The sequence below is a fragment of the Tabrizicola caldifontis genome (assembly GCF_004762095.1).
In the GTDB taxonomy this organism is placed as follows: domain Bacteria; phylum Pseudomonadota; class Alphaproteobacteria; order Rhodobacterales; family Rhodobacteraceae; genus Tabrizicola; species Tabrizicola caldifontis.
In genome coordinates, this window is the sequence record NZ_SIJH01000012.1 from 110486 (window position 1) to 155721 (window position 45236).

Annotated in this window: 47 protein-coding genes; 27 read left to right on the forward strand and 20 right to left on the reverse strand. The window is 64.6% G+C overall.

The features are described 5' to 3' along the window. Positions 1-97 precede the first annotated feature (97 nt). From EYB42_RS11725 to EYB42_RS11765, 9 genes are all read left to right on the forward strand, one after another. The gene (locus tag EYB42_RS11725) at positions 98-1534 is read left to right on the forward strand and encodes an amidase (RefSeq protein ID WP_135450299.1); all 1437 of its coding nucleotides are present in this window, start codon (positions 98-100) and stop codon (positions 1532-1534) included. 76 nt (positions 1535-1610) lie between these two features. Continuing rightward, the gene (locus EYB42_RS11730; protein ID WP_135450300.1) at positions 1611-2672 is read left to right on the forward strand and encodes an ABC transporter ATP-binding protein; all 1062 of its coding nucleotides are present in this window, start codon (positions 1611-1613) and stop codon (positions 2670-2672) included. 1 nt (position 2673) lies between these two features. Beyond that, positions 2674-3588 carry an ABC transporter permease gene (locus EYB42_RS11735; RefSeq protein ID WP_135450301.1) on the forward strand — a complete coding sequence of 305 codons (915 nt, stop codon included), beginning with the start codon at positions 2674-2676 and terminating at the stop codon, positions 3586-3588. Then, on the forward strand, positions 3581-4384 hold the full coding sequence (locus EYB42_RS11740; protein ID WP_135450302.1) for an ABC transporter permease: 804 nt from the start codon (positions 3581-3583) through the stop codon (positions 4382-4384). The genes EYB42_RS11735 and EYB42_RS11740 overlap by 8 nt, the downstream gene beginning before the upstream one ends. A gap of 18 nt (positions 4385-4402) precedes the next feature. Continuing rightward, entirely contained in the window at positions 4403-5431 is a 1029-nt protein-coding gene (locus tag EYB42_RS11745) for an extracellular solute-binding protein (RefSeq protein ID WP_135450303.1), read from the forward strand. Positions 5432-5513: 82 nt separating this feature from the next. Continuing rightward, on the forward strand, positions 5514-6974 hold the full coding sequence (locus tag EYB42_RS11750; protein WP_276605859.1) for an amidase: 1461 nt from the start codon (positions 5514-5516) through the stop codon (positions 6972-6974). A 21-nt stretch (positions 6975-6995) separates the two neighbouring features. Further along, entirely contained in the window at positions 6996-7931 is a 936-nt protein-coding gene (locus EYB42_RS11755) for a Gfo/Idh/MocA family protein (RefSeq protein WP_135450305.1), read from the forward strand. After that, positions 7928-8623, forward strand: coding sequence for an acylneuraminate cytidylyltransferase family protein (locus tag EYB42_RS11760; protein WP_135450306.1), 696 nt, complete (start codon positions 7928-7930; stop codon positions 8621-8623). The genes EYB42_RS11755 and EYB42_RS11760 overlap by 4 nt, the downstream gene beginning before the upstream one ends. Then, complete coding sequence (locus EYB42_RS11765; RefSeq protein ID WP_135450307.1) at positions 8616-9407, forward strand: SDR family NAD(P)-dependent oxidoreductase; 792 nt, start codon at positions 8616-8618, stop codon at positions 9405-9407. Before EYB42_RS11760 ends, EYB42_RS11765 begins: the two co-directional genes overlap by 8 nt. Here EYB42_RS11765 and EYB42_RS11770 read toward each other — a convergent pair. The 3 genes from EYB42_RS11770 to neuC are packed head-to-tail and all read right to left on the reverse strand — an operon-like array spanning position 9394 to position 13068. Further along, the gene (locus EYB42_RS11770; protein WP_135450308.1) at positions 9394-10710 is read right to left on the reverse strand and encodes a 3-deoxy-D-manno-octulosonic acid transferase; all 1317 of its coding nucleotides are present in this window, start codon (positions 10708-10710) and stop codon (positions 9394-9396) included. The genes EYB42_RS11765 and EYB42_RS11770 overlap by 14 nt on opposite strands. Next, positions 10707-11960, reverse strand: coding sequence for a 3-deoxy-D-manno-octulosonic acid transferase (locus tag EYB42_RS11775; protein ID WP_240784119.1), 1254 nt, complete (start codon positions 11958-11960; stop codon positions 10707-10709). Before EYB42_RS11775 ends, EYB42_RS11770 begins: the two co-directional genes overlap by 4 nt. After that, complete coding sequence (neuC, locus tag EYB42_RS11780; RefSeq protein ID WP_135450310.1) at positions 11953-13068, reverse strand: UDP-N-acetylglucosamine 2-epimerase; 1116 nt, start codon at positions 13066-13068, stop codon at positions 11953-11955. The genes EYB42_RS11775 and neuC overlap by 8 nt, the downstream gene beginning before the upstream one ends. 102 nt (positions 13069-13170) lie before the next feature. Between neuC and EYB42_RS11785 the strand changes: the two genes are divergently transcribed. Both EYB42_RS11785 and EYB42_RS11790 read left to right on the forward strand, forming a co-directional pair. Beyond that, on the forward strand, positions 13171-13959 hold the full coding sequence (locus EYB42_RS11785) for a hypothetical protein (protein WP_167851005.1): 789 nt from the start codon (positions 13171-13173) through the stop codon (positions 13957-13959). After that, the gene (locus EYB42_RS11790; protein ID WP_135450312.1) at positions 13956-14798 is read left to right on the forward strand and encodes a hypothetical protein; all 843 of its coding nucleotides are present in this window, start codon (positions 13956-13958) and stop codon (positions 14796-14798) included. Before EYB42_RS11785 ends, EYB42_RS11790 begins: the two co-directional genes overlap by 4 nt. 35 nt (positions 14799-14833) lie before the next feature. Here the strand turns inward: EYB42_RS11790 and EYB42_RS11795 are convergent, their stop codons facing one another. From EYB42_RS11795 to EYB42_RS11810, 4 genes are read right to left on the reverse strand one after another with little or no spacing between them, the layout of a single operon-like run. Continuing rightward, entirely contained in the window at positions 14834-15862 is a 1029-nt protein-coding gene (locus EYB42_RS11795) for an N-acetylneuraminate synthase family protein (protein WP_135450313.1), read from the reverse strand. A gap of 49 nt (positions 15863-15911) precedes the next feature. Continuing rightward, the gene (gene thpR / locus EYB42_RS11800) at positions 15912-16454 is read right to left on the reverse strand and encodes an RNA 2',3'-cyclic phosphodiesterase (RefSeq protein WP_135450314.1); all 543 of its coding nucleotides are present in this window, start codon (positions 16452-16454) and stop codon (positions 15912-15914) included. Continuing rightward, entirely contained in the window at positions 16451-17584 is a 1134-nt protein-coding gene (locus EYB42_RS11805; protein WP_135450344.1) for an acetoin utilization protein AcuC, read from the reverse strand. The genes thpR and EYB42_RS11805 overlap by 4 nt, the downstream gene beginning before the upstream one ends. After that, positions 17584-18129, reverse strand: coding sequence for a glutathione peroxidase (locus tag EYB42_RS11810; RefSeq protein ID WP_371685768.1), 546 nt, complete (start codon positions 18127-18129; stop codon positions 17584-17586). Before EYB42_RS11810 ends, EYB42_RS11805 begins: the two co-directional genes overlap by 1 nt. Positions 18130-18322: 193 nt before the next feature. Here EYB42_RS11810 and EYB42_RS11815 point away from each other — a divergent pair, with 193 nt between their 5' ends. The 5 genes from EYB42_RS11815 to EYB42_RS11835 all read left to right on the forward strand — a co-directional run bounded on the left by EYB42_RS11815 (position 18323) and on the right by EYB42_RS11835 (position 22277). Then, a complete protein-coding gene (locus EYB42_RS11815; protein ID WP_240784121.1) occupies positions 18323-18754 on the forward strand; it encodes an NUDIX hydrolase in 432 nt (143 codons plus the stop codon). Positions 18755-18829: 75 nt separating this feature from the next. Beyond that, on the forward strand, positions 18830-19273 hold the full coding sequence (locus EYB42_RS11820; RefSeq protein WP_135450316.1) for a DUF1178 family protein: 444 nt from the start codon (positions 18830-18832) through the stop codon (positions 19271-19273). A 130-nt stretch (positions 19274-19403) separates the two neighbouring features. Beyond that, positions 19404-20813, forward strand: coding sequence for a 3-deoxy-D-manno-octulosonic acid transferase (locus EYB42_RS11825; RefSeq protein WP_135450317.1), 1410 nt, complete (start codon positions 19404-19406; stop codon positions 20811-20813). 76 nt (positions 20814-20889) lie between these two features. After that, positions 20890-21651: a 3-deoxy-manno-octulosonate cytidylyltransferase gene (gene kdsB, locus EYB42_RS11830; protein ID WP_136646395.1), complete on the forward strand. Its 762-nt coding sequence runs from the start codon at positions 20890-20892 to the stop codon at positions 21649-21651. Next, entirely contained in the window at positions 21648-22277 is a 630-nt protein-coding gene (locus EYB42_RS11835) for an HAD family hydrolase (RefSeq protein ID WP_135450319.1), read from the forward strand. The genes kdsB and EYB42_RS11835 overlap by 4 nt, the downstream gene beginning before the upstream one ends. 132 nt (positions 22278-22409) lie before the next feature. Here the strand turns inward: EYB42_RS11835 and EYB42_RS11840 are convergent, their stop codons facing one another. The 3 genes from EYB42_RS11840 to EYB42_RS11850 all read right to left on the reverse strand — a co-directional run bounded on the left by EYB42_RS11840 (position 22410) and on the right by EYB42_RS11850 (position 23692). Continuing rightward, the gene (locus EYB42_RS11840) at positions 22410-22907 is read right to left on the reverse strand and encodes a MarR family winged helix-turn-helix transcriptional regulator (protein WP_135450320.1); all 498 of its coding nucleotides are present in this window, start codon (positions 22905-22907) and stop codon (positions 22410-22412) included. A 77-nt stretch (positions 22908-22984) separates the two neighbouring features. Beyond that, positions 22985-23263, reverse strand: a complete 279-nt coding sequence (locus tag EYB42_RS11845) for an FAD assembly factor SdhE (protein ID WP_167851006.1) — start codon at positions 23261-23263, stop codon at positions 22985-22987. Between the two features lie 15 nt (positions 23264-23278). Beyond that, entirely contained in the window at positions 23279-23692 is a 414-nt protein-coding gene (locus tag EYB42_RS11850) for a helix-turn-helix domain-containing protein (protein ID WP_135450321.1), read from the reverse strand. A gap of 97 nt (positions 23693-23789) precedes the next feature. Here EYB42_RS11850 and EYB42_RS11855 point away from each other — a divergent pair, with 97 nt between their 5' ends. Both EYB42_RS11855 and EYB42_RS11860 read left to right on the forward strand, forming a co-directional pair. After that, a complete protein-coding gene (locus EYB42_RS11855) occupies positions 23790-24992 on the forward strand; it encodes a pyridoxal phosphate-dependent aminotransferase (protein ID WP_135450322.1) in 1203 nt (400 codons plus the stop codon). An 81-nt stretch (positions 24993-25073) separates the two neighbouring features. Continuing rightward, a complete protein-coding gene (locus EYB42_RS11860) occupies positions 25074-25481 on the forward strand; it encodes a hypothetical protein (protein ID WP_135450323.1) in 408 nt (135 codons plus the stop codon). 68 nt (positions 25482-25549) lie between these two features. Here the strand turns inward: EYB42_RS11860 and EYB42_RS11865 are convergent, their stop codons facing one another. Next, entirely contained in the window at positions 25550-25873 is a 324-nt protein-coding gene (locus EYB42_RS11865; protein WP_135450324.1) for a 2Fe-2S iron-sulfur cluster-binding protein, read from the reverse strand. 107 nt (positions 25874-25980) lie between these two features. On the opposite strand from EYB42_RS11865, the gene EYB42_RS11870 reads away from it, so the two are divergent. After that, positions 25981-26376, forward strand: a complete 396-nt coding sequence (locus tag EYB42_RS11870; protein WP_135450325.1) for an OB-fold nucleic acid binding domain-containing protein — start codon at positions 25981-25983, stop codon at positions 26374-26376. Between the two features lie 91 nt (positions 26377-26467). Here the strand turns inward: EYB42_RS11870 and EYB42_RS11875 are convergent, their stop codons facing one another. From EYB42_RS11875 to rpiA, 6 genes are all read right to left on the reverse strand, one after another. Next, entirely contained in the window at positions 26468-27925 is a 1458-nt protein-coding gene (locus EYB42_RS11875) for a Do family serine endopeptidase (RefSeq protein WP_240784124.1), read from the reverse strand. A 139-nt stretch (positions 27926-28064) separates the two neighbouring features. Next, a complete protein-coding gene (locus EYB42_RS11880; RefSeq protein ID WP_135450326.1) occupies positions 28065-28253 on the reverse strand; it encodes a DUF2065 domain-containing protein in 189 nt (62 codons plus the stop codon). Beyond that, positions 28250-29155 carry a protease modulator HflC gene (hflC, locus tag EYB42_RS11885; protein WP_371685766.1) on the reverse strand — a complete coding sequence of 302 codons (906 nt, stop codon included), beginning with the start codon at positions 29153-29155 and terminating at the stop codon, positions 28250-28252. Before hflC ends, EYB42_RS11880 begins: the two co-directional genes overlap by 4 nt. Further along, on the reverse strand, positions 29155-30330 hold the full coding sequence (hflK, locus tag EYB42_RS11890) for an FtsH protease activity modulator HflK (RefSeq protein ID WP_135450328.1): 1176 nt from the start codon (positions 30328-30330) through the stop codon (positions 29155-29157). The genes hflC and hflK overlap by 1 nt, the downstream gene beginning before the upstream one ends. Positions 30331-30407: 77 nt before the next feature. Further along, complete coding sequence (gene gor / locus EYB42_RS11895; protein ID WP_135450329.1) at positions 30408-31766, reverse strand: glutathione-disulfide reductase; 1359 nt, start codon at positions 31764-31766, stop codon at positions 30408-30410. 112 nt (positions 31767-31878) lie between these two features. Continuing rightward, a complete protein-coding gene (gene rpiA / locus EYB42_RS11900) occupies positions 31879-32667 on the reverse strand; it encodes a ribose-5-phosphate isomerase RpiA (protein ID WP_135450330.1) in 789 nt (262 codons plus the stop codon). A gap of 281 nt (positions 32668-32948) precedes the next feature. Between rpiA and EYB42_RS11905 the strand changes: the two genes are divergently transcribed. The 4 genes from EYB42_RS11905 (at position 32949) to EYB42_RS11920 (ending at position 36775) form a co-directional block, all read left to right on the forward strand. Continuing rightward, positions 32949-33629: a glutathione S-transferase family protein gene (locus EYB42_RS11905; protein WP_135450331.1), complete on the forward strand. Its 681-nt coding sequence runs from the start codon at positions 32949-32951 to the stop codon at positions 33627-33629. Then, positions 33626-34291, forward strand: coding sequence for a glutathione S-transferase family protein (locus EYB42_RS11910; protein ID WP_240784126.1), 666 nt, complete (start codon positions 33626-33628; stop codon positions 34289-34291). The genes EYB42_RS11905 and EYB42_RS11910 overlap by 4 nt, the downstream gene beginning before the upstream one ends. Further along, on the forward strand, positions 34291-35670 hold the full coding sequence (locus EYB42_RS11915; protein WP_135450332.1) for an L-serine ammonia-lyase: 1380 nt from the start codon (positions 34291-34293) through the stop codon (positions 35668-35670). The genes EYB42_RS11910 and EYB42_RS11915 overlap by 1 nt, the downstream gene beginning before the upstream one ends. 172 nt (positions 35671-35842) lie before the next feature. Next, a complete protein-coding gene (locus EYB42_RS11920; RefSeq protein WP_240784128.1) occupies positions 35843-36775 on the forward strand; it encodes a DMT family transporter in 933 nt (310 codons plus the stop codon). Here the strand turns inward: EYB42_RS11920 and EYB42_RS11925 are convergent. After that, entirely contained in the window at positions 36735-37418 is a 684-nt protein-coding gene (locus EYB42_RS11925; RefSeq protein ID WP_135450333.1) for a thiamine diphosphokinase, read from the reverse strand. The two genes, EYB42_RS11920 and EYB42_RS11925, sit on opposite strands and share 41 nt — an antisense overlap. 136 nt (positions 37419-37554) lie before the next feature. Here EYB42_RS11925 and EYB42_RS17485 point away from each other — a divergent pair, with 136 nt between their 5' ends. Next, the gene (locus EYB42_RS17485; RefSeq protein WP_205909981.1) at positions 37555-39699 is read left to right on the forward strand and encodes a hypothetical protein; all 2145 of its coding nucleotides are present in this window, start codon (positions 37555-37557) and stop codon (positions 39697-39699) included. Between the two features lie 18 nt (positions 39700-39717). On the opposite strand, the gene EYB42_RS11935 is transcribed toward EYB42_RS17485, so the two are convergent. Together EYB42_RS11935 and EYB42_RS11940 are read right to left on the reverse strand one after the other, a co-directional pair. Next, a complete protein-coding gene (locus EYB42_RS11935; RefSeq protein WP_135450350.1) occupies positions 39718-39960 on the reverse strand; it encodes a DUF2842 domain-containing protein in 243 nt (80 codons plus the stop codon). A gap of 35 nt (positions 39961-39995) precedes the next feature. After that, positions 39996-41288, reverse strand: a complete 1293-nt coding sequence (locus EYB42_RS11940) for an adenylosuccinate synthase (protein WP_135450334.1) — start codon at positions 41286-41288, stop codon at positions 39996-39998. 414 nt (positions 41289-41702) lie between these two features. Here EYB42_RS11940 and secG point away from each other — a divergent pair, with 414 nt between their 5' ends. From secG to EYB42_RS11955, 3 genes are all read left to right on the forward strand, one after another. Further along, positions 41703-42110: a preprotein translocase subunit SecG gene (gene secG, locus EYB42_RS11945; RefSeq protein WP_135450335.1), complete on the forward strand. Its 408-nt coding sequence runs from the start codon at positions 41703-41705 to the stop codon at positions 42108-42110. 149 nt (positions 42111-42259) lie between these two features. Continuing rightward, positions 42260-43903 (forward strand): CTP synthase, encoded by a 1644-nt coding sequence (locus EYB42_RS11950; protein WP_135450336.1) that lies wholly within the window; start codon positions 42260-42262, stop codon positions 43901-43903. A gap of 196 nt (positions 43904-44099) precedes the next feature. Then, a complete protein-coding gene (locus EYB42_RS11955) occupies positions 44100-45023 on the forward strand; it encodes a porin (RefSeq protein WP_135450337.1) in 924 nt (307 codons plus the stop codon). Positions 45024-45236 lie beyond the last annotated feature (213 nt).

Below are 45236 nucleotides of genomic sequence, written 5' to 3' on the forward strand. Positions count from 1 at the left end.
AAGCCTTGGGTGGCGGAAACACGCCTTCGGGTGGCGGGGATGGGCATGACCCCAGGGGTTTGCGACGGCAGGGTTGGGCGACTGGATGGAGGACAGGATGATCGGCGATCTGGGTGCGACGGATGCGACAGAACTGGCGGGGCTGGTGGCAAGGGGCGAGGTAACGCCAGAGGAACTTCTCGATGCGGCGCTGGCCGCAGTCGAGGCGCGGAACCCCGCGATCAACGCGGTGGTGCTGATACAGGAAGATGTCGCGCGGAGATCCATTGCCGAAGGCTTGCCGCCGGGGCCGTTCCGGGGGGTTCCGTTCCTGATCAAGGATCTGGGCGTCGAGGCAAGGGACTTTCCGTCCCACAACGGCAGTCGCCTGCTGGCCAACACGCGCTATCCGGGGGATTCCAGCATCTTCACACGGATGAAGGCGACGGGGGTGGTGACCTTCGGCCGCACCACCAGCCCGGAAGGCGGGATCGGCGCCGCAACCGAGGCCGCCGTTTACGGCGGGCCGACGCGCAACCCCTGGAACCTTGACCGCACGCCCGGCGGATCATCTGGCGGAGCTGGGGCGGCGGTTGCTGCGGGAATCGTGGCCTTTGCACACGGCTCGGACGGCGGGGGATCGGTGCGGATTCCCGCTTCATCCTGCGGGCTGTTCGGGTTCAAGCCCACGCGCGCCCGGCTGCCGGACGGGCCCTATGCGGGCGAAGGATGGGCGGGAATGGCGATCGACGGGTTTCTCACGCGCTCGGTCCGGGATACGGCGGTGATGCTGGACGCCTGCGAGGGCGCGGACCTGGGCGCACCCTACTGGGCTCCGCCGCTCGACCGCGGCCATGCGGCGGCGATCAGCCGCCCGCCCCGGCGGCTGCGGATCGGAATCTGCGACACGACCTTTACGGGAGAGCCGATTCATCCCGAGGTGGCCGATGCCGTCCGCGCGACGGGACGTCTGCTGGAGGCGCTGGGGCATCATGTCGAACCCGCCCGTCCTCAGGCCGACGTGCCGGGCATGATGCGCGCCTGGACCGATATCGTCGCCGTAGGCACAGCACTGGGGATCCGCAGCGCCCTTAAGGGGCGTCCGCTGACCCCGGATCTCGTCGAAGGCGTCGGGCGCGGGGCCGTCGCCCATGCCGAGACGCTGCACCCGACCCGCTATCTGGAGGCAGTGGGCCAGATTCACGCCTTCGGACGCGAGATGGCGCGTTTCTTCGATCGGGGCCCCGACATTCTTCTGTCTGCCACCCTGGCCGAACCGCCGGCAAGGGTGGGCCGGTTCAACCACGCGACCGAGGATTACGTCGCCTATCGCACAGGGCCGGAAGGGATTTTTGCCTATTCCCCCTTCTGTGCCGTCTTCAACGCCAGCGGCCAGCCCGCCGCCAGCCTGCCCCTTGCATGGTCGTCGGATGGCCTGCCGATCGGCATTCATCTGGCCGCCGCATTCGGGCAGGATGAAACCCTCATCGCTTTGTGCGCAGAAGTTGAGCGCGCCACGCCTTGGGCGGAAAAACGTGCGCCGATGGCAGCATGAGGGGAAGGAATCGCTTGTCACCGGCGGCTTGCCCCGCCCAATATGATCAAAACATGACCTTGGGGAGGGTCCGGGATTGACCGAGGCAGTTACGATCTCTGCCCGCAATGTGGTGAAGGCTTTCGGCCAGGGTGCGAATGTCGTCCGTGCGCTGGACGATGTGTCGGTCGATATCCGGCGCGGAGAGTTCTTCACCCTCCTTGGCCCTTCGGGTTGCGGCAAGACCACGCTGTTGCGGCTTATTGCGGGGTTCGAGATGCCGACCGAAGGCACGATCCTGCTCGACGGGGCCGACATCACCACCCTGCCCCCGAACAAGCGACCGGTGAACACGGTATTCCAGAGCTATGCGCTGTTTCCGCACCTGACGGTGGCGCAGAACGTGGCCTTCGGGCTTGAGATGCTGGGCCGACCGACGGCTGAGGTCAAGGCACGCACGTCCGAGATGCTGGCTCTGGTGAAGCTCGAGGCCATGGCGGGGCGCAAGACCAGTCAGCTGTCGGGCGGCCAGCAGCAGCGGGTGGCGCTGGCGCGTGCTCTTGCGCCGCAGCCCAAGGTGCTGCTTCTGGACGAACCCCTGTCGGCCCTTGACCTGAAGCTGCGCAAGGAAATGCAGGTCGAACTGAAGCGCCTGCAACTTGAGACCGGCATCACCTTCATCTTCGTGACCCACGATCAGGAAGAAGCCTTGACCATGTCCGATCGCATCGCGGTGATGAGCGCCGGCAAGATCCAGCAGGTCGGGACGGCAAAGGACATCTACATCCATCCGAAGAACCGCTTCGTCGCCAGTTTCATCGGCGACACGAATTTCCTGCACGGCCAGGCCGAGGCGGGGGCACTGCGGCTGGGCACGGGCGAGCGGATCGAGGTGCCCGGACTGTCTGCCGGCGGCACGGTGACAGTCAGCGTCCGCCCCGAACAGGTTCGGCTGGTGCTGCCCACCGACGGGCTGAAGGCGACGGTCGGCAACCTGGTCTATTTTGGCACCGACACGCATTGCCACCTGCATCTTGCTGACGGCACCGAAGTTGTCGCACGGTTGCAGAGCCCGGCCTCTGGTGATGCGGGGCTGACCCCGGGCCAGGTGGTCGGAATCCGCTTTGCCGAGGGCGCGGTGCAGCGGGTGGAGGACTGAGATGAGCCCCGCCGAAGAGAATGCGATCCGCCAATCCGCCCGCAACGGCTGGCTGCTTTCGGCGCCGGCGCTGATCGTCCTGTTCCTGGCGGCCTCGGGTCCGCTGCTGATCGTGGTCTGGTATTCCTTCCTGACCGCGAACGATACGGGCGGGGTGATCCACAAGTTCTCGACCGACGGCTGGGTAGGGATCCTGTTCAGCTACGACATCTTCGAGGAAAAGTGGGTGCTGGCCGATGCGCACCTGACCATCTTCTGGCGCTCTGTCTGGCTGTCCCTGGCCACGACGGCGCTGACCTTCGCCATCGGCTTTCCCACGGCATGGTTCATCGCAACCCGGCCCGCGAAGGAACGTGCGCTGTGGCTGTTCCTGATCACGATCCCGTTCTGGACGAACCTGCTGATCCGGACCTTCGCGATCAACGAGGTTATCCGCAACGAGGGCATCCTGAACACGGCCCTGATCTGGGCCGGACTCATCGAGACGCCCCTGCGCATCAACTATACCGAGACAGCGGTGCTGATCGGTATGACATATGTCTATCTGCCTCTGATGGTGCTGCCGCTCTACGCCACCATAGAACGGTTCGACATGCGACTGCTTGAGGCCGCCTATGACCTTTACGCCAGCCGCTGGCGCACCCTGCGGCAGGTGATCCTGCCCATCGTCAAGCCGGGGATCATCGCCGGCTCGATCCTTGTCTTCGTGCCATCGCTGGGCGCCTATGTCACGCCGCGCATCCTGGGGGGCGGCAAGAACATGATGATCGGCAACTTCATCGAACTTCAGTTCCTGCAAGGGCGGAACTGGCCGCTGGGTGCGGCGCTGTCGGTGACGCTGCTGGTGATCGTGATGGCGGCGCTGCTGGTATACGTTCGCGTCGCCAGCCGCGACCGGGGGACGGGCCATGGCTGAGAAGGGCTTTCAGATCAACCGTCTGCCCGGCTTTGCCACCATTGCCGTGGCAGCCTTCGTGCTGCTTTACCTGCCGATCGTCACGCTGGTGGTCTATTCCTTCAACGCCTCGAACTCGGTCGCGGTCTGGGGCGGCTTCTCGCTGCACTGGTATGCGGACGCATGGGCGAACCAGGCAGTCAAGGACGCTACGGTGCGATCGCTGGTGATCGGTGTCTCGGCAGCCTTCCTGTCCACGGTCCTTGCCACGCTGGCGGCACTGGGAACCACGCGGCGCAGGGCCTTCCGGGGCCAGACCTTCATCTATGTGATCATCAACCAGCCTCTCATGGTGCCCGAAGTGGTGACCGCGGTCGCGCTGATGATCTTCTTTGGTATCATCAAGGTGGCGACGGGCTATCAGGGCCTGGGCTACCTGATCGCGGCACATACCGCTTTCTGCATTCCCTTCGCCTATCTGCCCATCCGGGCGCGGTTGGAAAGCATGGACCTGACGCTGGAAACCGCAGCCGCCGACCTTTACGCAACGCCCTGGCAGACGTTCCGGCGCGTGACGCTGCCAAACCTTGCCCCGGGCATAACGGCAGGGGCGATGCTGGCCTTCGTGATCAGCCTTGATGACGTGGTGATCACCGAATTCGTCAAATCCGGCGGACAGGACACGCTGCCAACCTATATGCTGGGCCAGCTGCGCCGGGCCTTCACGCCCGAAGTCAATGCGATCTCGACCATGCTTCTGGCGGTGACGGTGGTTCTGCTGACTGCCTTCTTCCTGCTGACGCGCAAGAAAGACTGACCAACTGGGAGACCAAGAATGAAACAGCTTCTATCCGCAACCGCGATGCTGCTGGCCTCGGCCACACTGGCCGCAGCCGAGGGGCAATTGCAGCTTTACAACTGGGGCAATTACACCAGCCCCGAGTTGCTGGCCAAGTTCGAGAAGGAGACGGGGATCAAGGTCACCGTCACTGACTATGACAGCAACGACGTGGCCCTTGCCAAGGTCGAGGCCGGCGGGTCGGGGTTCGACCTTGTGGTGCCCTCGGCAAATTATGTGCCGATCTGGATCGAGAAGGGCCTGATCCAGGAACTGGACCTGACAAGGCTGCCCAACCACAAGAACATTGCGCCCGAATGGCAGAACGTCGATTGGGATCCGGGCCGCAAGTTCACCATTCCATGGCAGTGGGGTTCCACCGGGATTGCGGTGAACACCAAGGTCTATTCGGGCGACATCAACACCTCGGCCGTCTTCCTGGACGTACCGCCGGAACTGGTCGGCAAGATCAACGTCGTGCCAGAGATGAACGATATCGTTGCGCTGGCAACGATGTATGTGGGTGGCAAGCCCTGCAGCGAAGACCCCGAAATCATGAAGAAGGCCCGCGACGCGCTGCTGGCCGCCAAGCCCAACTGGATCAGCATGGATTACGGCGCGACCGAGCGTCTGTCGAACGGCGACTGGGCTGCATCGGTCAACTGGAACGGATCGACCATGCGGGTCAGGATCAACACCAATGGCGACGTGCAGTATGGCTACCCCCGTGAAGGCTATCCGCTGTTCATGGATTCGGTTGCGCTGCTGTCGGATGCCAAGAACGTGGATGAGGCCTACAAGTTCCTGGACTTCATCATGGTGCCGGAGAACGCTGCGCTGATCTCGAACTTCGCGCGCTACGCGAACGGGATCGCCGGCTCGGAAGAGTTCATGGACCCCGAGATGCGTGACGCCCCCGAGGTGATGATCCCGGAAGAACACAAGGCAGCGGGTGTCTTCCTGCCTACCTGCACGGGCAAGGCGCTGGAATATATCACGGCCATCTGGACCGAATTGCAAAAGTAGGCCGCCGCCTGCGCTGTGCCGGGGCCGCCTTGGCCCCGGCACGATCCTTTCGTGACGCGGCCCGCTGGCCGCAGATAGGGGCCTGCCCCGACCCGCAGCGAACAATTCGAGAAAGGCAGCCATGCTGGAATGGTCGGCCACCAGGCTTTCCGACGCGATCCACAAGCGGAAGGTCGCGCCGTCCGAGGTGATGGCAGTCTGGCTGGCGCAGGTTGAGGCGGCGAACAGAACCGTCAACGCCCTTGTATCGCTGCGCGATCCCGATGTGCTGATGGCAGAGGCCCGCGCACTGGATGACGCCATACCCGCGGGCTGGCTGCACGGCTTTCCCTTCGCGGTGAAGGATCTGGTCGCAACGGCTGGCATCCGGACGACATGGGGATCGCCGCTTTACCGCAACCATGTTCCGACACAGGACGATCTGGTTGCAGCCCGGCTGCGCGCTGCCGGGGCGGTGCTGGCAGCCAAGACGAACGTGCCGGAATGGGGACAGGGCTCGCATTCTTTCAACCCCGTGTTCGGCGTCACCCGGAACCCTTACGATCCGGCGCGCAGCGCGGGTGGATCTTCGGGCGGGGCAGCGGCGGCCCTGGCTTGCCGGATGGCCTGGGTGGCAGACGGGTCGGACATGATGGGGTCGCTCCGCAACCCCGCCGCCTTCTGCAACGTCTATGGCTTCCGTCCGACTTGGGGCCTTGTGCCGCAGGATGCCGAGGGCGACACCTATCTTGCCACGCTGGCCACCGACGGCCCCATGGCGCGGACGGTCGAGGATGTGGCGCACCTGCTTCTGGTACTTGCGGGCAAGAATCCCGAGGTTCCCTTTCCCCGCGCCGTGCCGGATGTCTTGTCGGGGCTCGACCGCGGGATGACGGGGTGCCGCATCGGCTGGCTGGCCGACTGGGGCGGCGCCTATGCGATGGAGCCGGGGATACTTGGCCTGTGCGAGGCCGCGCTTCGGCAGATGCAAGAGATGGGCGCGGTAGTCGAGCCACTGGCGCCACCCTTTCCGGCGGAAAGGCTCTGGTCCTCCTGGGTCACCCTGCGCGCCATGCTGAACGCCGGGGGCAAGCGCGCCCTGGCCGAAGACCCGGCAAAGCGCGCCCTGACCAAACCCGAGACGATCTGGGAAATCGAGCAGGGCATGGGTCTGTCGGCACAGGCCGTGCATGAGGCCAGCGTGATCCGCAGCCGATGGCACGCCCAAGCGGCGCGGCTGTTCGACCGCTACGATGCGATTGTCCTGCCCTCGGCCCAGGTCTGGCCTTTCCCGGCCGAATGGCGCTGGCCGCAAGAGATCGCAGGGCGGCGGATGGACACCTATCACCGCTGGATGGAGGTCGTGGTGCCCGCCAGCCTGATCGGCCTGCCTGCCCTCTCGGTGCCGGTTGGATTCTCCGATAGCGGTCTGCCGATGGGCATGCAGATCATTGGCCGTTCCGGTGATGACGCCGGGGTGCTGGCGATCGGCCAGGCCTGGCATAGGGCTACCGAGTGGCCACAGAAGCGCCCGCCTCTGGCGGCAGGCGCGGATTCGCGCTAGGGCTTCCGAAAAGGGGGCGACATGCGCGTTCTTGTCATCGGATCCGGGTCCATCGGGCGGCGGCATCACAACAATCTTCAGGCGTTGGGGGCCAGCTCCAGGCTGCTCTCGTGGCGGGCCGAGGGGCTGGGGGGGGCGCTGGCAGCGATGACGGATGCCGAGGCGGTGGTTGTGGCGACTGCCACCGACATTCGCCTGCCGCTGATCGAGGCGGTCGCTGCGCGGGGGCTGCCGCTTTATGTCGAAAAACCGCTTGCCTTCCGGCCCGATGAGGTTGAGGCGATTGCCGAGGTCGCAGCTTCCGTCGCGGACCGCTCGATGCTGGGCTACATGCTGCGCTATCATCCGGCTGTGCGCGCGCTGGCCGAGGCCGACCTGTCGGACGTGTTCCAGTTCGCGCTGACCATAGGCCACGACGTCACGCAATGGCGACAGAACTGGCGCTTTTCCGAAAGCTACGCCGCAAGGGCCGAAGGCGGCGGTGTGCTGCTGGACCTGTGCCACGAGCTGGACCTTGCTGCCTGCCTGTTTGTGGGTCTTGAGATCACGCGGGTCGAAAGTCTGGGTCATCCCGCCTTCCCCGGGGTAGATTTCGCCAGCCGGATTTCCTTGCGTCGTCAAGGGCTTGTTGGTGACGTGTCGATGGATTACCTGACCCCGCTGCTGCACCGCCGCACGACGCTGCGCGGGACGGAAAGGATGCACGACTTCGACTTCGCCGCGCAGATCTATCAGGTGACCGAAGACACGGGCCTGCGGCAGATGGATCATCCGCTGGAACGCAACGCCATGTTCCTTGCCGCGATGCGGGATTTTCTCGCGCTGGCATCCGGGGGGGCGCCCTCGGATAATCCGCTGCTGCCGCGGCTTGATCTCTGCCTGCCATCGGCCCGCCTCGTCGCCGAAGCCTGGTCGCAGCGCACCTTCGTTGGCGAGATCACGAAGGAGATTCCATGATCCTTGGCCACATCGGCGCGCGGAAGGGCTCGAAAGGCGTGCCGCGCAAGAACTTCCGCATGATCCACGGCAAGCCGCTGATCGACTGGTCGCTGGACCAGTTGCTGCAACATCCGATGGTCGATGCCGTGGTGGTTTCGACCGATGACGAGGAAATCTACGAACACGCGGTTGCGAGGGGCTGCCTGAAGATCGGCCTGCGCCCGGCGCATCTGGCAACAGACACGGCGGGCAAATGGGGGGTCTGGCAGCACGCGCTGGCTGCGTCCGAGGCGCTGATCGGCCCGGTGGATGTGTTCCTGGATCTCGACTGCACGTCGCCCCTGCGGCTGCCGGAGGACATAACGAATGCCTTGGTGCTTTACAAAAACGAACATCCAGACCTGGTTATGAGTTGCTGCGAGGCCCGAAAGAATCCATATTTCAACCTTGTCGAACCGGATGCCACCGGGGCACTGCATGTGTCGAAACCGCTGCCCGGAGGTGTGGTCGCACGGCAGCAGGCGCCGGTGGTCTATGAACATGCGGCATCGACCTATGTGGTCGATCCGGCCTATCTGAAACGGGCGAAAGGGCTGTGGGAAGGGCGCGTCATTCCCTATCTGATGCCGCCAGAACGCTGCGTCGATATCGATACGCCGCTTGATTTCCGAATTGTCGAATGCCTGATGCAGGAGGCCCGGAATGGCTGAGCAACTGAAGGGGCGCACCGTCTTCATCACCGGGTCGGGGGGGGTGCTTGGCTCTACCTATGTGAGGCGGATGCTGGCCGAGGGGGCGCGGGTCATCGCATCCGATCTTCCCGGCAAGCGCGCCGAGGCCCTGATCGAGGCACATGGGGCAAACCCTGACTTCCGCTTCTATCCGCTGGACGTGGCGAACGAGGATGAGGTGACCAGTATCTTCCAGCGCATCCTGAAGGATGGCTGGGAGCCGAACGTGGTGCTGAACAATGCAGCCATCACCGGGGAACTGTTGATGGGTGCAGGACAGCCCTTCCCCGACTTCGCCGATCTCAAGGTCAGCGACTGGGAAAAGACCCTGCGGACGAACCTGACGGGGCCTTTCATGATCGCCCGGCAGATGGACCGCGACATCGTGGGCAAATGGCCCTGTACGCTGATCAACGTGGCCAGCATGTATGCCCTGAATGGCGCGCATCACAGGATCTACGAAGGGATGCCGTTCAAGAACTTCTCGGCCTACGGGGTGACCAAGGCGGGGATTCACGGGCTGACGGTCTGGCTTGCCGGCTATTGGGCGCCGAGAGGGGCGACGGTGAACACCATCGCGCCGGGGGCCGTGTTCAACGGCCATTCCGAGGAATTCCAGCGCCGGGTGGGCGAACTGATCATGCTGGAACGGATGGCAAGGCCCGACGAGATCGCCGATGCAATGCTGTTCCTGGCCAGCGCCCAGGCCGGTTACATGACCGGACAGATGATCAACGTGGACGGCGGCTTCAGCGCCTGGTGAGCGCGCGGTCCAGGGCAGCCAGCGTACGCGCCGTCGCCCCGGCATGGGCGGCAAAGAAGCTTTCGATCGCCTCGGGCGGCGGGCCTGGCCAGCCGGTCAGGGCCTCGCTCAGGGCCTCGGGCGTTTCCACCCGCAGGCAGACACCGGCCGCGATGGCCTCGACAGCCGGGTATTCGATGGTGTGGATCTCGGGGCCAACGATCACGGGGCGCTTCAGGGCCAGCGGCTCGATGATGTTGTGCGCCCCGTAAGGGGTGAAGCCACCTCCGGTCACCACGCGGTCGGCAAGGGCGATGTAGAAATACATCTCGCCAAGGGAATCGCCCAGAAGAAGATCGGGGCCGCTGCCCGACAAGGCCCCCCCTTCCCACAAGGGGAAGGCGGGCGTCTTCGGGGCAAGTGTGGCGTCAAGGCTTTCGGACCGTCGGATTGCCGCAAGACCGCGCCTTGCGACCAGCCGGGCCACATCGTCAAACCGTTCGGGCTTCCGCGGCACATAGACCACGAAGGGCCGCGAGGGATGACCAAGGGCGGCGATGATCGCATCAAGATAAAGCTCATCTTCGCCCTCGACCGCAGAGGCGAAGGTGACGACCGGGCGCCCTTCGGCCAGCAAGGGGCGAACCCTTTCGGCGGCGCCCAGCAGATGCGCCGGGATGGGCTGGTCAAAGCGCAGCTCTCCGGTCACGGCGATGTTCGGAACACCGACCGAGGCGAAGCGCCGCGCCTGAAGGTCGGATTTCACGAATGCCCCGGCATAGTTCTGCATCAGCTTGTGACGCAAGGTGAACCTTGCATCCCTGGTCATTGATTTCGTGGGATATTGTGCGTTGCACATGAAAAGCGGGACAGCCGATTTTCGCGCGGCAAAGATCATGCGCGGCCAGATTTCGATTTCCATGACCAGCCCGGCCCGCGGCCGGAAGGCGCGGAAGAAGCCGGCATAGGCCCAGGATGTTTCGAAGGGAACCCACACCGCGGCCATCCGCCCGGCGGCAATCTCGGCGGGGAAGGCGCGTTCTGCCTCACGCCGGCCGGCGGGGGTGAAATGCGTGGTTACGACCGTCTCGCCCCGATCCAGCAGGGCGCGGATCAGCGGAACGGCCGAGCGCATCTCGCCCAGTGACACGGCGTGGACCCAGACCGAACCGGGCAGGCGCTGGCGGTAGCGGCCGAAGCGTTCGGCAAGGTGGCGACCATAAAGTGCATCCTTTCGCCCGCGCCAGACAAGGTAAAGCAGCACAACCGGCAGGCCCAGATGCCACAGAAGCGACCAGAGGCGCAGGAACACCCACAGCGTCATGCCAGGCCCGCCAGATCGAGAAGCTCTTCGGCCAGAGGGGCCAGGGCCCCCTGTGCCGCCTGCGACAGCGCCAGTGCGCGACTGGCCATCTCCGAATGGTCGGTTTTGAGGGCGGTGACAAGCGTTTCGGCCTGAACGGGCAACGCGGCCCCTGCGTGATGCAGGGTGGCAAAGTCGGCAGCGAAGTTGCCGACCCGCGGTCCGTGCAGGATGGCCGAGCCAAGCGCGGCAGGCTCCCACGGGTTATGGCCCTCGGTCGGGCCGAAGGTTCCGCCGATCAGGGTAGCAGGACAGACGCGATACCACAGGCCCATTTCGCCGAGAGTATCCACGACCCAGATGTCACCGGTCGGCCCCGCACCTGAACTGCGCAGAGTGGCTGCAAGACCGTGTTCGGCAGCGCGGGCGGCGATTTCCGCCCCCCGACGGGGGTCTCGGGGTGCAATAAGGACCGGCGGCATCGCTTCGGCGTCGCGCAGCGCGGACAGGACAACGAATTCGTCCTCGGGGTGGGACGAGGCAATCAGAACCGGCCGACGCCCCGCCAGCAGGTTCCGCGCCTCTGCCAGCGCCCTAGGATCGGCTGCAAGTGGCGGAGCGGCCGCTTTGAATGACCCGGTCACGCGGACATCACGCGCGCCCAGCGCGGCAAGATGGCGCGCTGTCGCTTCATCCTGTGCGGCGACAAGGCGGAACCGACCGAAAAGATCGGCGTACAGCCCCTGCCAGCGCGCGCGCCGGCCAAAGGCCGCGGCGTTCATTCGGGCGTTCACCAGGGCCAGCGGAATCTGCCGGGCATCGGCGGCGACAACCGCACCTGGCCAGAGGTCCTGTTCGGCCCAGACCGACAGAGAGGGACGCCAGTGATCGAGGAATCGGTTCAGATAGGCCGGGGCATCCAGCGGCAGGAACTGGTGGCAGGTGCGCGGCGGCAGATTGGCCGCAAACACCTCGGCCGACCCCCGGGTTGTGGAAGTGACCAGGAAGTGCGCATCCGACGCTGCGGCCAGGGCGGCGATCAGGCCTCGCAGCGCAAGGGTTTCGCCAAGCCCGACAGCATGAAGCCAGACCAGCGGCCCGTCCGGTCGGGCCCTGGTCGGCTGGCCAAGCTTTTCCTGCCACCTGTCCGGCAGTTCCTTTCCCCGGGCAAGGCGGCGCCGCAGCAGCATCGGTGCGACCAGCGGTATCCCGCGGGACGCCGCAAGATAGGCTGCCAGTGCGGGGCTTCGGACAGCCGGGGGCCTAGTCACGGAAGGCCTTCTGCAGGCTCAGCGTCCAGAACTCGGGTCGGGCCAGCGTCTTGACGAAGCGTTCGGCGGCAGTGCCCTGGCCGAAACCTGCATGCGGCTTGGTCTGCCGGCCCCAGTGGGTGCGCAGGAACTCGAGTATGGTGGCGCGGTCGTCGGCCTCGCAGGCGGTGACCGAGGGGGCATCCGACCGGTTGGACTGGCGGGTGCCGATATCCAGCGAAGGCAGGCCGAGGAAGGGCGCCTCGCGGACCCCGGCGGAAGAGTTGCCGACCATGCAGGCGGCATTCTTCATCAACTCCGAGAAATGAGCGAAGCGCATCGAGGGCAGCAGACGGAAACGGTCCTTCGGAAGCCTTTCGAGAACGTCAAAGATCGCGGCACTGCCGGGGTCGTTGTTTGGGGCAATCACTACGAAGTGGCGGCCACTTTCGATCAGCGCGTCAAAAAGCTGCTGTGCCTGATGTCCGATGGTGTCCTGTTCGCTGGTCACGGGATGGAAGGTGACGATGCCGTATTCGTCGAAGGGGATGGCATAATGAGCGCGCACCTCGTCCAGCGTGACGCCCGAGGGGCGGGCGTGAAAGTCAAGCTCGGGTGACCCGATGACATGGATCGTCTCGTCCGGTTCCCCCAGCGCGCGGACGCGGCGGGCGGCGGTGTCAGAGGAGACGAAATGGTAGGTGCAGAGCTTGGTGTTGCAGTGGCGGAAGACCTCGTCGATGGTGCCCGAGACCTCGCCCCCCTCGACATGGGCCGAGCGGATGTAATTCGTGGCCGCCACCAGCGCACCGGCCAGCGCCTCGACCCGATCGCCATGCAGGATGATCAGATCCGGCCGCGCCCGGTGGACGAAGGCAGAAAAGCCGGTGACCGTTCGGGCAAGGATCAGATCCTGCGGGTCGCCTTCCCGCTGGTTGACGAACTCCTCGACCCCGACACCGGCCATGCGGCGCACCTCGTTCCGGGTCAGGCCATAGCGGTCCATCATGTGCATGCCGGTGACGAAGAAGGTGACCCGGTGGCCTGCATCCCGCGCAGCGGCGGCCAGCGGCTCCAGCTTGCCGAAATCGGCGCGCGTGCCGGTGAGGAAGAGGAGGTGGCGGGTCATGGGGCCAGCCCTGTTTGTCGTGCAGGTAGCGGGTATGGACAGGATGCGCCCGATTGTCTAGCCATGCAGTCCACCGAAGCGCCTCTCATGCCCGGAGGGCCGATGCCGCAAGACCGCGTCGTTCTATGCATGAAATGGGGAACGCTGTTTCCTGCCGATTATGTGAACGTCCTGTTTAGGGCTGCCAGCAGGCATCTGACCCCAGGCTTCCGCTTCATTTGCCTGACCGACCGGACAGAGGGGCTGGACTCGGGGATCGTCACCGCACCGATCCCCGACATCGGTCTGACACCCGGGCAGATTCGTGCGCCAGGAGTGTGGAGGAAGCTCGCCCTGTTCCACCCCGATGTTGCCGCGCTTGCTCCGGGTGCGCGTGCGCTGGTCATCGACCTGGACATGGTGATCCTTGGCCCGCTCGACCAGTTCTTTGCGACGAAGGGCGGAATTATCTTGCTGGACACCGGACACGACTGGCGCGGGCGTGACCCTGTGCAGCCATCGACCGGGGTCTTTGCTTTCACTTTAGGGGAACAGCACCACATCCTACGCCTATTTCAGGCTGACCCGACAGGCGCAATGGCAAGGTTTCGTAACGAACAGGATTTCGTCGCCGCGCACGCAACGGATGTTTCGCTTTGGCCGACGGGTGCAGTCATCAGCTTCAAGCGCCACCTGGCGCGTCGGTATGGTCGCGATTTGATACTGCTGCCGCCAGCTCCCGCCCCCGGCCCTTCGATTCTGGCTTTTCACGGCGACCCGCGCCCAGCGGACTTGTTGCGGGCCGGGATCTGGGGCCGGTTTCCGCATGTCGGCCGGGGACCAGTTGGCTGGCTACAAGAATATTGGATCAGACACGGCGCATCACTAGAGTTCATACGAAAACAATCATGAGGATTTCTGTTTTTCGAAAAGACAGGAAGAATGTCGGGGACTGGTGGTCGGTCCCCGCGCGGTATTTTGACGTTTCGAAGGATGGCAATTACGATCTTGCTCGGCCGGAAGAAATTCCGAATGAACCAGGTATAGTCGTCCTGGGAGGTGGAGGCTTGGGTCGGAAAAATTTCGAGCCATTCATCCGATCACTACTGCGAGAGGACCGGAAGTACATCGTCATAGGTTGGGGAATAGGGGCTGACTCGGTTACGCTGTCCGGCAAAATCCTTCCAAAACCCACTGATATGCAACAATTGTTGTCTTATTTTGATGGACTAGACGAAATCGGCACACGCATTCATAACGGAATTGCCAGCTATCCGGACGCAAGATACCGCTGGGTTCCATGTGCCTCATGCTTGAGTCCCTTTTTCGACGAACTGCGTGAAACTCCAATTAAATATCGGATGGGCTTTTACGAACACCTCCGGGAACCTCTTGCCAAGCATCTTGGCGGCCGTGGATGGATATTGAGGCGGCTTGTCGGCGGTTGCAGATTTCTTTCCAATCGCGGGATTGACCTGCGGTCGAAACTACAATTTCTGGCTGAATCGGAATTCGTAATTACCAACAGCTATCACGGTGTGTTCTGGGGCACACTTCTTGCTCGTAAAGTAGTCTGCGTACCGTTCAAGAACGGCCTATTCTCATTCAAGCACGCCCCCGCATATCTCGATATTGACGGGATCGAGTCAGCCATGGATAGGGCAGTTTCCTACCCTGATGCCTTGGAAGAGTGTCGCAACGCAAACAAGGCCTTCCATGCAGAAATGACAGCCAAGTACGGCGCCCTGTGATTTTCTTGCCGGGATCATCATACTGGCATTCTGGCTCACCCCAAGTCCTCCCATCTCAACTGCGTGTTCCGCGTCACGGCCCGCTTCAGCCGCTTGCCCACCACCTTGTCGAAGTCATAGGCCGCGATCTCGCCCGAGCCCGGACGCCGCGCCCAGATGTCGGCCTCGGCGATCACATGGCCCTCGGGCAGGTCGCGGTCGACCACAACCGAGCCGCGGGCGAAGCGATAGACATCCTCCTCGGGCGCGGACCGTTGCTTGGGGTTGTTCGCGGCGATCCAGATCTCCTTCGACCGGTCGATCAGGAAGCGCAGTTCCGCCGGGTCCATCGAGTTGATGATGTCCGGCCCCTTGCGATAGCGCGTGTCGGTGTAATGCCGTTCCAGGATGCAGGCGCCCAGCGCCACCGAGGCCAGTGCCATTTCCGGCCCGATGGAATGGTCGGAAAAGCCCACCACCGCTTTCGGGAAGGCCTCGCGCAGTTCGGTCACCCCGCGCAGGCTGACGATCTCGGCCGGGCTGGGGTAAAGGTTGGTGCATTCCAGCAGCGCATAATCCACCCCGGCCCGGTCGAGGATGTCCACGCTGGCGCGGATCGTCTCGATCGTCTGCATCCCCGTGGACAGGATCACCGGCTTGCCCTTCCGCGCGATGTGGCGGATCAGCGGCAGGTTGTCGGCCTCGCCCGAGCCGATCTTGTAGGCCGGCACGTCCAGCGTTTCCAGGAAATCCGCCGCCGCCCGACTGAAGGGGGTCGAGATCCAGATCATCCCCAGGCTTTCGGTGTAACGCTTCAGCTCCGCCTCTTCGTCAAGCGACAGGGCGCAGCGTTCCATCACATGCCAGATCGAGACATCGGCGTTCGGCGGGAAGATCGACTTCGCCTCCTCCGTCATCTCGTCCTCGATGATGTGGGTCTGGTGCTTGATCATCTCGCAGCCGGCACCGGCGGCCAGGCGCACCATCTCCTTCGCCACGGCCAGATCGCCGCCGTGGTTGATGCCGATCTCGGCGATGACAAGGGGGGGATGGCCGGGGCCGATCTCGCGGTGAGCGATCTTCATGGGGGGTCTCCGTGGTTGGCATCCGTCGTGCGTCAGCCGGCCGCGCCTGTCAAGCAAGCGGATAGCGCGCCAGCACCTCATAGCGCGCGGTCTTGCCACCCAGGTGGCTTTGCCAGAGCGTCAGTTCCGTCACCACCCAAGGCGCGGTGCGGAAGCCTGCGCCAAGCGCGATCGCGCGTTCCAGCCGCGCGGCGTCTATCGGGTCGGGGGGCGGAAATCGACCGAGCGTGACATGCGGCAAGAACTTCCGCGCGTCGATCGGACAGCCGGCGCGGCGGGCGATGGTCTCGACCTTGGCTTGTAGCCGGCTCAGCTCTGGCGATGGTGCCACCCCCGCCCAGGCCGTGTGGGGCCGGTCCTTGCCGAACAGGCCAAGCCCCTGCAAGGCAAGGGCAAACCTTTCCACATGTAGGGCCTCGAACCCCTGGTGCGCGGCCTCTAGCGCCGGTTCGGGGCAGTTGCCCAGAAAGACCAGGGTCAGATGGAGGTTTTCGGGTTCGACCCGCCGCGGCAGCGGCAGAAGGAATTGCTGCACCTGACAGGCGGCTCGCACCGCTTGCGGCAGGTCGATGCCCAGGAAGGCCCGGATCATCGCTGCGCAAGCCTTGCCAGCCGGTCGCGGACCTCGGGCCGGACGTGGCCTTCGCGCGGGGCGTCGAGCAGCGTGGTCAGCATGACGGGTTCGGGCGCGGGCCGACCGCCGCCGCCCCAGCTCAGGCCCCCCAGCACTGCCTGCGCTGCCTTGGGCAGACGGTCTGGCAGATCATGCCCCGCCAGTCTGCCCCATATCGCCGTCCACAGCCGCCCGACCGACCAGGGGTTGTAGCCCCCACCGCCCAGTACCATGACGCGAGGAGCCAGCGGGATAAGCGCCTCCAGCGCCTCGAGGTAGGCCCGGTTCGACAGCGCCAGACGCGACAGCGGATCTTCCAGCAGACTGTCTGCGCCGCATTGCAGGACCAGCGCCTCGGGCCGGAACTCCGCCACCCGCGGCAGGATCAGCCCGTGCAGCACCGCCCTCGCCTCGCTGTCGTTGTAGCCCTTCGGCACCGGCATGTTGAAGGCGCTGCCGTCAGCCGCATCCTCCAGCGCGCCGGTGAAGGGCCAGCGCCCCTCTTCGTGGACCGAGATCATCCGCACCCCCGGGTCACCGGCAAACGCCAGTTCCACCCCATCGCAATGATGCGCGTCCAGATCGACATAGGCAATGCGCGAAAGGCCGGCGCCCTGCAACACCCGGATCCCCAGCACCACATCGTTCAGATAGCAGAACCCGTTCGCGCGGCCGGGCAGCCCATGATGCGTGCCGCCACCGGGGACATGGATCACCCCCGGCGTGCCCGCCAGAAGTTCGGCCGCAAGCATCGTGCCTCCTGCCCCGGTGGCAGGGCGGCGATAGACCTCGGGGAAAACCGGGTTGGACAAGGTTCCCAGGTGGTAGCGGCGGCGCATGTCCTCGGTCGCATGGCCTAGGGTCTCGGCCCGTTGCAGGGCGGCGATGTAGGCAGGATCGTGCCAGAGTGTGAGCGCCACCGGCTTGGCGCAGGGGCTGGCGCGATAGGTATGCGGCGGCAGCCAGCCAAGCGCACGGGCAAGGTCGATCACGGTCGGCACGCGGGGCACCCGCAGCGGATGCCCCGGACCATAGGACGAACCGCGATATATCTCTGATCCGATGAAAAGCGGCGCCGCAGCCTGGGCTTTCGGCGGTGGGCCCTGGATCACTTCAGCATGGCCTCGATCCGGCCAGCAATCGCGGCGCTTTCGGGCTTGACCCCCGCGCCCCAGGTTCCGGCGATGGAGCCGTCAGGCGCTATCAGCACCTTGTTGAAATTCCACCGCGGGACAAAGCCGGCGACGTCACGCACCCAGGCATAGAACGGGTGCGCCGTGCGGCCGCGGACATGGGTGATTTCGGTCATCGGAAGGGTGATGTCGAAGTTCAGTTCGCAGTATTCCTTGACCGCAGCCTCGTCGGCAAGCTCCTGATTGAAGTCGTTAGAGGGCACAGCAAGGATCAGTGCGCGGTCGCCGTAACGCTCGTGCATCGCCTGCAACGCATCGAACTGGCCGGCATAGCCGCACAGCGATGCGGTGTTGACCACCAGCACCGGCTTGCCGCGCCAGTCGGTCAGGTCGATCTCTCCCCCGTCGATCGAGGAAAAGCGGAACCTTTCCGCCGCAAGCACGGGAAGCGCCATCAGAAATGCCAGAACTGCCGCCAGAACCGCCCGCATCGACCACCCCTTCTGCCCGAATTCGTTCAAGGGAAGGTAATCCTGACCGCAAATGGGTCAAATCCATGGGAAAAGCCTGTAAAACGCTTGTGATCCGTGCCATCTTGACCCTGAGGCAGCTACAGGTGGCCAGACCCGGAAACCGGGCGGCAGGAATGGCAAGGCAATGGGTAGAAGCGACAAGATAGCAGCATTCAGTGGTGACCGCGGTTCTGGCGTGCGGATGCAATATGGTGCCCTTTGCTGGCGCGAAGGCGAAAAGGGTGTTGAGGTTTTGCTAATCACCAGCCGGGATACCGGGCGTTGGGTTATTCCCAAGGGTTGGCCGGTGGCGGGCCTGGCCCCCGAGGACACGGCCGCCAAGGAAGCCTGGGAGGAAGCCGGGGTCAAGGGCGTGACGAACCCGGTTTGCCTTGGCCGTTACGGCTATCACAAGGTTCTGGGGGCGACAGCGCAGGTGCCTTGCGCGGTGGCGGTCTATGGCCTGCGGGTCGAACGGCTGGCCGACAAGTTTCCAGAGGCCGGGGAACGGCGCCGCGCCTGGTTCCCCCCTGCCACGGCTGCCGGACTGGTGAATGAACCTGACCTCGCCGCGCTGATTGCCAGCTTCAGGCCGCCGCAGAAGGGGCGCCCGGGACCGATTTCAGGGGAATAGTGCCCAGACACTCACCCATTGACCTTGGCGCGGCAATCCTTAGCTATTGCCCGTTGTGACCGCAGGACCCGGGCGATGATCCGCTACAGTCTGAAATGCAAGGCCGGGCACGGCTTTGACAGTTGGTTCCAGAATGCCGAGGCCTTCTCGGCGCTTCAGTCCGCCGGCCAGGTGGCCTGTCCAATCTGCGGCACGACTTCGGTCGAAAAGTCACTCATGGCCCCTGCCGTGCGCCCGTCCCGGAAGGCAGAGGCCCGGGCCATGCGGGCGGATGCCCCCGCACTGACCGAGCCTCAGTCGGAGCTGGAAGCCGCCATCGCAGCCCTGCGCCGCCAGATCGAAGAGAATTCCGACTACGTCGGCATGAACTTTGCCACCGAGGCACGGCGGATGCATCTTGGCGAAGTGCCGGAACGTCCGATCCACGGCGAGGCGCGGCTTGAAGAAGCGCGAAAGTTGATCGAGGAAGGGGTGCCGGTTGCCCCCCTGCCCTTCCTGCCTGCCCGCAAGGTGAACTGAGGCTCACGCTCTCCAACGATCGGCCGAAACGCCATCGCGTTCTGCCCGGCAGCGCGATCGACAGGCGTTGACCTTGCCGGAAATCCGGTTCAAGCCGCGCGTCACAGGATCAGGGCAACGGATTTCCGAGATGCCGTTCTTCGACTGCCTTGGCCTGATCCTGTCAGGCAGATCTGCGGCGGCCGGCAAGGGATCGCGAATGGGTTTCACGGAAGCGGAACGCAAGGCCTGGGCCGACATGCGGGTGCAGGAGCGGCTGCTCCTGCACCTCTATCGTCTGGTAACCCGGCTTCTTCCGGACAGGCTGATAACAATGGTCCTGCGCCGCATCGCCGACCGAAAACCCGACGAAGAAGACCCTGACAGGATCGGCGAACGTCTGGCCCTTGGCATGGCGGCGCGACCCGAGGGCCGGCTGGTCTGGATGAACGCCATAGGCCCTGGCGACGCCACCATGCTCTTGCCGCTTATCCGGGCGGTTCTGGCACATGACGACACGACCATCTGTCTGGTCACGACACGCACGGCCTCGGCCCAGAGGGTGTTCGCCCGCTTCCGTGGGCTGAATCGTGTCATCGTACAGCTCATGCCATTGGACAAGCCGTCGGCGATCCGCCGCTTCCTTGACCATTGGCGCCCCGAACTTGCAATCTACGGCGAGCTGGAAACCTGGCCGAACGCGCTGACGGAACTGAAGGCGCGGGCCGTGCCGGTTGCGCTGGTGAACGCCCAACTGAACGGCAGGCTGGGCCGGGCACTGCGCCGGAAGCCCGGCATCGCCAGGTGGATGGCGGCGCATATCGACTATCTGCATCTGTTCACCGAAGCCGAAGCGCGCGAAGCCAGAGACTGGTTCCGCCAGGACTGCCAGATCGTCGTTGCCCGCAACCTGAAGATGGATGCACCCGCTCTGCCGGTCTCGACCGAAATCACCGGCGCGGTGCGGGCAGCCTGGGGTAGTGCGCCAGTCCTGACCTGTGCCTCGGTTGCCAATTCCGAGATCGGCCGCCTGCTGGAAGCGACAAGGATCCTGCGGCAGTATCTTCCCGATCTGCGGCTGATCCTCGTGCCACGCTGGATCGATCAGGGCGCTGCGATTGCCGATCAGGTCCGCGAAACAGGCATGCCTTTCACACGGCGGTCGGCAGGTAAGCTGCCGGCACCGCAGGATGTCGTCCTTGTTGCCGACAGCTATGGCGAAATGGGTAACTGGATCGACCTCGCCTTCGTGGTGTTCATGGGCCATACGTTCGACCGGGGCATCGGTCACAACCCGTTCGAACCGATAGCCCAGCGCCGGATGATCCTGTCAGGCTCAATCCCAAGCCTTCTGCACGCCGATTACCAGTATCTGGCCGACCAGGGCCTGTGTCATGTGACCCCGGATGCCGCCGCAGTCGCCGGAACGGCCCTGCGGCTGTGGCGGGATCCTGCGCTGCGGCAGCGTGGCTTCGAAGGGCACGAAGCGGCGCGCGGCTTTTCGGCGCGGATGACGGAGGAGATGCTGGCCCTGCGCGGTGGATCACGCACCGTTGGCTGATACGGCACAACTTGCTGGCCCGCGACCCCCGACTGGCGTAAAGCTGTCCGAGGAGCATTCTTCAGCGATAGTCTACATGCCAGACCGCATTGTTGCCCTGATTCCCGCCCGCATGGAAAGTTCGCGGCTGCCGGGTAAGCCGCTGCTCGACATCTGCGGCCTGCCGATGATCGTTCATGTTGCGCGGCGCACCTTGCTGTCGAACCGTGTGGATCAGGTGGTCGTCTGCACGGATTCCGTCGAGATCCTGCTGGCCTGCGAACAGCACGGAGTGGACGTCTGCCTTACCCGTGCCAGCCATGTCAACGGTACCGAACGCATCGCCGAGGCCAGCGAAGCCCTTGGACTGACCGACCAAGACATCATCATCGACGTTCAGGGGGACGAGCCCTTCGTTCGCCCTGAATATGTCGAGCAGGTCGCCGATTTCATGGCATCGACTGATTACCGCTGCGTCGTGCCCTATCAGTTGATGGACGACTACGACAACGTCAACCGGGTCAAGATCGTGGCCAGCGGCGACCGGGTCATCTATTTTTCGCGCAGCGATATTCCCTGCTATTTCGGAGCCTTGCGCCAGCCGCTGAAAAAGCACCTCAGCGTGATCGGTTTCCGTCTGCCCGCCCTGCGCGCCTTCGCCGCCGCCCGGCCAACCCCGCTGGAAGACATCGAGCGGATCGAGCTGATGCGGCTGATCGAGCTGGGCGAACCGATCGGAACTTTTCCCCAGGAAGGCTCCAGCCTGTCTGTCGACACACCCGAGGACTACAGGCTGGCCTGCCGGATGATGGAGCGGGACACCCTTTTTCTTGAGCAGATCGCGGGGGCCAGGACATGACGACGGTGGTCAGGCACGTCTCCTTCGATCTGGATGGAACACTGATCGATTCCTTCGACGTCATGCGCGAATCCTGGGAGGCAGCGACCCGCGAACTGGGCATCCGGTGCGGCTTCGAACGCTACCGGAACTATGTCGGCCTGCCATTCGACCGGATTCTCGACAACCTCGGCCTTTCGGACATGCGGGTCGAACTGGCCTCTCTCTACTTTGCGGGCACGCGCGCCCGGCAAGACCGGATCACTGTCGTTGAAGGTGCGGCAGAGATTCTGGACAAAGTGCGGCAGCGCGGGTTTGGGTCTTCCGTCATCACATCGAAGCCGCGAGCCAATGCCGAACCGCTGTTGCGCGATCTTGGTCTTGCGGTCGATCTGCTGATCTGCGCCGACGATGTTGCGCGCGGCAAGCCAGACCCGATGTCAGCCCACCTTCTTTGCAGCCGGTTTGACCTGGCACCGGCCGAGGTGCTTTATGTCGGGGACATGGTTTTCGACCTCCAGTTCGCAATCAACGGCGGACTGCAATTCCTGATGTTCACCAACCAGGGCCGAAACCGTTTGCCTGCCAATCTCCGCAACCCATTGCGCACTGTCGCGACACTTGCGGAAGTGGCATCCAGTTTCTGAGCTTGCCGGGAATCATCGCCAATGCCTGCCCGGGGCACTGAGCATCATCACAGCCAGCGACCCGCCCCGCGCTTGACCTGAATCCTTGCAGGCCCGCTGCTACGCCCGTGGCCGCCGTCACGCACACCGGGGTCAATAGATATAGCGGATCTGGTCGGCCCAGAACCGTTCCATCCGTCTGAGCGCAAGGTTGATGTCGTCCATCCCCTTGGCATCGATCAGGTTGCGGCGTTGCATGCCTTCGGCATGCCGGGCAAAGAGATCGCACAACAGCCCGCGCACCTGTCGCCCCTTTTCGGTCAGCCGCACCCGCACCGAACGGCGGTCGATTTCGGATCTCTGGTGATGCATGTAGCCCAGCTCCACCAGCTTCTTCAGGTTGTAGCTGACGTTCGATCCCTGGTAGTAGCCGCGCGACTTCAGCTCGCCCGCCGTCACCTCGTTCTCGCCGATATTGAACAGCAGAAGCGCCTGGACCGAATTGATTTCCAGAATGCCCAGACGTTCGAATTCGTCCTTGATCACATCCAGCAACAGGCGATGCAGCCGCTCTACCAGACCGAGATTGTCAAGATAGCAGGACAGGAATGCCTTCTGCGAACCGTCCAGCACCGGGGCAAGGTTTGACATACCGTTTCTCCACCGTTCGGATCGGCACAGAATCGGCACAACCGGAAAACATTCCGTAAACTTCGCTGACGCCTGCCTCAGATATCCCGGAAAAGCCGCGCGCGGGCGAAAGCGGCGATCCGTTCCAGCAACGGCGCCAGCGTCGGCGGGGGCGCCGACTGGCCAAGGATCCAGGCCATCAGATCCTGGTCGTTCTCTGACAGGATCGCATCGTAGGTGGCGAGGTCCGTCTCGTCCAGACTGGCCAGATGCGCATCGGCAAAGGGGCCAAGGATCAGATCCATTTCCTTGGTCCCCCGCCTCCAGGACCGCATCGACATCCGCTTCAGCCGTGTTTCCACCGTCTCGCCCGTCATGTCAGCACCGTCTTCCTAGGCCGCAGAGCGCATCGCCTGCCGCATGTCACGCTCTAGCTGCGCCAGATCCTCGGCAAGCTCCAGGGCACGCGCCCGCATACGCCGCAGATCGGCCAAGGTTGCCTCGGCCGCCGGCGTCAGGGGTATGGGGCCCGCATCGGGGCCGGCCAGACCGTCGCCCTCAGCGGTCAGCAGCCAGCCTATCGAGACGTTCAGCATTCCAGCCAGCATCTGCAACCGGTTGCCCCGCGGCTCGGCCAGGTCTTCCTCCCAGTTCTGCAAGGTGGTCAGGCGAACCCCCAGACGCTGGGCCAGATCTGCCTGGGTCAGGCCCGCAGCCTCGCGCGCGCCGGCCAGTCGGTCGCCGAAGGTTGCCACGTCGGGGGCATACCAGTCGTTCTGCGGGGTTTCGGGGCTGCTTTCCGCCATCAGGCCTCTCCTTACTGCGATATCGCTTGTGTCGGTTGGGGGGCCACCCTAAGACCTGCAGCCGAAAATCGCAAACCGCCTGACGGAGTTACCGCCGATGGCCTTCCTGTCCGACACGCTTTCCCGCGTCAAACCTTCGCCCACCATCGCCGTGACCAGCAAGGCGGCACAGCTGAAGGCCGAGGGCCGAGACGTGATCGGACTGGGCGCGGGCGAGCCCGATTTCGACACGCCCGAGCACATCCGCGAGGCTGCCAAACGCGCGATCGATGCCGGGCGCACGCGCTATACGGCGGTCGATGGCATCCCCGAGCTGAAGGCCGCAATCTGCGCCAAGTTCCTGAAGGAAAATGGCCTGACCTACACGCCTGGGCAGGTATCGGTGGGCACCGGCGGCAAGCAGATCCTCTACAACGCGCTGATGGCGACGTTGAATCCGGGCGACGAGGTCATCATCCCTGCGCCCTACTGGGTAAGCTATCCCGACATGGTGCTGCTGGCCGGCGGCACGCCGGTGCCGGTCGTGGCGGGGATCGAGACCGGGTTCAAGCTGACGGCCGACCAGCTGGAAGCCGCGATCACGCCGAAGACCAAGTGGTTCATCTTCAACAGCCCTTCGAACCCGACGGGCGCGGGCTACACGCGCAGCGAACTGAAGGCGCTGACGGAGGTTCTGATGCGCCATCCGCATGTCTGGGTGATGTCTGACGACATGTATGAACACCTCGTCTTCGATGACTTCGAATTCTGCACCCCGGCCGAGGTGGAACCCGGCCTCTACGACCGCACGCTGACCTGCAACGGCGTATCCAAGGCCTATGCGATGACCGGCTGGCGGATCGGCTATGCTGCCGGCCCCGTGGCGCTGATCAAGGCCATGGGAACGATCCAGTCGCAATCGACGTCGAACCCCTGTTCCATCAGCCAGTATGCCGCGCTGGAGGCGTTGTCGGGACCGCAGGACTTTCTGGCCGACTGGCGTCGGGTGTTCCAGGGGCGGCGCGATCTGGTGGTGTCGATGCTGAACCAGGCGCCGGGCATCCGCTGCCCGAAACCGGAAGGCGCCTTCTATGTCTATCCCGACATCTCGGCCCTGATCGGCAAGGCCACGCCAGCAGGCACCGTCATCACCAACGACGAGGTCTTCGCGACTGCGCTTCTGGAGGAAACCGGCGTTGCCGTGGTCTTTGGCGCAGCCTTCGGCCTGTCGCCGAATTTCCGCGTCAGCTATGCCACCTCGGACGAGGTGCTGCGCGAGGCCTGCGCCCGGATCCAGCGCTTCTGTGCCTCTCTGGTCTGATCCGCACGGCTTGACGGACCGGCCGCACTGGGGAAGGAATGGCGGGCGTGGTGGTGCCGCCCAGCCATACCGGAGTCATGCATGAGCATCGAGTTGCCCGAGTACTACTTTCGCGTCCGCGAGAACGGTGCCGTGGTCTTCCGGGTCGGCACGGAAAACCGCCAGCGCCGGATCGAGATGGACGAGATCGCGGTGGTGAACGTCAGGAACGGCAACATCAAGCCGCATGGCAATGTCACGCTGACCGATGCGGACATGGCCGCGATCAAGAACTGGATTGCGGCCCGTCAGGCCCAGCTTGCGGCGCGCGAGGTGGATGACATCCTGCGCACGGTCGATCACCTGAACCTGACGACGCAATGGGCGCAGTCGCGGGCGACGGACGAACAGCTGGAGGCGGTGACGGACGTGCTGCTGCTGACTATGCACGACCTGCGCTCGGTCCTGGTGCGCAAGAAGGCCGAACGGCTGGCCAAACCCGGCGACTGACCCCCTGTTCGTTCGACGCCCTGTCCCTGCCGGCCGGCAAGGACATGACGTCATCGGCGCGCCTTGGCTCAGATCTGCTTTTCCGGTATCTGCACCCGCAGCCCATCAAGCGCGTCGGTAACCTTCAGCTGGCACGTCAGGCGCGACCGCACCGGGTCGGGGTTCCATGCGAAATCCAGCATGTCCTGCTCCATGCTGTCCTTGGGGGGCAGCCGGTCCACCCAGGCGGGATCGACATAGACATGGCAGGTCGAACAGGCGCAGGCACCGCCACAATCGGCCTCGATCCCCGGAATGCCGTTGTCGCGCGCGCCTTCCATCACGGTCAGGCCATTCGGCACGTCCACGACATGTTCGCGGCCGGAGTGTTCGACATAGGTGATCTTTGCCATTCTCGTCTCCCGGGGGGTCTTTGGCATTGGACATAGGCCAAATTCCGCGGCTTTGCCAGAGGGGCGCGGCGCTTGCCGCTGCTCGCGGATGTTCTATTATTGTTCCTATGCCTGATTGTCCCCCGCCCCCTGGCCGCAACTGGCCCCGCCCGCCCCTGGCCCTGCCTGCCGCACGGCTTGCCGAGCCGCCGCATGGCGCAAGGGTCACGGTGGCAGGGCTGGTTCTGGTGCGGCAGCGGCCGGGCACGGCCAAGGGGGTGATCTTCGTCACGCTGGAGGACGAGACGGGCACCGCAAATGTGGTCGTCTGGGCGCAGGTCTACGAACGTTTCCGCCGCGCGGTGATCGCCGGGCGGCTGCTGCGCGTCACCGGACGGCTGCAACGCGAGGCAGGGGTGGTTCACGTGGTCGCCGAGCTTATCGAGGATCTTTCCCCGCTGCTCGACCACCTTCTGGACCCCGGCTTCCGTCCCGACGGTGTGCGGGCGGGCGATCAACCCTGAAGACCCCACCAGGCACCTTCGTCGGCACAAGCTGATCCTGCGCCTCTTGGCGGCAAGACAACGCCCGCCGCCATGTCGGTTCAACCTGCCACTATTCGATCGACAGAGCGACGAAGCGCGGATCACCACCGCGGCGGACCATGACAAGAATCGACTTCCTGCCCGCAGCCTTGGCCTCGGCGATCCGATCCTCAAGATCCTGAAGTCCTGTAACTGGGAGCTGCCCGACTTCGGTAATCACCTCGCCTTCCTGCAACCCCTTCGTGAAGGCCTCGGATGACGGATCCACCGCCAGGATTGCGAGCCCCTGCGCCGAGGCTTCCAGCCCCAGGCGTGAACGGATCTCGTCATCCAGAGGTGCAAGCGTCAGGCCAAGCGTCTCGGTCTGCTTCGGCTCATCGGCGCCCGGCGCGGACGCAGGAACGGCCGCGGCCTCGGCCTCTTCGCGCCGGCCAAGCGTCACGGAAAGCGTCTCGGTCCGGCCGTTCCGCAGAACGATCACCGGCACGGCCTTTCCGATCGGGGCATCGGCCACACGACGGGTCAGGTCACCCGCGCTGGTCACCGGCTGACCATCGAAACCGGTGATGACATCCCCTGCCAGCACACCGGCTTCCTTTGCCGGACCGTCCGGCACCTGTGTCACCAGCGCCCCCGCGGCCTCGGCCAGGCCCATCGCCTCGGCGACATCCGGTGTCACGTCCTGGATGCGCACGCCCAGCCAGCCACGGCGCGTTTCGCCGAATTGCTTCAGCTGATCCACAACCTTCGCCACGACATTGGATGACATCGAGAAGCCGATCCCGATCGACCCCCCGTTCGGGGACAGGATTGCCGTGTTCACGCCGATCACCTGCCCGTCCATGTTGAAGAGCGGGCCGCCCGAGTTGCCGCGGTTGATCGCGGCATCGGTCTGGATGTAGTCGTCATATGCCCCACGGTTCAACTCGCGGCCGCGGGCCGAAACGATCCCGGCGCTGACCGAGAACCCCTGGCCAAGGGGGTTGCCCATCGCCATGACCCAATCGCCCACGCGCATGAGGTCGGAATTACCGAAGGTCACGAAGGACAAAGGCTCGCCCGCCTCGACCTTCAGCAGCGCGATGTCGGTCTTGGGATCCTTGCCCACGACCTTGGCGGGAAGCTTCTTGCCCGAAAAGAACTCGATCATGATTTCATCGGCGCCTTCGATGACGTGGTTGTTCGTCACGATGTAGCCGTCTTCCGAGATCACGAAACCCGAACCCAGGGCTTCGGACCGCTGCGCACCACCTCCGCCACCGGGCCCACCGAAATCGTCGAAGAAGTCCTGGAACGGGTTGCCCTCGGGCAAACGCGGCATTCCGTTCGTCGGAGCGGCGACTAGCGCCGAGGTGGTGATGTTCACGACCGCCGGGCTGACCTGCTGTGCCAGGTCGGCAAAGCTTTCCGGCGCCCCGAACGCCTGCACTTCGGCGGCCGGAGCGAGGCTGAGACCGAAGCCCAGAACCAGCGCCAGAAGCGTGCTGGACCGAAGCGCGTTGCGGATTGAGGGGGTAAGATCGGGCACGACGTTGACTCCTGTTCATCGGTCGGAGTGGCGGACGCGCTGGTCGCGCCCGGCGAGACACGGACGAAAGAACAATTAGTGAAGCGGCGGCGCAATGCAAACCCCGTCACAAGGCATCAAGGCCATGTGAAGGAATTTGTCACCCGCCGCGCGCCAGCCAGACCAGAACCACACCCAGGGCCAGCGCGCCCAGCCCGATCATCCGCCGGCGTTCCTCGCTGAAGGTCAGGATCAGACGCAGCGCATCCTCGATGCGGCGAGGGGCCAGTGCAAGCACCAGCCCCTCGACGGCAAGCACCAGCCCAATGGCCAGAAGCACGAAGCTCATGGTGCCGCGGGCGCCACCGGGGCAGGCGCGGCCACAGCAGGCGCCCTGTCGCTGCGCAGATAGTCGAAGAACTCGCTGTCGGGCTGCATCACGATCGACGAATTCTGGCCCTTCAGACTGGCCTCGTAGGCCGACAGTGACCGGATGAAGGCGAAGAACTCCGGATCCAGGCCATAGGCTTCCGCCAGGATCCGGTTGCGTTCCGCATCGGCCTCACCGCGGATGACATCGGCCTGACGCCGGGCGTCCGAGGTCAACTCGACCACGGTCCGATCTGCGGCGGCGCGAACACGCTGTGCCGCTTCGCCACCGCGGGCGATCTCGTCGGCCGCTTCGCGTTCGCGTTCCGCCCGCATGCGGGCGAAGGTCGCCGCCAGGTTCTGCTCGGGCAGGTCTGTGCGGGTCAGGCGCACGTCGATCACCTCGATGCCAAGGTTGGCGGCCTGACGCCGGGCGATGTCGCGGATGCGGTTCATCAGCGCGGTGCGGTCTTCCGACAGCACGCGGTTCGAAGGCACCGAACCCAGCACTTCCTGGATCGCGGGGTTCACGATTCCTTCAAGGCGCCGCAGTGCCGCCGTTTCGCCGCCGGTGCCGACGGCTTCGCGGAACTCGACCAGGTTGACGATGCGCCAGCGCGCGAAGGCATCGACCACGAGGCGGCGGTCATCCAGCATCGTGACTTCGATCGGCGTGGTCGGCAGGCCGAGGATACGGTCTTCGTAGTAGACGACCTCCTGAATGAAGGGCAGCTTGAAGCCAAGGCCCGCATCCTCTTTCACCTGGGCGACCTGACCGAATTGCAGCACCAGCGCCTTCTTGCGTTCGTCCACGATGAAGATCGACGACAGGCCGATCACCAGGAGCACGGCGATTACGGGAAGAATGACAATCGCGCGCATCAGTTGGTTCCTCCCGTCGAAGACGCGGCCGCGGGTGCGGTCGTGCCCCGTCCAAGTTCGTTCAAGGGCAGGAAGGGCAGCACACCCTGTCCGCCCTCGCCGCCGGCAACGCCGTCAAGGATGACCTTGTTCATGCCACCGAACACCCGTTCCATCGTCTCGATGTAAAGCCGCCGCCGGGTGACCTCGGGGGCCTTCACATATTCCTCGTATACGGAAAGGAACCGCGCGGCCTCACCCTGGGCAGTGTTGACCGCCTGGGCGCGATAGGCCTCGGCCTCTTCCAGAAGCTGCGCTGCCGCGCCGCGGGCACCCGCAGTCACGCGGTTCGCGTAGGCGTCGGCCTCCTTCTCCAGGGTGTCGCGCTGCTGCTGAGCAGCCTGCACTTCGCGGAAGGCGTCGATCACCTCACGCGGGGGCTGGGCACGTTGCAGGTTCACGCGGATCACGTTGATGCCGGCATTGTAGCTGTCCAGCGTGCCCTGGATCGACTGCTGCACGTCCGCCGCGATCACACCCCGGTCACGGTTCAGGATCGGCGAAAGTTCCGACCGCGCCACGATGTCGCGCATCGCGCTTTCGCTGACGGCGCGGATCGTGTCCTCGGGGTCGGCCAGGTTGAACAGGTATTTCTCGGGGTCCGATATGTTCCAGACCACCTGAAAGCCGATATCCACGATGTTCTGGTCGCGCGTCAGCATCAGGCCGCTGTCGTTGCCGCCCGCAGAGATGCCGATGTCGGTCGTCCGTTCGCCCGTCACCTGGACCTTTTCGTACGTCACGACCGGCCACGGCGCAAAGTTCAGGCCCGGATTGCCCACACCCGCACTTTCGCCCAGGAACAGTTCGACCGACCGTTCTTCGGGCCGGACCGTGTAGAACGACATGAAGCTCCACAGCGCCACCGCCGCCAGTGCGCCCAGCGCGACACCCTGCCGGGTGATCATCGGCCCGCCCGCGCCGCCGCCCGAACCGCCGCCAAAGCCGCCCCGGCCGCGACCGCCCATCAGCACGCGCAGCTGTTCCTGACCGCGCTTCATCAGCTGGTCGATCTCGGGGATCTGGGGGCCCGGGTCGCCGCGACGCCCGCCGCGACGGTCGTCGTCGCCGCCCCTGTTCCGGTCGTCGCCGCCCGAACCGCCTCCGCCCCCCCAGGGACCTCCGCTTCCTGCCATTGATCAGAACCTCTCTATTCTTCTGTTGCCTTAGCTGTGCATCTCTGCCCGGAAATCAAGCCGATGAAATGACACAATCAGGCCGTTCGGACCGGTTTTCGCATCGTGACCAGTTCTTCGGCCATGGTGGGGTGAACCGCGCAGGTCCGATCGAAGTCTTCCTTCGTCGCCCCCATGCGAATCGCAATGGCCGCCATCTGGATCAGTTCCCCCGCCTCGGGCGCCACGATGTGGCAACCCAGAACCTTGCGCGTTGCCCGACTGACGACAAGCTTCATCAGAACCCGGTCGCCATGCCCGGCAAAGGCGCTGCGCATCGGACGGAAGGCCGTGGCGTAAACCTCGATCGGCTCCTGCTCGCGCGCAGCCTCTTCGGTCAGGCCGACCGATCCCAGTTCGGGCTGCGTAAAGACCGCCGAGGCGACAAGTTCGTGGTCAAAGGCAGTGGGACGCCCGCCGAAGACGGTATCGGCAAAGGCATGGCCCTCGCGAATGGCCACCGGGGTCAGGTTAATGCGGCCGGTCACGTCGCCGACGGCATGGATCGATGGCACGGCAGTCTGGCTGAACCGGTCGACGATCACTTCTCCCATGCGGCCAAGCCTGACGCCAAGTTCGGCCAGGCCCAGGCCTTCGGTATTGGGCCGGCGGCCGGTGGCCGACAGCACCAGGTCATATTCCCGGTCCGCCCCGTCGGTCGTCACCGCCCGGATGCCGCCCGATGTGCGTTCCAGCCGCATCACGTCGGTGCCGCACCTTATCTCGATCCCGGCGGCCTGCATGCCGGTGGCGACATGGCCGCGTGCCTCGTCATCGAACCCGCGCAGGATCTGCGCACCGCGGTAAACCTGAGTGACCTTCACCCCCAGACCGTTCAGGATGCAGGCAAATTCGCTGGCGATATAGCCACCGCCCACGATCAGCGCACGGTCCGGCAGGGCGGGAAGGTGGAACATCTCGTTCGAGGTGACGGCAAGCTCGGCCCCGGGAATGTCAGGCACGAATGGGCGGCCACCCGTGGCAACCAGAATGTGCTTGGCCGTGACCTCCTGCCCCGTGGCAAGCCGCACCCGGTGCGGATCGACAAGCGTGGCGCGTGTGTCGTGAAGCGTCACCCCGGCATTGATCAGCGTATTGCGATAGGCATTTTCCAGCCGGTCCAGTTCGGTTTCCAGCCGGCCGCGGAAGGCTGCCCAATCGAAGCGGGTATCCCACATCTCCCAGCCGTAGGCGCGGGCCTCTTCGAAGGCTGCCGGAAAGCCCGAGGCATAGACCATCAGCTTCTTCGGCACGCAGCCCCGGATGACGCAGGTGCCGCCCATCCGGCTTTCCTCGGCCAGGCCCACCTTCGCGCCCCAGTCACCTGCCGCAACGCGCGCCGCCCTCACCCCGCCCGAGCCGCCACCGATGACGAAGAGATCGTAGTCGAAGGTCATTTCCGATTCCGTCTGCCGCTGTTTCGCCCGGCACGCTGGTCAGGCGCCGGGGCACACGAAAGGGGTTGCAGGCATCGCGCCCTGCCGTTTCCCCGGCAAGGCCCGCCGCCGCTCAGTCGCCGAGATCGGCGAAGATGTTCACGGTCTGCGCCACGTCTATCGCGACATCCTCTACCATGCCGGAATTGATGTCGCGCACCGTGACCCGCCCGTCGCCGTTGCCGATCACCACGATGTCGCAGATGTCGATGAACAGGCCGTTCTCCACCACGCCGGGAATCTGGTTCAGCACAAGCGCCAGCTGGCGGGGGTTGCCGATCCGCTTCAGATTCAGATCAAGGATGTAATGCCCCTCATCCGTCTTCAGCGGCTTGTCGCGGTCAAGGCGCAGGCTCACCTCGCGATTCAGCACATCGAGGCTGTAAAGCGTTTCCTCGATCAGCGCCTTCGTCGTCTGCCAGCCGAAGGGTATCACCTCGACCGGCAGGGGAAAGGCACCCAGCTGCGCCACTTCCTTGGCCGCATCCGCGATCACGATCATGCGGTCGCTTGCCGTGGCCACGATCTTTTCCTGCAGCAGCGCCGCACCGCCACCCTTGATCAGGTTCAGGTGCGGGTCGAATTCGTCAGCGCCGTCGATTGTCAGATCCAACCATTTCACGTCGTCCATGGGAACGACCCGGATCCCGAGCCCGGTCGCCAGTTCCGCCGTGCGCCGCGAGGTCGCGACGCAGGTCAGTTTCAGACCCTCCGTCTTCACGCGCTCAGCCAGGCAGCGCACCATCCACGCGGCAGTCGAGCCGGTTCCCAGCCCAAGTTTCATGCCGTCCTCGACAAAATCCACCGAACGGCGCGCGGCCGCATATTTTGCCTTGTCCATAGGCGAAAGCTCGGCAGTCATCGCATCACTCCCCTTTTCCCCCCATTAGCGCAAAGGCTCGTTCAGGGCGAGGGGGTTCTGTCCGCCGTTCCGATCGTCGTGTCAGGTCGCGCCCGGACATTCACGGCCGGGACACATCGCGCTGGGATGGAAGGAAACACAATACCGCAAGCCTGTCCTTGCGGTTCCGGAAACGATCCTGGCACCGTAGGCATCCGATATGTGCGGAAGAGAGTCGCTTTTTGCCCAGCGAGCGGCGATGACTTGGCGCAGCTTCGCCGCAACCAGGGCCTGCGAAACCGATGTACACGCTGCACTACGCACCAGACAACGCCTCGCTGATCATCAGGCTCGTCCTCGATGGTGCCGGGCTGCCCTATCGCACTGTTCTGCTGGACCGCTCCCGCCGCCAGCAGGACAGCCCCGAATACCGCCGTCTGAACCCGACCGGCCTGATCCCGACCCTTGAAACCCCGCAAGGGCCGATCTCGGAAACCGGGGCCATCCTCTTGTGGCTGGCCGATACCCATCAGCTGGGGCCTGCGCCAGGTCATGCCGACCGGCCGGTGTTCCTGAAGTGGCTGTTCTTCCTGTCGAACACCGTTCACGCCGACCTGCGGATGGTCTTCTATCCGCACCAGTATGCCCCGGCCGACACGCACCCGGCCTTTCACGAGATCACGACCGCGCGCCTGAAGCGCCATTTCGCCTTGATCAACGACGCCGCCACCCGCCACCCGGCGCTGTTTGCCCCGGCCACACCACTTGGCGCCTATGCGGTCACCTTGAGCCGCTGGGCGGCGCTCTACCCGCCGGAAAGTCCGCACTGGTTCGATCTGGAGGTGTTCGACGCCCTGCGGGCGCTTGCACACGGTCAGGAGGCCAGGGTCGAGACACCCGTCATCGCCCGGGCCGAGGGTCTCGGCGCCCACCCATTCACCCGCCCCGAACAGCCCAACCCCCCGGAAGGCTCCGTCCTGTGACCCTGATCCTGCACCACGCCCCCGACTTTGCCTCAACCATAGTGCGTCTCGCGCTGGAAGAGCTGGAGATGCCCCACGTCATCGCTCTGGCCGACATCGACGGCGGCGCGCTGGCCAGCCCGGAATATCGCCGGGTCAACCCGGTTGGCCTTATCCCTGCACTGGAAACCGAACACGGCCCTATCTTCGAGACCGCCGCGATCCTTCTGTGGCTGGTGGACCAGACCGGCCGTCTCGGACCCGGGCCCCGGGATCCCGACCGGGGCGCCTTCCTGTCATGGCTGTTCTTCACCTCGAATGCGCTGCATCAGGCGGCGCTGGCGATGTTCTACCCGCATCGCCCGGCCGGAGAGGCGAATACCGAGGCTGCCCAGGCCGCCGCACATGACCAGATCATCGCACGGCTCGGCCTGATCGAAACCATGGTGGCCACCCAGTCGCCGCGCTGGCTGTCGCCCGACCATCCGGGGGTGCTGGGCTATTACATCGGCATCCTGGTGCGCTGGCTGATCCTGCTGCCTCCGCCGCCCTACGGTCTGGACCTGCGGGACTTTCCCGCGCTGAAAGCCGTGCTTGCCGCACATGAATCGCGCCCTGCCGCCCTGCGCGTGGCCGCCGCCGATGCGCTTGGGCCCACCCCCTTCACCAACCCGAGGCCCTGATGTTCCTCTCTGTCTTCGACATGTTCAAGGTTGGCATCGGCCCGTCATCTTCGCACACGATGGGGCCGATGGTCGCCGCCGCGCGCTTTCTCGACTTGATGCGCGCATCGCCCTTCCACTTTCACGGGTTGCGCGCCTCGCTGCACGGCTCGCTTGCCTTCACCGGCGTCGGCCACGCCACCGACCGCGCGACGATCCTGGGGCTGGCCGGCTTCGCGCCCGACACCTACGATGCCGAAAAGGCCGAAGCTGCCCTGGCACGCATCCGCGAGACGAAGCGGATAGAGCCTCCGGGCCTGCCCTCACTGCATTTCGATCCGGCCAAGGATCTGCATTTCGACTTCGGCCCCGCGCTGCCGGGCCACGCCAACGGCATGATCCTGAAGGCAACCGACGCCCAGGGTGACGTGATTCTTCAGGAAACCTATTATTCCATCGGTGGCGGCTTCGTGCTGACAGAGGCCGAACTGGCCGAGGCCGGCGGCGCCAAGGCGCGGGCCCGGGCCGATGTGCCCTACCCCTTCGAGACTGCCGCCGAGATGCTGGAGATGGCCCGCGCCTCCGGCCTTTCCATCGCGCAGATGAAACGGCAGAACGAGCTGAAGTTCCGATCTGCTGACGAACTTGACCGAGGCATGGCCCGGATCTGGGAGGTGATGAACGCCTGCATCGACCGCGGCATGAAGGGCGAAGGCATCCTGCCCGGGGGCCTCAAGGTGCGCAGGCGCGCCAAGGGCATCCACGATGCGCTGATTGCGGAACGCGGGCTGAACCTTACACCGCCCCATACAATCAACGACTGGATGTCGCTTTACGCCATGGCGGTGAACGAGGAAAACGCCGCCGGCGGTCAGGTCGTCACCGCTCCTACGAATGGCGCGGCCGGCGTCGTTCCGGCCGTGATCCGCTACTGGCTTGACCACGTTCCCGGCGCCTCGCCGGCGAAGATCGGCGATTTCCTGCTTACGGCTGCGGCGATCGGGGGCCTGTGCAAGCACAACGCCAGCATCTCCGGCGCCGAATGCGGATGCCAGGCCGAGGTGGGCAGCGCCGCCGCCATGGCCGCCGCAGGCCTGTGCGCGGTTCTGGGCGGGACGCCCGAGCAGGTGGAGAACGCCGCTGAAATCGCGCTTGAACATCACCTCGGCATGACCTGCGACCCGGTCAAGGGCCTTGTGCAGGTGCCCTGCATCGAACGGAACGGCCTGGGCGCGATCAAGGCGGTCTCGGCCGCGTCGCTGTCGCTTCGGGGTGACGGCAAGCATCTGGTCAGTCTCGATGTCTGCATCGAGACGATGCGCCAGACCGGCCGCGACATGCACGAGAAATACAAGGAAACCAGCCTTGGTGGCCTGGCCGTGAACGTCCCGAACTGCTGAGTGCGAAAGGAATTGCCGTCGGGACATGCCTTCGGGGTGTCCGGGCGCGTTGGCGGAAGCCGCCAGGGAATGCGCTCTTGGCCCGTGGCACGACCGTTCTTCCCTCAAGTACCCGCCGATGCGATGTCGCTTTCAGGCTGGAAGCGGACGCGGCGCCAAGCTAGGCAGAGCCATGACCCGGGATATGACCCTTCGCGGCATCCTTCTGATGCTGCTGTTCTGTGCGATTGCGCCGCTGCTGGATGTCTCGGCCAAGCTGGCGGCCGAAGGCGGCATCCCTGTCGGCCAGATCACCACCGGCCGTTTCATCGTCCAGGGGCTGCTGATGCTGCCCATCGTCCTGATGATGGGGCTGTCTCTTGCGCTCACGGCACGTGCGCTTGCGTTCTCGGTCCTGCGCGCCTTCTTCCTGATCCTGTCCACCTTTTCCTTCGTATCGGGCATCGCCGTGATGCCCGTTGCCGACGCGCTGGCCATCGCCTTTGTCGAGCCCTTCATTCTTCTGATCCTCGGCAGCCTGATCTTCGGCGACCAGGTCGGCCCCCGCCGCATCGCCGCCTGCGCGGTGGGGTTCGGCGGCGCCCTTCTGGTGATCCAGCCCTCGATCCAGGTCTTCGGCCTTGTCGCGCTATGGCCGCTGGGCACAGCCTTCTTCTTCGCCTTCTACATGCTCGTGACCCGGTCGATCTCTGCCTTCATGCATCCGGTCGCCATGCAGTTCCACACCTCGTGGACGGGGCTTCTGATGTGTCTGCCGGTGATGATCTTCGCCGAAGGTTCGGGCATCGGCCCGCTCGACCCGGTCTGGCCCGAGGGGCTGAACTGGCTTTGGCTGGTGGGCGTGGGCTTCTGGGCCTCGGTCAGCCACATGTCGATGACCTATGCGCTGAAATACGCGCCCTCTGCCACGCTGGCACCTCTGCACTATTCGGAAATCGTCGTCGCCGTGATCCTGGGCTACCTGATCTTCGGCGACTTCCCCAACGCGATGACCTGGACCGGGATCGCCATCATCGTTTCGTCGGGCCTATACATCATCCACCGCGAACGGATGTCGGCCCGTCTCAGGGCGCGGGCGGCCGAGGCGCTGACCGCAGCGCCCTGATCGCCGCGTCCAGCCGCCGCCGGGGCAGGATCACCAGCATCCCGGGGGCGTCGAACTCCAGCACGACCCGCTGCGCCACGACCCGGTTCGAGGTGCCGATCATGCCGTCCGGCGCGAAATCGATTCCGTGAATCGGCCATTCGAGCCCTGCGCTGATACCGGTCACCTTTGTCATGGGAAACAGCGACAGCGGCTCGCCCGGTGCCATGTCCAGTTCCAGCCGCGCAGGGGCGGCAAAGACGAAATCCTTCGGACCGATCAGGATGCAGATCCGCTCTATACGGGCAATCAGCGTGGACATCGCGGCCAGGCCATGATCCAGCCGTGCCCCGGCAAACCCCAGCGCAAGGATCAGCGGCGCCGACACGGATCGCAGGGCCTTGTCGAAGTCGGTCGTGACCTGCTCTGCCACAACATGCTGACGTTCACGGGGAATCCGGGATCGCGCTGCATCGGAAAGCGAATCGAAATCGCCGATCACGGCCTCGGGCATGACGCCCAGTTGCAGCAACCGGTCAGCGCCGCTGTCCGCAGCCACCGGCACCGGGGCGCGGGACAGGCACATCGACAGGTCTCGGCGCCCGAACGGCCCGCCACCCGCAAGGGTAATTCCCCGGTCCGTCTGGACAATCGGCGGCTTCATGAAAGACTGTCTCCAATTAAGGCAGGATTCTCGGTGTCCGGCCACAATCAATTCATTAAATTACCCACGTCTGTCCATGCATTGGGGCGCGGTGCGGGTAGAATGTTCCGCAGACCAGGCGAGAGGCTGTCCAGTCATGACCAGTGAAAGCAAGATCCTGACAGTGTCCTACGGCACATTCAGCTGCACGCTGGAGGGTTTCGATGACCCATTCGACACGATGAAGGCAATCGCCGAATATTTCCGCGACCTTGCGGCCGAAGATCGGTATTTCGGGGCAGAACCGCCGCAACCGGACGCTGCCATGCTGCACCGCATCGCCGAACGCGAGGTTTCCCGCCTTGTGGACGCCAAGGTGCGCGACACCGGCGTAACCCTTCGACCGCGACCCGAACCAGAAGCCGAAGGCCCCAAGGCACGAATCACCGGCCGCCCGCGCCTTCCGCAGGAAGGCGCTGCACCGGCCCCTGCGGCCAAGGTCGCCGAACTTGCAGCTGTCTCAGCCGAACCCGCATTGCAGGAAATCATCCCCTCCGGCGTGGCGGCCAAGCTTGCGCGCATCCGTCAGTCAGTTGATCCCCGGTCGATCACCGCCCCCATGGCCGAAGAGGCGCTGGCACCATTCGTGGCCGCCGGCGACGATATCGAAGCGGTGGATCTGACCGCCGACCTTGCGGCCGATGCCGGCAGCGACATCCTCGGCCGGCTCGGCACCCTGCTCCACGCCCCCGACGAAGGAACGACCGGGCAGGCCACAGAGGAACCCGCGGGGCAGGCAGCCGGAAACGCCTCGTCTGTTGACAGCTGGCTGGTCGAAACCGACGAGGCGCTGCTTCTTTCGGACGTGTCCGATGCTGTTCAGTCCGCCGATCTGCCCGATGTCGAACCCGTTGCGACGCCGGCAGTAACACCGTCCGCATCTGACGAGACGGGGATTGCCGCCAGCCTTTCAGAGGAGCCGGCCGAAGGGCCTGCCGGAACCGTGGCAGAGGCCGGTTCGATCGTCGAAGACATCCTGCCGGAGGATTCCCCCGAGACGCCGGCAACCCTGGACGTGGCCTTGCTCGAGGATCCGCTTGCCGAAGCCATGGCGGATGGCACGGCGCCAGGCACAGATGATGTGCCTGCCCAGTCCACCGATCTTGCGCAAACGATCACCGCGACAGAAGAGGCGCCCGCCCTTTCGCAGGCCGCTGCCGTTGGCGAGGATACAGGCCTCGGCAGCAGCGCAGAACCGGATGAGACCGAAGCCTCGCCCGACCAGGACGTTGCGCACGCCGGGGCGAAACAGGCCGGAAAGGCAAGGCGGGTCAACTCGCGGGTGGTGCGCATCCATCCCGGCGATGAAGCATCCGAGGAAGCAAGCGCAACCCGCACCGTCAAGCCGGACGGCGAAGATGCCGAGGTGGCGCGCCTTCTTCGTCAGGCCGATGATGTCATGGCCGAAGAAGGCAACCGTCGCAGGCTTGACTCGATCGCCCACATGAAAGCTGCCGTCGCGGCGACCGAGGCGGACCGCGCCGCGACCGGAAAGCCGCCGAAGCCCGATGTGGAGACCAGGCTGGATCCCTACCGCGATGTCCTTGCACAGGTGGTGCAGCCCGATCCCGAACCTTCCGCAGCCGACACGACCAACGTCAAGCCACGCCGAAAGACCGTGTCGGTTCGCCCTCAGGAGACCCGCCCCGGCACGATCCGTCCCGGCATGGTCAGCCCGCCGCCACTGGTTCTGGTGTCGGAACAGCGCATTGACCGCATCGATGCGCCGCCGGCAACGCCCGCACCAGTGCCGGGCGCACAACCCGCGGCGGATGCGCAGCCAGGGGCTGGCGCACGATCCGGACGCCTGACCGGCGCGATCGGCGTGGGCGCGGCCATGTCCGGCACGGTGATGCCGCAACAGAAGGTCGTGCTGGAACAGCCAGCCCGGACCGGCACCACCGACTTCGACGACGAAGAAGACCTGGACGAGGATCTGCCCGAAGTGCATGAGGCAGGGCTTGCCAGCTTCGCCGACATGGTCGGCGTCAAGTCGATGACAGACATGCTGGAGGCCGCCGCTGCCTATGCCACCTGCGTCGAAAAGCGCGAGCAGTTCACCCGGCCGCAACTGATGCGCCGTCTGATGGCCAGCGCCGGGGGCAAGCCGGTCAGCCGCGAGGAAGGTCTGCGAAGCTTCGGCACGCTTCTGCGCACCGGCCGTATCGAAAAGGTCAGCCGTGGTCAGTATGCCTTGGCCGAACATTCGCCCTACCTGACCGAAGCACGGCGTCTTGCCTGACAGGGCAGCAGGCCGGTATCAGGCGGACGGGTCGTTCCCGTCTGCCTTTGCATCGGGGTCGGCTTGCCCGATACCACGAAAGATGAACCGGAACGGCAAGGCCCAGAGAAAGCCCAGCCCCACATAGATCGCCAGTTCGACCGGAACCGAAGGCCGCTCGATCAGGTCGATCAGATTGACGGCCACCACCACATAAATCGGCATTCCGACCAGCAGGATCACCAGAGCCCAACGCTTGCGGGCCTTGTAGCTGAGAGCCATGTTCATCCTTCCGAAAGGGCCGTCAACCCCCGCCGTCAGTCGGCGAAGGGGTCGGTCACCAGGATCGTGTCGTCGCGTTCGGGCGAGGTGGACAGTAGCGCGACCGGGCACTGGATCAACTCCTCGATCCGTCGCACGTACTTGATCGCCGCGCCGGGCAGCTCTGCCCAGGACCGCGCCCCTGCGGTGGTTTCGGACCAGCCTTCCATCTCTTCGTAGATCGGCTTGCAGCGCGCCTGTTCTTCAGCGGCGATCGGCAGGTAATCCAGCCGCTGCCCGCCCAGGTCGTAGCCCACACAGATCTTGAGCCGCTTGAACCCGTCCAGCACGTCAAGCTTGGTCAGCGCGATCCCCGACACGCCCGAGGTGGCGCAGGTCTGCCGCACCAGCACCGCGTCGAACCAGCCGCAGCGGCGCTTGCGCCCGGTCACGGTGCCGAATTCGTGCCCGCGTTCGCCAAGCCGCTGGCCGTCCTCGTCATGCAGTTCCGCCGGGAACGGACCTTCGCCGACCCGCGTCGTATAGGCCTTGACGATGCCCAGCACGAAGTCGATGGCCGTCGGCCCCAGCCCCGTCCCGGTCGCCGCCTGCCCGGCGATGGTGTTGGAAGAGGTAACATAGGGATAGGTGCCATAGTCGATGTCGAGAAGCGAACCCTGCGCCCCCTCGAACAGGATGCGCTTGCCCGTCCGCCGCGCTTCGTTCAGCACCTTCCACACCGGGCCGGCATAGGGTTTCAGCCTGGGCGCGATCTCAAGCAGCTGTGCCTTCAGCTTTTCCGGATCCACCGGGTCAAGCCCCAGACCGGCCCGCAGTGCGTTGTGGTGGGTCAGCAACCGCCCGATCCGAAGATCCAGCGTCGCCACATCGAACAGGTCCGCCACCCGGATCGCCCGGCGACCGACCTTGTCCTCATAGGCCGGACCGATCCCGCGCCCGGTGGTGCCGATCTTTGCCACCGAAGTCTGCGCCTCGCGGCCCCGGTCCAGTTCGCCGTGGATCGGCAGGATCAGGCTTGCGTTTTCGGCGACCATCAGGTTCTCGGGCGTGATCTCGACCCCCTGACCGCGCAGCTTCTCGATCTCGGCCACCAGATGCCACGGATCGACGACCACACCGTTGCCGATCACCGACAGCTTGCCCGACCGAACGATGCCACTGGGCAGCAGAGACAGCTTGTAGACCGTGTCGCCGATCACCAGCGTATGCCCGGCATTGTGCCCACCCTGGAACCGGGCGATCACGTCGGCGCGCTCGGACAGCCAGTCGACCAGCTTGCCCTTGCCCTCATCGCCCCACTGGGCGCCCACCACGACGACGTTGGCCATCTTCTTCCCCGAGTCTGACACAAACCATGCGGGGTATAGCGACCGGCAAGCGGGGGGGAAACCCGGAAATCGCCGAAGAGGTTCAATAGGCAATAGGCAATCGCGCGGCGATGTCCACCGCCCGGCGAACTAAGGCGCGGCGCCGGGGTCCAACTCTGGGATCAGACCCGCGAACCCGGCCCTTGACAGTCTGCCCAAAGCTTCCCTTCATCGGCCATGATTTCCGGTGGATACTTCGACCGATGGAACCGCCGCGTTTCGCAGACGGGCCAGCCGCGCAGAATTGACGGCCGCACCAATCCGGCACGGATCGATGCCCTGTCAGTTTGCGCCCGGGTCGGTAGGGGCAGGGCAGAAGGCTTGCACAGTCTCCCCCTTCCGCCTAGATAGGCGCGTCAGCCGCTGGAGCGCCCCTTGGAAAACGTCGTCCTCACCATCCACCTGATCCTTGCCCTGCTGCTTATCGGCGTCGTGCTTCTTCAGCGCTCGGAAGGCGGCGGCCTAGGGATTGGCGGCGGTGGCGGTGCGATGTCGGCCCGCGGACAGGCGACGGCTTTGACCAAGCTGACCTGGCTTTTTGCGATCTGCTTCATCATCACGTCGATCACGCTGACAATCCTGGCCACGCGCGGGTCCAACCAGGGATCGGTCGTCGATCGCGTTTCAACCGAGGCTCCGGCAAGTCAGACCCCCGCGACGGAGGCCCCTGCCCTGCCCCCGGGCCTGACCGGCGACCTGCTCCCGCCGAAGGTGGGCGATGCACCCGCAACAGCGCCCCGGGCCGACGAACCTGCCCCGACCGGACAGTCAGGCACGCCCTGAGGCTACAATCTGTGGTTCCGACCACGGTGATGCCCGCATCATCTAGCGGCGGGCGTTGCCTATTCTGACGGGAGCGGATATACCTCAACTCCCGTGGTGCCGCGATTCCACCTGGCCCGAATCGCGTTTGATACACGGGAGGCCCGGCCTTGGCGCGATACATCTTCATCACTGGCGGCGTGGTTTCCTCGTTGGGCAAGGGTCTGGCCTCTGCTGCCCTTGGGGCGTTGTTGCAGGCACGCGGCTATACCGTGCGGCTGCGCAAGCTTGACCCCTATCTGAACGTCGATCCCGGCACGATGTCGCCCTTCGAGCATGGCGAGGTCTTCGTCACCGACGACGGGGCGGAAACCGACCTGGACCTCGGCCATTATGAACGATTTACCGGGGTGCATGCGCGCCAGACCGATTCCATCTCCTCCGGCCGGATCTATTCCAACGTGCTGGAGAAGGAACGGCGCGGCGACTATCTGGGCAAGACGATCCAGGTCATCCCGCACGTCACCAACGAAATCAAGGACTTCCTGAGGATCGGCGACGACGAGGTCGATTTCATGCTGTGCGAGATCGGCGGCACGGTCGGCGACATCGAGGGCCTGCCCTTCTTCGAGGCGATCCGCCAGTTCATCCACGAACGGCCGCGCGGCCAGTCGATCCTGATGCACCTGACGCTTCTGCCGTATCTTTCGGCCTCGGGCGAACTCAAGACCAAGCCCACCCAGCACAGCGTGAAGGAACTGCAAAGCATCGGACTTGCGCCCGATGTCCTTGTCTGTCGCTCGGAGCATCCGATCCCTGACCGCGAACGGGAAAAGATCGCGCTGTTCTGCAACGTGCGGAAAGAGGCGGTAATCCCCGCCTACGACCTGAAGACCATCTATGAGGCACCCCTTGCCTACCACCGCGCCGGCCTTGACCAGGCGGTGCTTGACGCCTTCGGCATCACGCCGGCACCAAAACCCAACCTCGCCCGCTGGGAAGACGTGATGGACCGCCTCACCCACCCCGAGGGCGAGGTGCGCGTGGCCATCGTCGGCAAGTACACGCAGCTGGAAGACGCCTACAAGTCGATCGCCGAGGCGCTGACCCATGGCGGAATGGCAAACCGCACGAAGGTTCGCGCCGAATGGATCGATGCCGAGATCTTCGAACGCGAAGATCCCGCGCCCTGGTTGGAGCGCTTTCACGCCATACTTGTCCCCGGCGGCTTCGGCGAACGCGGGACGGAAGGCAAGATCAAGGCTGCCCGCTATGCCCGGGAAAAGAAGATCCCCTATCTCGGCATCTGCCTTGGCATGCAGATGGCAGTGATCGAGGCCGCTCGCAACCTGGTGGGTCTGGCGAATGCGGGGTCCGAGGAATTCGATCACGAGGCCGGCGAAAAACGGTTCACTCCGGTTGTCTATCACCTCAAGGAATGGATCCAGGGCAACCACACCGTCCGCCGCAAGGCCGATGACGCCAAGGGCGGCACGATGCGGCTGGGGGCCTACACCGCCAACCTGAAGGAAGGGTCTAAGGCGGCGCAGGTCTATGGCACAACCACGATCGAGGAACGCCACCGCCACCGCTATGAGGTGGACATCCAGTATCGCGACCAGCTTGAAAAATGCGGCCTGATCTTCAGCGGCATGTCCCCGGACGGCCGACTGCCCGAGATCGTCGAGGTGAAGGATCACCCCTGGTTCATCGGCGTACAGTTCCACCCCGAGCTGAAGTCAAAACCCTTCGCCCCGCACCCCCTGTTTGCCGATTTCATCCGGGCCGCAGTAGAGGTGTCGAGGCTGGTCTGAAGGCAGTGTCGCGAGGCACGGCCATTAGTCCACCCGGCAGGGCAGCGGTTTGGCAGGTGATGCAAATCTGGTACAGGGTTTGCCAAGCTGTCGGGTGCAACCGATCCCAAGGTTGCGAACGTGCGGGCGGCCTCTCAAAAAGTTAATATGCAATAACCCGCCAGATAATTCTGGCGCATAAACTGAGAGGCATACAATGACAGGCAAGCTTTTCTTGTGTCTTGCAGCGATTTCGGCACCCACGCTGACCGCAGCGCAGGACATTTCATTCTCTGGCGCGGCAACTCTTGGTCTTGGTTTCCACGACCTTTCTGATATCTCGCAGGATATCCGGACCAACAGCCTTGAAGGGCGACTGGACTTTACCTTTGAGAGCGGGTTCACTTTCGGCGTCGATGCAGGCCATGTCGGCGTCAAGATCGACGACGTTCCCTTCGACCTTAGCGCCGACTTCGTCGGACTGCGTGGGGGCTACGGCTTTGCAAGTGGCATGTCGCTTGGGCTTTATCACGAGCAGCTGAACGCTGGCGCGGATATCCTGCCGATCGACATTTCGCTGAAATCGACCGGGGTCACAGCCGGCTACCAGATGGAAGGTCTGGAATTCGGTGCCTTCGTTGGCCAGTCGAAGACAAGTCCATCGCTCAGCCCTGATATTGATTTCGAGGATTTCGGGTTTACGGCGAAATACTCCGCTGTCGCAGGCCTGACACTGGGTGCGGCCTTCCTGCGGACGACCATCGACACCCCCGGCATAGACATCGATCTGGATTTCGCAGGCCTCGCGGCAAGCTATTCCGTGAGTGACCAGATTTCGGTCTTCGGTGGTGTCAGCAAGACGTCCCTGGACCTCATCGAGGCCGACGCAACGACCATGGGTCTTGGCCTGGGCTATGCCCTGCCCGAAATGGGCGGTGTCAACTCGACCGTGTCGCTGGAACTGGCGCGGACCGATCTGTCGGTGCTTGGCACCGACGTCGGCAATATGGACACGATCCGACTGGGTCTGACGATCCCGCTTGGCTCGAAAGGCACGGAAGCACCGCTGAACAGCGTTGCAGATTCGGTCTTCAACCCGCGTCACAGCGCGATCAATGCCGGCCTGACCTCGGCGTTCTGAGCGGTCTGCGCACAAAACAAACGGGTGGCGCTGACATGCGCCGCCCGTTTTCAACTTGCCCGCGCGGCGATGGCCAGCGTCATCTCTGCTGTGACCCCCGATAACTCGTCCACTTGATGCTAGAGTCCGGCCCAAGGAGAGGACCGGACATGAAGAGATCGAAGTTCACCGAGGAGCAGATCATCGCGATCCTGCGGGAGCAGGAGGCTGGCG

Excerpts from the sequence above, each read along its gene's own strand:
- EYB42_RS11725 (WP_135450299.1), top strand. The coding sequence starts at position 98 with ATGATCGGCGATCTGGGTGCGACGGATGCGACAGAACTGGCGGGGCTG.
- EYB42_RS11735 (WP_135450301.1), top strand. The coding sequence starts at position 2,674 with ATGAGCCCCGCCGAAGAGAATGCGATCCGCCAATCCGCCCGCAACGGC.
- EYB42_RS11740 (WP_135450302.1), top strand. The coding sequence starts at position 3,581 with ATGGCTGAGAAGGGCTTTCAGATCAACCGTCTGCCCGGCTTTGCCACC.
- EYB42_RS11745 (WP_135450303.1), top strand. The coding sequence starts at position 4,403 with ATGAAACAGCTTCTATCCGCAACCGCGATGCTGCTGGCCTCGGCCACA.
- EYB42_RS11755 (WP_135450305.1), top strand. The coding sequence starts at position 6,996 with ATGCGCGTTCTTGTCATCGGATCCGGGTCCATCGGGCGGCGGCATCAC.
- EYB42_RS11760 (WP_135450306.1), top strand. The coding sequence starts at position 7,928 with ATGATCCTTGGCCACATCGGCGCGCGGAAGGGCTCGAAAGGCGTGCCG.
- EYB42_RS11765 (WP_135450307.1), top strand. The coding sequence starts at position 8,616 with ATGGCTGAGCAACTGAAGGGGCGCACCGTCTTCATCACCGGGTCGGGG.
- EYB42_RS11770 (WP_135450308.1), bottom strand. The coding sequence starts at position 10,710 with ATGACGCTGTGGGTGTTCCTGCGCCTCTGGTCGCTTCTGTGGCATCTG.
- neuC (WP_135450310.1), bottom strand. The coding sequence starts at position 13,068 with ATGACCCGCCACCTCCTCTTCCTCACCGGCACGCGCGCCGATTTCGGC.
- EYB42_RS11785 (WP_167851005.1), top strand. The coding sequence starts at position 13,171 with ATGCCGCAAGACCGCGTCGTTCTATGCATGAAATGGGGAACGCTGTTT.
- EYB42_RS11790 (WP_135450312.1), top strand. The coding sequence starts at position 13,956 with ATGAGGATTTCTGTTTTTCGAAAAGACAGGAAGAATGTCGGGGACTGG.
- EYB42_RS11795 (WP_135450313.1), bottom strand. The coding sequence starts at position 15,862 with ATGAAGATCGCTCACCGCGAGATCGGCCCCGGCCATCCCCCCCTTGTC.
- thpR (WP_135450314.1), bottom strand. The coding sequence starts at position 16,454 with ATGATCCGGGCCTTCCTGGGCATCGACCTGCCGCAAGCGGTGCGAGCC.
- EYB42_RS11815 (WP_240784121.1), top strand. The coding sequence starts at position 18,323 with ATGCAATATGGTGCCCTTTGCTGGCGCGAAGGCGAAAAGGGTGTTGAG.
- EYB42_RS11820 (WP_135450316.1), top strand. The coding sequence starts at position 18,830 with ATGATCCGCTACAGTCTGAAATGCAAGGCCGGGCACGGCTTTGACAGT.
- EYB42_RS11825 (WP_135450317.1), top strand. The coding sequence starts at position 19,404 with ATGCCGTTCTTCGACTGCCTTGGCCTGATCCTGTCAGGCAGATCTGCG.
- kdsB (WP_136646395.1), top strand. The coding sequence starts at position 20,890 with ATGCCAGACCGCATTGTTGCCCTGATTCCCGCCCGCATGGAAAGTTCG.
- EYB42_RS11835 (WP_135450319.1), top strand. The coding sequence starts at position 21,648 with ATGACGACGGTGGTCAGGCACGTCTCCTTCGATCTGGATGGAACACTG.
- EYB42_RS11840 (WP_135450320.1), bottom strand. The coding sequence starts at position 22,907 with ATGTCAAACCTTGCCCCGGTGCTGGACGGTTCGCAGAAGGCATTCCTG.
- EYB42_RS11845 (WP_167851006.1), bottom strand. The coding sequence starts at position 23,263 with ATGACGGGCGAGACGGTGGAAACACGGCTGAAGCGGATGTCGATGCGG.
- EYB42_RS11850 (WP_135450321.1), bottom strand. The coding sequence starts at position 23,692 with ATGGCGGAAAGCAGCCCCGAAACCCCGCAGAACGACTGGTATGCCCCC.
- EYB42_RS11855 (WP_135450322.1), top strand. The coding sequence starts at position 23,790 with ATGGCCTTCCTGTCCGACACGCTTTCCCGCGTCAAACCTTCGCCCACC.
- EYB42_RS11860 (WP_135450323.1), top strand. The coding sequence starts at position 25,074 with ATGAGCATCGAGTTGCCCGAGTACTACTTTCGCGTCCGCGAGAACGGT.
- EYB42_RS11865 (WP_135450324.1), bottom strand. The coding sequence starts at position 25,873 with ATGGCAAAGATCACCTATGTCGAACACTCCGGCCGCGAACATGTCGTG.
- EYB42_RS11870 (WP_135450325.1), top strand. The coding sequence starts at position 25,981 with ATGCCTGATTGTCCCCCGCCCCCTGGCCGCAACTGGCCCCGCCCGCCC.
- EYB42_RS11880 (WP_135450326.1), bottom strand. The coding sequence starts at position 28,253 with ATGAGCTTCGTGCTTCTGGCCATTGGGCTGGTGCTTGCCGTCGAGGGG.
- hflC (WP_371685766.1), bottom strand. The coding sequence starts at position 29,155 with ATGCGCGCGATTGTCATTCTTCCCGTAATCGCCGTGCTCCTGGTGATC.
- hflK (WP_135450328.1), bottom strand. The coding sequence starts at position 30,330 with ATGGCAGGAAGCGGAGGTCCCTGGGGGGGCGGAGGCGGTTCGGGCGGC.
- gor (WP_135450329.1), bottom strand. The coding sequence starts at position 31,766 with ATGACCTTCGACTACGATCTCTTCGTCATCGGTGGCGGCTCGGGCGGG.
- rpiA (WP_135450330.1), bottom strand. The coding sequence starts at position 32,667 with ATGACTGCCGAGCTTTCGCCTATGGACAAGGCAAAATATGCGGCCGCG.
- EYB42_RS11905 (WP_135450331.1), top strand. The coding sequence starts at position 32,949 with ATGTACACGCTGCACTACGCACCAGACAACGCCTCGCTGATCATCAGG.
- EYB42_RS11915 (WP_135450332.1), top strand. The coding sequence starts at position 34,291 with ATGTTCCTCTCTGTCTTCGACATGTTCAAGGTTGGCATCGGCCCGTCA.
- EYB42_RS11920 (WP_240784128.1), top strand. The coding sequence starts at position 35,843 with ATGACCCGGGATATGACCCTTCGCGGCATCCTTCTGATGCTGCTGTTC.
- EYB42_RS11925 (WP_135450333.1), bottom strand. The coding sequence starts at position 37,418 with ATGAAGCCGCCGATTGTCCAGACGGACCGGGGAATTACCCTTGCGGGT.
- EYB42_RS17485 (WP_205909981.1), top strand. The coding sequence starts at position 37,555 with ATGACCAGTGAAAGCAAGATCCTGACAGTGTCCTACGGCACATTCAGC.
- EYB42_RS11935 (WP_135450350.1), bottom strand. The coding sequence starts at position 39,960 with ATGGCTCTCAGCTACAAGGCCCGCAAGCGTTGGGCTCTGGTGATCCTG.
- EYB42_RS11940 (WP_135450334.1), bottom strand. The coding sequence starts at position 41,288 with ATGGCCAACGTCGTCGTGGTGGGCGCCCAGTGGGGCGATGAGGGCAAG.
- EYB42_RS11955 (WP_135450337.1), top strand. The coding sequence starts at position 44,100 with ATGACAGGCAAGCTTTTCTTGTGTCTTGCAGCGATTTCGGCACCCACG.